Raw genomic sequence first — 57,671 nt, forward strand, 5'->3', positions numbered from 1 at the left:
CTTCTCTAATACGTTGGTAAATTTCTTCTCGATAGACAGATACTTCTTTTGGTGCATTCACACCAACTTTAATCTGATTACCACGAACACTTAATATCGTAATAGAAATCTCATCACCAATGAGTAAGCTTTCGCCAACTTTTCTGGTTAAGATTAGCATACAACCTCCTCATTTCCTTTCTTCGACATCCCTATCGATCATTTACCCCTTATATCCTAGGGTACATCGCCCCAAAATATTACCGTACTTACGCTCACAACGTGACGACTGAAATGCAAAGTTGTGAGCTACGACACAAAATTTTTATTTTATAAGTGAGAATTTAGCCATTCAGAACAAACAGCAAGGGCTTTTTCCGCATTTTCAGGCTGTGAGCCACCAGCCATCGCCATATCTGGACGACCGCCGCCTTTACCGCCTACTTGTTGTGCCATTAGATTAACTAACTCACCCGCTTTTACTTTTGCAGTTAAATCCGCTGTTACACCAACAACTAAATTGACTTTACCGTCAAAGACAGAAACAAAGGCAATCACGGCAGAACCGAGTTGATTTTTTAAATCATCAACCATCACACGCAGTGATTTTGTTTCCATACTGTCGAGTTGCTGTAATACCACAGAAACGCCGTTAATTTTCACCGCACTTTTTGCAATATCCGATCCAGCTTGCATTGCCGCTTTTTCTTTTAATTGCTGCAATTCTTTTTCCGCTTTTTTCGCTTTATCTTGCAATTGGTGAATTTTATCCGTCAGTGAGGAAACATCAGATTTCAATAAATCTGCACTTTGATTTAACACACCAAGCTGTTGGTGAAGCCAATCAATCGCAGTTTCTCCCGTTACGGCTTCAATACGGCGAATTCCTGCCGCAATTGCACTTTCACTGATGATTTTGAATAACCCAATTTCACCTGTATATTGGGCGTGAATTCCGCCACAAAGTTCAATAGAAAAATCGCCCATTGTCAAAACACGCACTTGTTCGGCGTATTTTTCGCCAAATAATGCCATTGCGCCTTTTGCTTTCGCAGCCTCTAGGTCCATAATCTCAGTTTGAATAGGGTGATTCGCACGCACTTGCTGATTGACTAATTTTTCCACTTCAAACAATTGTGCTTTAGAAATAGCTTCAGGTTGCGCAAAATCAAAGCGTAATAAATTGTCTGACACCAATGAGCCTTTTTGTGCAACGTGGTTACCCAACACTTGGCGTAATGCGGCGTGTAATAAGTGAGTGGCACTGTGGTTTAAGGAAATTTGTTTACGACGTGCTACATCCACCACGGCATTTACTGATTGTCCAACACTTAACGTGCCTTCGGCTAATTCACCAATATGCCCAAACACTTGACCATATTTTTGCGTGTCTGTGACGTTAAATAAGACATTTTGCCCTTCTAAACGCCCCGTATCCCCCACTTGACCGCCAGATTCTGCATAAAATGGCGTATTTTCTAAAATGACTACCGCACGTTGTCCTGCGCTAATTTGTTCTACAGATTTTCCCTCACAGAAAAGTGCGGTGATTTTTGCGAGACTTTCTGATTCGCTATAACCTTCAAACGCCGTTGAACCGTCCACACGGATAACGTTGTTATAATCCATACCAAACTGACTTGCCGACTGCGCACGTTGGCGTTGTGCTTCCATTTCACGTTCAAAGCCCGCTTCATCAATCACGATATTGCGTTCACGGCACACATCTGCGGTAAGATCCAATGGGAAACCAAAGGTATCATAAAGTTTGAAGGCAACTTCACCAGAAAGCACGTTATCTTTCACTTGGCTTAACGCCTCATCTAATAACGCTAAGCCACGCTCTAAGGTACGTGCAAATTGTTCTTCTTCTAAGCGTAAGATTTTTTCGATATGTACTTGATTTTCTTTAATCTCTTTCCCTGCTTCAGCCATTACTTCTGCAAGAGTTGGCACAAGCTTGTAGAAAAAGGCGTCTTTCGCACCAAGTAAATGCCCGTGGCGCACTGCTCGGCGAATAATACGGCGTAACACATAGCCTCGCCCTTCATTAGAAGGCAACACGCCGTCTGCAATTAAATAAGCACAAGAGCGAATGTGATCGGCGATGACACGCAAGGATTTATTAGTTAAATCTTTCTCCCCCGTTAATTCTGCCGCTTTGGCAATCAATACTTTGAAAATATCAATATCATAGTTGGAATTAACGTGTTGTAATACCGCCGTAATACGCTCTAACCCCATTCCCGTATCCACTGACGGTTTTGGCAATTTTTCCATCGTGCCATCTGCTTGGCGGTTAAACTGCATAAATACGATATTCCAGATTTCAATATAGCGATCGCCATCTTCTTCTGGTGAACCCGGTGGACCTCCCCAAATGTGATCACCGTGATCGTAGAAAATTTCTGTACAAGGACCGCAAGGACCTGTATCGCCCATTTGCCAGAAGTTATCCGAAGCATAAGGTGCGCCTTTGTTATCGCCGATACGAATAATACGCTCAGCTGGCACGCCTACTTGTTTATGCCAAATATCATAGGCTTCATCATCGGTTTCATATACGGTTACCCAAAGTTTCTCTTTTGGTAAGCCTAACCACGCGCTTGAAGTTAAATATTCCCAAGCAAAAGTGATCGCATCTTGTTTGAAATAATCGCCAAAGCTGAAATTACCTAACATTTCAAAAAACGTATGATGACGCGCGGTATAACCCACATTTTCTAAATCATTATGTTTTCCACCTGCACGCACACAACGTTGAGCGGTGGTTGCACGGGTATAAGCGCGTTTATCTAAACCAAGAAATACATCTTTAAATTGGTTCATTCCTGCATTGGTGAATAATAATGTAGGATCATTTTCTGGAACCAGTGAACTACTTGGGACAATTTGATGCCCTTTACTATGAAAAAAATCAAGAAATGATTTTCTAATTTCTGCGGTTGTTTTCATTAAATTGCCTTATTTTATCTTCATTAAATTCGTTACGAATCTTGCTATTTTGGCACATTTTTAACATTTAGAAAAAACTTTTTTCAATTCCCAAAATAAAAAGGATCTGCACTTTTTCCGATGATGTTTTTCATCGCCAAAGTACAGATCACAAATCAGAATAAATCAGCTAAATCGCTATTCTTCGCGTAATGGAACAACTAACATATCAACATTAATTGTGTTCATCACTTGGCGAGTGGAAGACATCAATTTACTCCAAAAATCTTGGTGATGACCTGTCACCAATAAATCCACATCATATTTATCAATGGCATCCGCTAAAACCTGCCCTAAATCACCACTACCACTTAGTTTCTCTGAAACTGGATAGCTAGATTGCTCCGCTAATTGAACTAAGGCTTGATGGGTTTCGGTGGAAATACGATCCTGCATTGAAGACATATTCACATCAATTAACCCCGTATAAAGATCAGAGAAGTTTACATCAACGTGGATAATGGATAACTTCGCCTCATTGCGTTTGGCAACGCCTGCCGCTTTTTCCACCAAGAATGCACTTTCTTCAGAAAGATCAACAGCAACTAAAATGTGTTTATACATAACTAACTCCTTATTATCTTAGAGGTTAATCAATTTCTTTTGATGTAATACTAGCACTAGTCAAATAAAAAAAATTTGCACTTGATCACGTTTTAGAAAAAACATTTATTTTTATTTGTAAAAAAATCGCAATTCGCCATAAATTTTTACTTAAGCCCACTAAACATTGTGCTATTATCGCCCCATTTCTTGCGTGCCAACCCTGATAAATAAAGGATAAAAATGAACTATTCTATTCAAGATTTTGTACAACTCATTGCCAAATTGCGTGATCCAAATGGAGGCTGTCCTTGGGATCTTGAACAAACCTATCAAACAATGATCCCGCACTTATTAGAAGAAAGCTATGAAGTGGTGGAAGCAATCGAACAACAAAATACGGACAATTTACGCGAAGAACTCGGCGATTTATTGCTCCAAGTGGTCTTTTTCAGCCAACTTGCCAAAGAAGATAATTTGTTCACCTTTGATGAGGTTATCAATGAGGTGGCAGAAAAAATTTTGCGTCGCCATCCACACGTTTTCGGTGAAGCAAAAGCACACAACGAGCAAGAAGCCCTGCGTCATTGGAATACAATCAAAGCACAAGAAAATAAAAATAAAGCCTACCAATCCATTTTGGATAATATTCCCCAATCCTTCCCCGCCTTAATGCGAGCAGAAAAATTACAGAAACGCTGTGCAAAAGTCGGCTTTGATTGGGATAACATCCAACCTGTTATAGCTAAAGTGCAAGAAGAACTGCAAGAGGTACAAACTGAACTTGCTCGTCCACAACAAGAACAAGCAAAAATTGAAGAAGAAATTGGTGATTTACTTTTTGCTGTGGTGAATTTAAGCCGCCATCTGCATTGCTGCCCAGAAGAAGCCTTACGCAAAGCGAATCAAAAATTTGAACGCCGTTTTCGTCAAGTAGAAACGCGTGTCAAACAACAAGGTAAATCGTTGCAAAGCAGCACACTGACAGAACTCGACCTATTGTGGGACGATGTGAAAAAACAAGAAAATTGCTAAAAAAGCACCGCACTTCAATCTCTCTTCTACACTACGAGAAAAGAGGGAATATGATTTCTTCATTGTATCTATCCGACGACAAACAAAAACGGTGTGTTGTTAAACACACCGTTTGATTTAAAAGCGACCTTTGATGCAATTAGAAACCCGCTTGTTTCTCTAATTGTTCAACTAAAGCATCATCAAGATTTAATGCTGTGGCAAGATTGGCTAGAAAGATAATTTCTTTACGATCTAATTCACCGCACACGACACGGGCGGCCAAATAGACTTGTGAAGCTAATGCGGTATCGTTGCCGACTTGTTGAGCGATCTGAGCAATAGAAATCGGTTGGCTGATTTGTTGTTCTAACCAATGATACACCTCGGGATCATTCCCTGCCTCAGTAATGATGACTTGTTTTTCTTCATCAGTAATAGCGCCATCAGCTGCTGCAGCGGCAATCATTGTTTGTAAAATTAGTTGTCCTGACGTTGCCTTTTCTGCGGTATCGACAAAGGTTTCTTCGCTAAGTGCGGTAGAATTTTGCGAATTTTTTTGTTGATATTGTTGATAAGCCTGATACGCCAAGCTACCAAGTGCGGCAAGAGAACCTAACTTGGTCAGACTTGCCCCACCATTACGTCCTAAAATCATAGAAAGCAATCCAATTGCTGCAGCACCGCCGCCCGCTTTAGTAATTTTGTCAGCGGTGGAATTACCATTCATTGTTTTACCTAGTTGATCTTTAGCAACGTTAAATACTTGATTTAAAATTTGGTTAAAATCCATAAGAACTTCCTCAATAGTTATTTCCTTAATATGGCAATTTATTTAGCAATTAGTTCATTTTATTTTGCCACCTAGTAAAGTGCGGTGCATTTTTATAACATTTTTTATCAACAAAAAAGCCAGCAATTATGCTGGCTTTCTAGTTCAAGCAACGACTTATCCTTGTGAAGAAATGCGTTTCATATCTGTCATATAACCACGCAATTCTTGACCGATTAATTCAATTGGGTGGTTGCGGATTGCATCATTCACATCACGTAAGGTGATATTGTCAATTTCTACGGTTGGGGTTGGTTCACCCAAATCACCACGTTGTAAATGTTGCATTACTGTTTTCGCTAAAATTGGTGCTGCAACATTAGCAAAGAGGTAGTTTCCATATTCTGCCGTATCTGAAATAACTACATTCATTTCATATAAGCGTTTACGTGCAATGGTGTTTGCGATTAATGGTAATTCGTGTAAGGATTCATAATAAGCAGATTCTTCAAAGATGCCCGCTGAAACCATCGTATCGAACGCCAACTCCACGCCTGCTTTTACCATTGCAACCATTAATACACCGTTATCAAAATATTCTTGTTCGCTGATTTTGATTCCTTCTGCTTTTGGTGCATTTTCAAAGGCGGTTTTTCCTGTTTCTTCACGCCATTTTAATAGATTAGCATCGCCATTTGCCCAATCTTCCATCATCACACGGGAAAATTCACCGCTGATAATATCGTCCATATGTTTCTTGAATAAGAAATCCAACTCTTGTTTAATTTCTTCTGCAAGTTCAAAGGCACGTAATTTAGCGCTGTTGGATAGACGATCCATCATAAGTGTGATACCACCTTGTTTTAAGGCTTCGGTGATGGTTTCCCAGCCATATTGCACTAATTTCCCAGCATAAGCAGGATCTTTACCGTCAGCCACTAATTTGTCATAACAAAGAATTGACCCCGCTTGTAACATACCGCAAAGGATGGTTTGTTCTCCCATTAAGTCAGATTTCACTTCTGCGACAAAGGAAGATTCTAATACACCGGCACGATGTCCACCTGTCGCCGCAGCCCAAGCTTTTGCGATCGCCATACCTTCACCTTTTGGATCGTTTTCAGGGTGAACGGCAATAAGCGTTGGTACACCAAAACCACGTTTATATTCTTCACGCACTTCTGTACCCGGGCATTTAGGTGCAACCATCACAACGGTAATGTCTGGACGAATTTGCTCGCCCACTTCAACAATGTTTAACCCGTGAGAATACCCTAGTGCCGCACCTTCTTTCATTAATCCCATCACATCGGCGATCACTTTACTATGCTGTTTATCAGGCGTTAAATTAATCACCAAATCGGCACTTGGAATCAGTTCTTGGTAAGTCCCAACATTAAACCCATTTTCAGTGGCACGTTGGAAAGACGCACGTTTTTCTGCAATGGCTTCTGGGCGTAACGCATAACTGATATCTAAACCAGAATCCCGCATATTTAACCCTTGGTTTAAGCCTTGCGCACCGCACCCGACGATAACAATTTTCTTACCTTTTAAGAAATTCGCTTCATCAGAAAATTCTTCGCGATCCATAAAACGACAACGACCTAATTGATCTAATTGTTGGCGTAAGTTTAATGTATTGAAATAATTAGCCATTTTGTATCCTTATGTTGAGATATTGTGTTTGTCACTTATTATGGCGGAATTATACCGTTTCTTTACATTGCGTAAATTGATATTATTAAAATTAAATATTGCATATTTTGCAACAATAAATCTAGCATAGTCCTTATAAAAGAGGGTAATCCAATAAAAAATAACAGCAAATAAATATGTATATTTATGGCTTGAAGTAAGAACATTATTACAAAGGCTATAACTCGGCAACTAAACCAAAGATACAATCAAACTTAAATACCGAAAGATTATCAGCAAGCAGATTCAAAAACGTTGGCGTTATTGAGTTCCAGTTTTTTAATAATGGGCTAAATAGGCAATTTAAGCCCCTTTCTCATACAATAGTGCTGACTAGGGGCTTACTTAAAAGTATAAGGTAGATGATATTATTTTGGTGATAGTGATGAATTTAATGAGCCGTATAACATTAAGGGGAGAAATCATCCTCCCCTAAATCAAAATATATCCGCAACGGGATTACATACGCTTATTAACAACAAAAAATAAACTTTGTTTATAATCCCATTATTTTGCTGGATATTCCCACCAAATATCAAACAGTTCACTAATTTCAATTTGCTGTAATCCATTGGTTTCTAACCAGTTTCTCACTAACTCGCGGTGATTTTCATCACATTTTCCAATTTTTTCTAAACAGACTAAACCTTCCCAATGCAAATAACCACTACCTTCATAAGCTAAGCCATTTGGGCGAATCACTTCGTTGATAAAACGATCAACAACCTCGTCAATTGTATCAATTGGCGTATTTTCAGGAAATTGCCAGTTTACTAAAAAGCCTAATTCTTGGAATTCGGCAAGGTGCATTTTTTTGCGTTGTCTTCTGTTACGTTGAATTGCCATTGTTTTCTCCTCGTATTATTTGAGTGATATTATTCAGTTTTAATAAAATATAAATCCCATACACCGTGTCCTAAGCGGTGACCGCGCTGTTCAAACTTCGTCAGCGGACGGCTTTCTGGGCGTGGAATATAATCATTGGTGGCAGATGTATTGCGTAACTGCGGATTATTTTGCAACACGTCTAACATTTGTTCTGCATAGTTTTCCCAATCTGTTGCCATATGAATAAAGCCTTGACTAACAAGCTTTTGGCAAACTGTTTGCACAAAATTTGGCTGTACGATACGGCGTTTGTGATGCTTAGCTTTATGCCAAGGATCAGGGAAAAAGAGCTGTAAACCAGCAAGGCTACTGTCTGCAATGCAATCGCGTAAAATTTCTGTGGCATCGTGGCAAATAACACGTAAATTTTTCACGTTTTTTTCCACCGCATAAGCAATGCAAGCCCCCACGCCGGGAGTATGCACTTCAATGCCGAGATAATTTTTATCTGGATGTTGTTCCGCCATTTCAACAAGGGATTTTCCCATCCCAAAGCCAATTTCTAAAATAACGGGCTTATCATTGCCATAAATATTTTTAAAATCAAAAGGTTCTGTTTGATGTGCTAAACCATAAGTTGGCCAATTCGCATTCATCATATTACGTTGAAAATCACTTAATCGTCCTGTACGCAATACAAAACTACGCACTTTACGTTTGTAGCGTCCGTCTGCGGTAAATTCAGCGGTTTCAACGGTTTTGCGTTTTTGATCCGCAAAGCTGGTTTGTTGTTCAGTCATTAAAAATCTACTACTCAATATCGTTTACAAAATGAGCTAATCTCATTTTTACGAGGGCTATTCTATGTTTTAGGGCAAGATCACGCAAGGAAAAAGTGCGGTCGGAATATTATGCAAATTTTAATGTTGCCCCTATAAAAAATTGGGCGACTTTTGCCGCCCAATTCCGTTATTTAGTATTTGATTTGTTGTTTCACAAATTCGACTAATTGATCTTTGTTGATCATCTGTTTTTCACCTGTTCGGCGATTTTTGTATTCTATTTCGCCATTTTGCAGGTTTTTCTCACCAATTACTAACATATGCGGTACACCAATGAGTTCCATATCTGCAAACATTACACCCGGGCGTTCTTTACGATCATCAAAAATCACTTCAATTCCTTCAGCAAGTAAAGTGCGGTACAAATTTTCTGCAAATTCTTGCACGCTTTCTGATTTGTGCATATTCATTGGGACGATAGCAACGGTAAACGGTGCAATGGCATCTGTTGGCCAAATAATGCCACGCTCATCGTGGCTTTGTTCAATCGCAGCGGCAACCACACGGCTCACGCCAATACCGTAACAGCCCATAATCATCGTTTGTGGGCGACCGTCTTCGCCTTGTACAGTGGCTTTCATTGCTTCAGAATATTTTGTACCCAGTTGGAAAATATGTCCGACTTCAATACCACGTTTGATTAATAATGACCCTTTACCATCTGGGCTAGGATCACCTTCTACTACATTGCGCAAATCTGCGATTTCTGGCATTGGTACATCACGTTCCCAGTTAATATTAAAATAATGTTTGCCATCAATATTTGCGCCAGCTGAGAAATCACTCATTAATGCCACACTACGATCAATAATGGCTGGGATCGGTAAATTTACAGGCCCAAGAGAACCAACACTTGCACCAATTTTCGCTTTAATGTCAGCTTCATCAGCAAATTCGAGAGGATCAGCCACTTGTGCTAATTTTTGTGCTTTGATTTCGTTTAAGTTGTGATCGCCACGGATGATTAACGCAATCAATGGTTGAGCGTCATTTGCACCTTTGACAATCAGCGTTTTCACGGTTTTTTCTATTGGCACATTAAATTGCTCAACAAGCTCATTGATTGTTTTGGCATTAGGCGTGTCAATTAATTCCATTGCTAATGTTGGAACGGCTCGTTCACCTTGAGCGACTGCTTCTGCGAGTTCAATATTCGCTGCAAAATCAGATTCTGTGGAAAACACGATATCATCTTCGCCACTTTGTGCTAGCACTTGGAATTCGTGCGAGGCACTCCCACCGATAGAACCCGTATCCGCCTGAACAGCACGGAAATCTAAACCTAAACGGGTAAAAATGTTGCTGTAAGTTTGGTACATCACCTCATAGGTTTCTTGCAAACTTTCTTTTGTTGTGTGGAAAGAATAGGCATCTTTCATTAAAAATTCGCGACCGCGCATTACCCCAAAACGTGGACGCACTTCATCACGGAATTTGGTTTGAATTTGGTATAAATTAAGCGGAAGTTGTTTATAAGAACTCACTTCACGGCGAACTAAATCCGTAATCACTTCTTCGTGGGTTGGGCCGAGGACGAAATCACGTTGCCCACGATCCTGAAAGCGTAATAATTCTGGGCCATATTGTTCCCAACGTTGGGATTCTTGCCATAATTCAGCGGGTTGAACAACGGGCATTTCTACTTCAATTGCACCACTTTTATTCATTTCTTCACGTACAATATTTTCCACTTTTTTGAGTACGCGCAACCCTGTTGGTAGCCAGTTATAAAGCCCTGAGGCTAAAGGGCGTACCATTCCAGCACGTAGCATTAATTGATGGCTTACCACCTGTGCATCATTTGGGGTTTCTTTTAAAGTAGCAAATAAATATCGACTCGCTCGCATTGTTGTTTCCTATATTCATTATTTAAGAAAAAATTGGCGTTAGTTTATCATTGAGTGAGGTTCACTCAAAGAAGAAAGGGCTATTTGTGCAAATATTTTGTAGAAAAGAAAAGGCGCTGAGTCAATCTTATTTCTTTCAGTAAAAATCATCTTCCCCCGCACCGACTAAATCAGCAAATTCTTCACGTTGAAAACCGTGTGAAAGCATATAACGCCAGATTTTTTGTTTCATTTTAAAATCTTGTTGTTGGGCGTACAGAGGGAATTTTTTGCGTAAAACAGTCTGTGCAATCTCAGGCCAATTAATCTCCGTTTCAGCAAGAACATCATTTAACGTCTCTGATGAAATCCCTTTTAATTGAGTAAGCTCTTGCTTAATGCGGTTTAATCCATAGCCTTTTTGTGATCGGTAATGTAAATAGTTTTCTGTAAAACGGCGATCACTTTGCCAATTTTTCTCCTGACAAAAAGCCAAAGCCTGTTCAATTTCCTCTTCACTGAAGGCTTTTTCTTGCATTTTACAACGTAATTCATATTCGCTATATTCACGACGAGCAAGTAAGTTCACCACATAATTTAACGCCAATGAAGTCATTTTTCCTCGCTTTTATAGGTCAATTATATTTAGAAAAAGTGCGGTCAAAAATTACCGCACTTTTTTAATATTACTTAATCGAAAGGTTTAAAATTCAGAATCTATTTCTGCCATCTCTGCATTTTGATCGGCTTCAATATCTGCAATGAGGGATTTATCTGGATTAGCTAAAAGCTCTTCACGTAATTTATTTTCTAATTCTTGAGCTTGTTCAGGGTGTTCTGCTAACCATTTCATCGCATTCGCTTTGCCTTGACCAATTTTTTCACCGTTATAAGAGAACCAAGCGCCCGCTTTATCAACTAATTTGTGTTTTACACCTAATTCAATTAATTCACCGTTGCGTGAAATTCCTTCACCATAAAGGATTTGGAAATCCACTTGACGGAATGGTGGCGCCACTTTATTTTTCACCACTTTGACACGCGTTTCATTACCGATGATTTCATCACCATCTTTTACTGCACCTACTCGACGAATATCTAGACGCACAGAAGAATAGAATTTTAAGGCGTTACCACCCGTAGTGGTTTCTGGGTTACCAAACATTACACCAATTTTCATACGAATTTGGTTGATAAAAATCACCAAACAGTTTGAGTTTTTGATTTGCCCCGTTAGTTTACGCAAGGCTTGCGACATTAAGCGTGCTTGTAAACCGACGTGTGCATCGCCCATATCCCCTTCAATTTCTGCTTTTGGTGTAAGTGCAGCGACAGAGTCCACTATCACCACTTCAATCGCACCAGAACGAACCAAGGCATCACAAATTTCTAATGCTTCTTCACCATTATCTGGTTGAGAAACGAGCAATTCTTTTACATCAACCCCAAGTTTTGCCGCATAGATAGGATCTAAAGCGTGTTCTGCATCAATGAAAGCACAGGTCTTACCCAATTTTTGTGCTTGTGCAATAACAGAAAGGGTTAATGTGGTTTTTCCTGAAGATTCTGGCCCATAAATTTCTACGATACGCCCCATTGGCAAACCACCAATACCTAAGGCAATGTCTAAACTAAGTGAGCCAGTAGAAATAGATTCAATATCTAATTCTTGGGTTTCACCCAATTTCATAATAGACCCTTTACCAAATTGCTTTTCAATTTGACCAAGTGCGGCCGCAAGCGCTTTTTGTTTTTCTTCTTGAGTGGTAATTTGTGGTTTCTCGCTTTTTTTCGCTTTCTCTTCTTTAGCCATTTTGCTTATCCTTATAAATTCATCATCAGAATTGCTGCATAATATAGCTGTATTGATATACAGTATCAAGTAAAATTTTGATCTTTTTTCTATTTTGTGAGGTGTATTCCAAATAAGACTTTTTATGCAACAGCCTAATGAGGTTAAAGGTATAAAAAAATAAAGCGCATTAATTGCTAGCAGTAAAATAATTCGTACAGTATCAAATAAGAAAAATTTCGTTATAATTTGCCCAAATTGAAAATAACAGATTGAGTAAACCTGATGACTAATTTTGAACAACACACCCCAATGATGCAGCAATATTTACGCTTAAAGGCGGAAAACCCAGAGATTTTGTTGTTTTACCGAATGGGGGATTTTTATGAATTATTTTATGATGATGCTAAAAAAGCGGCGGCATTGTTGGATATTTCCTTAACTAAACGTGGGCAGTCAGCAGGGCAACCGATTCCAATGGCAGGTGTACCCTATCACGCGGTGGAAGGTTATTTAGCAAAATTAGTTCAGCTAGGCGAAAGTGTGGCGATTTGTGAGCAAGTTGGCGATCCTACCACAGCAAAAGGGCCGGTAGAACGTCAAATTGTACGCATTGTTACCCCCGGAACAATCAGTGATGAAGCATTATTACCTGAACGTCAGGATAATCTGATTGCCGCTGTTTATCAGGAAAAAGACAAGTTTGGTTTGGCAACATTAGATATGACCTCAGGACGTTTTCAGTTAAGTGAGCCAGCGAGTAAAGAGAGCTTACAAGCAGAATTACAACGTATTCAACCTGTTGAACTCTTATATTGTGAAGATTTTGAGGCGTTTCACTTAATTGAAAATATGAAAGGCTTACGCCGTCGCCCTGTTTGGGAATTTGAATTAAAAACCGCAATTGAACAACTCAATCGTCAATTTGGTACGCAAGATTTGCGCGCGTTTGGCGTAGAAAAAGCGGTGCTTGGACTTTGTTCAGCGGGCTGTTTATTACAATATGCAAAAGAGACCCAACGAACCGCGTTACCTCATATTCAAAGTCTGAGTTTACTGCAAAATACCGATAATATTCAGTTAGATGCCGCAACAAGACGAAACCTAGAGCTTACGCAAAATCTTGCTGGTGGCACAGAACATACATTAGCTTCTGTATTAGATAAATGCGTAACACCAATGGGCAGTCGTTTGTTGAAGCGTTGGATTCACCAACCCATTCGTGATCGTGAAAAATTAACCTTACGCCAACAAACCATTAGCCAAATTTTACAGCAAGATTTAATCGCAGAATTTCAACCGCACTTACAACAAGTCGGGGATATGGAACGTATTTTAGCACGCGTGGCATTGCGTTCAGCACGACCAAGAGATCTCACTCGTTTACGTACGGCATTGGCACAAATTCCCGCCATTCAACATTATCTTAATCAACAAAACTGTCCGCAATTTACCGCATTTTCTCAACAGATTGCCGACTTTTCACCACAATTAGATTTATTAGAACGCGCGATTATTGAAAATCCGCCTTTATTAATTCGCGATGGTGGCGTTATTGCGGAAGGATTTAATGCAGAGCTTGATGAATGGCGCGCCCTTTCTGACGGTGCAACCCGTTATTTGGAAGAACTGGAACAACGAGAACGAGAAACTACTGGGATTGATAGCCTGAAAATTGGCTTTAATGCCGTACACGGCTACTATATTCAAATTCCGCAAGGGCAAGCACACAAAGCCCCCATTCATTATGTACGCCGTCAAACTTTAAAAAATGCGGAACGTTACATTATTCCCGAATTAAAAACCTATGAAGATAAAGTACTGAAGGCAAAAGGGGCTTCCCTTGCTCTGGAAAAGCAACTTTATGAGCAAATTTTTGATGAATTATTACCGCACTTAGGTGCATTGCAGTTGGCGAGCCTTGCCTTAGCAGAGCTAGATGTGCTCACCAACTTGGCTGAAAGAGCGGAAACCCTAAATTATGTCGCCCCCACTTTTAGTGATGAAATCGGTGTGAATATCGAAAATGGTCGCCACCCAGTGGTGGAGCAGGTATCAAAAAGCCCTTTTATTGCAAACCCAGTAAATCTGAGTGCTAATCGCCATTTATTGATCATAACAGGGCCGAATATGGGGGGAAAAAGTACCTATATGCGTCAAACCGCATTGATCGCATTAATGGCTTATATAGGCTCTTTCGTGCCAGCAGAAAGTGCGGTGATTGGACCGCTCGACCGCATTTTCACGCGTATTGGTGCCTCAGATGATCTTGCATCAGGGCGTTCAACTTTTATGGTTGAAATGACAGAAATGGCAAATATTTTGCACCAAGCCACCGCAAACAGCTTAGTACTGATTGATGAAATTGGACGCGGCACATCCACCTATGATGGACTTTCTCTTGCGTGGGCTTGCGCGGAATGGTTGGCACAAAAAGTCCGCTCACTCACCTTATTTGCCACCCATTATTTTGAGCTTACCGTCTTGCCTGAGCAGTTAAAAGGGATCGCCAATGTGCATTTAGATGCGGTGGAACATAACGACACCATCGCCTTTATGCACGCAGTGCAAGAAGGAGCGGCAAGTAAAAGTTACGGCTTAGCGGTGGCCGCACTGGCAGGCGTTCCCAAAGCCGTAATAAAATTAGCGAAGCAAAAATTAACCCAATTAGAAAAATTATCAGAAAATACACCGCACTTAACAAATCCGATAAATCAGCAACTACAAGGCGAATTGCATTTGATAGACGAAGAGGAAAATCAAAGTGCGGTGCTAAAAATGTTAGAAAATCTCGATCCTGATGAAATGACACCAAAACAAGCCTTAGCCTATTTGTATCAATTAAAGAAAATGGTCTAATACACATTTCGCTAGCGCAGTATCGCCACAAGAAAAAGAAAGGGGCGTTCTTCCACGCCCCTGATTTAACTGCTTAAACTTAAACGCCCTACCTATTTTTTGCTCATCGCCTTAGCAGGTTGCAAGCCCCAGCAAACAAGGAAAAATTAATGATTTTTATGGCTGGTGCTATACAGAATTTTATCGGTATAAGCCATTGCGATGGCAGAAACCAAAAAGCCTAAATGGAGCAATAATTGCCACTTCATCGTTTCTTCTGGCATATTTGCTGCATTGACGAAAGTTTGTAGCATATGAATAGAGGAAATACTGATAATTGACATAGAAAGTTTTACTTTCAACACGGAAGCATTAACGTGGCTTAGCCATTCAGGCTCATCAGGATGCCCATCTGTGTGTAGCTTAGAAACGAAAATTTCATAACCGCCCACGATCACCATAACCAATAAATTCGCAATCATTACCACATCAATTAAATTTAACACGGAAAGCATAATGGCGTTGGAATCTAGCTCTTGCAGATTTGAGATAAGTTCCCATAGCGATTTCATAAATTTATAGGCATAAATCCCTTGTACGACAATTAAGCCGAGATAAATGGGTAATTGTAACCAGCGGCTAGCAAAAATAATTTGGCTAAATATGACGGGGGTTCTATATTTTACCGATTCTTTTGATGTCATAGATTGATGTTCCATCTGTGTTTACTCTTCGTTCCTTCATCATTTTATGTGGGCGATGAAATTACCTGTTTTTTACCAAAATATCAATGATTTTCGGGTTTAATCTGATCCGCTGAAATTGCGCTGAGTTTCGCTAAATCAAGATCATTATGTAATAGCTCAACCTGTGGCATCACTTTGTTAGCTTTGGCAGAGAAATCTTTAAATCGCTCAATTTTTCCTGCTAAACCTTGTTGCCCAGCAAAGGCGGTAACGGCGTGATTATAATGCCCGCTTACCGTTGCCAAGCTATTTCCCAATTTAGCAAGACGTTCCGCCACCAAGCACATTTGATTATAAATATCCCCCGCCTTACCACTGATTTCTCGTGCTTCCGCATTACCTCGTTCAATCCGCCATAAATTTGCAACAGTGCGTAAAATCGGCATTAAGGTGGTGTGAGAAACTAAAATGACGTTTTTTTCATAGGCGTAATTAAACAAATTGCTATCCTGTTTCATTGCCTCAATATAAGCTGGCTCAACCGCAATAAACATCAGCACAAAATTAGGGCTATGCACGCCAATTAAATTGCTGTAATCCTTGCGTGATAGCTCATCAATATGATTTTTGATCGCCTTGTGGTGTTCACGCAAAAATTGCTGTTGGCTTTGCTCATTGTCCGCACTGACCGCATTTTCATAGGCAACAAGGGACATTTTGCTATCAATAATTAAATGTTTGTTATCGGGTAAATACACCACAAAATCAGGATAATTCGATTTGCCTTCTGCATTGCGGAAATGATCTTGTGCTTTATAGTGATCATTTTCTACCAAGCCAGCTAATTGCAAGGCGCGTTCAAGCTGAATTTCCCCCCAATTGCCTAGCGTTTTCTTTTCCCCTTTTAAAGCAGAAGTGAGATTATTCGCCTCTTGCGACATTGCAAGTCCCACGTCTAACACTTTTTTAATTTCACTTTCAAGGCTGGCATTGCCCTTTAAGGATTCCGAATGAATTTCATTTACGCGTTTTTGGAAACCTTCAATTTGCTCACGAAATGGCTTTAACAAGGCATCAAGGCTAGCTTGATTGGTTTGATCGAACTTTTGGCTCTTTTCTTCCAAAATACGATTCGCCAAATTTTGAAATTCAACGCTGAGTTGCTGTTTTGTTTGAACAAAATCTTCCTGTTGCTGAGTAAAATGTTTTTCTTTTTCCGCTAACGTGGTTTTGAGTTCGGTAAATTGTTGTAAAAGTGCGGTGGATTTTTCGTTTAAATCGGCATACTCCTGCTGCTTGCTTTTTAATTCTGCACGACTTTGATTTAACTGATGTTGTAAGCTATGCACTTGTGCAGTGGCGATACCAAATTGTTCTTTAAGGCTTGTGATTTTCTCTGCAATATTTCCGTGGCGAGCTTGTTCTTCGTCCAATTCTTGTTGTAAATATTGGATTTTTTCATCACGTTCATTCAGCCGTGTTTGCAACCCTTCCGCGCGTGTTTGCGCTTTCACACTGTCCTGCTCAAGCTGGTAACGCAGTTGCGACAAGGCTTCATACTTTTCCAATAACAGGTTAAAATCATTGACATTTTTATTCAGTTCTTGGGCAAGTTGTTGCTTATCTCGTTGATATTTAGTGCTAATAAAAAACAGCACCAAGGATAAAATAAGCAATAGGATGGTTATACCAAGCCATTGAGATTGTGTAAATTCGATCATTATTTTTCCTAAAAATTAACAAAATTTTCCCCGCGCTTTTTTCTTCGTTCAAATTAAGATCATCAATCAAACAAAGTGCGGTAGATTTTTCAGATGAAATCTTTACAGAACTATAATAAAGTATAATGCAATTTTTGTTTAATCAGCGGAAAAAATGTCAAAACAACCTCAACTTTATCTTGCCTCGCAAAGCCCTCGTCGTTTACAACTGTTACAACAGTTGGGGCTGGAAGTGGAAATCTTTAATGCGGATATTGATGAAACCCCAAATGCCGATGAACTGCCCGTGGATTATGTACGCAGAATGGCGCAAGAGAAAAATCACGCCGCATGCCAACAACTTGAAAAACGTGCTAATTTTTTACCGCACTTACCTATTTTATCCGCAGATACTAGCGTGGTTTGCGATGGGGAAATTTTAGGCAAGCCACAAGATGAAGCCCAAGCGGTACAAATGCTTAGCTTGCTTTCAGGTAAAACGCACCAAGTGCTAACTGCTGTGTGTGTCAGTTTGCCTAATCAAATCCATAGCCTTGTACAAACGAGCCAAGTTACCTTTAGCTCATTGACTAAGCAAGATATTTTGGCTTATATCGCCACTGGTGAGCCAATGGATAAAGCGGGTGCTTATGGGATTCAAGGGCTAGGTGGACTATTTATTTCGCGTATTGATGGCAGTTTTAGCGGTGTGATGGGGTTGCCCGTGTTTGAAACCGCCCAATTGCTTCGCCAAGTTGGGATAAGTTTATTCGCATCAAGTGAGAAATGTGATGAGTAAAAGCCTATTTCAAGCCAGCAAACACGACGAACATTGCTCACAATGTGGTTCGCTATTACAGATTAAAAAAGGCAAAAAAGGGTTATTTTTAGGTTGCAGTGCCTACCCACAATGCGATTTTATCAAGCCTTTACACCCCACTCACGAAACAAAAGTCTTGAAAGAATTAGACCAACATTGTCCAAAGTGCGGTCATTTTTTACAATTAAAACAAGGGCAATTTGGTATGTTCATCGGGTGTAGTGATTATCCACAATGTGATTATATCGTTCACGAAGAGCTTGAACCCGAACAAGAGCATCTGCCTTGTCCTGCTTGTGGAAAGGGTAGCCTTGTGCCACGACGCGGACGCCAAGGCAAGGTGTTTTATGGCTGTAATCAGTTTCCAAAATGTAAATTTACCCTTGCCAGCCAACCCTATGCAGTGCCTTGTCCTCAATGTGGTTATCCGATAAGTACGCTGAAAAAAGAAGAAAAAACCGACCGCACTTTGCGTCGCATTTGGTTATGTGCCAACAAAGCGTGTCGTCATCAATTTGAAACAGACAATGAATAACGAACAGAATATCGCTCAACTCGTTGAGCTATTAAAACAAAATGAAGTCATCGCCTACCCCACCGAAGCGGTGTTTGGCTTGGGCTGTAATCCTCTCAGTGAAAGTGCGGTGCAAAAATTATTGCTTTTAAAACAGCGCCCTGTGGAAAAAGGGTTGATTTTAATCGCACCGCAGTTAGATTTTCTGTTGCCTTTTATTGATGAACGTAAGCTTAATGAAACGCACTGGCAACGCTTGAATGCCCATTATGATCACCCGACCACGTGGGTGGTACCGGCAAAGCCAACAACACCGAAATTTCTCACGGGACAGTTCTCTACTATTGCCGTTCGTATTAGCGATCACCCTGCGGTAAAACAGCTCTGCGAACAAGCGGGCTTTGCACTCACTTCCACCAGTGCCAATTTAACCGGCTTACCGCCTTGTCGCACCTATCAAGCCGTGAAAGCCCAGTTTGGCGAACACTTTCCTGTGTTAAAAATGGCGGTGGGAAACGCAACAAACCCTTCAGAAATACGCGATCTGTTTACACAACAACTTTTCCGTCAAGGTTAATAAGGATTTTTATGGATAAATATGCTGTTTGGGGAAATCCCATTGCTCAAAGCAAATCACCACAAATTCACCAAATTTTTGCCCAACAAACTCAGCAAACATTAGACTATGTGGCAATGCTCGGTGATGAACAACACTTTGAACAACAACTCCTCGGCTTTTTTGCTGAAGGGGCAAAAGGTTGCAATATCACTGCCCCATTCAAAGAGCGCGCATTTCAATTGGCGGATCAACATAGTGAACGTTGTTTGCTCGCCACTGCCTGTAATACGCTGAAAAAATTACCCGACGGTACACTTTATGCTGACAACACAGACGGTGCAGGCTTGGTGAGCGATTTACAACACTTAGGCTGGCTCAAACCGCAACAATCAGTACTCATTTTAGGCGCAGGTGGCGCAACCAAAGGCGTACTCTTCCCCCTATTACAAGCAAAACAAAATATTTTGCTGGCTAACCGCACCTTAGCTAAAGCAACGGAATTAGCGGAAAAATTCAACGCCTACGGCAATATTCAAGGTTGTACCCTTACTGATATTCCCGTGCAAAAATTTGATCTTATTATCAATGCCACTTCTTTAGGCTTACAAGGTCAAACCGTAGCCATTGCTCCAACCATTTTGCAACAAGCAGGTGCGGTGTATGATATGCAATACAGCAAAGGCGAAGACACGCCCTTTATTGCTCTTGCTAAACAGCAAGGTGTACAACATTATAGCGATGGCTTTGGAATGCTTGTTGGTCAAGCTGCCCACGCCTTTTATTTATGGCGAGGGGTAATGCCCGACATAACGCCCTTGCTAAAATGCCTTTAATCCGATTAAACCGAATAAAATACCTCGCTAAATAGGCGAGGTTTGTTTTTATGGCGGAAAGATAAAGAAAAGTGCGGTCATTTTTTATAAAATTTTTTGAATTTTTCTACTAGTTTTTTATTCGGCAATATGTTGCCATTTTTAGCACGATTATTTATCAATCCACCCAAATAAGTATATCAAACTAAAAACAAACAGATTTACAAAACAAAAAACTAGTTTAGTTCAAAAATAACGATATAAATATCCAATTTTGCGTATTTTTTGCTATTGACTAAAATTGATATTCCGCTATATTCCTAGCCTTTACATTTCTTTAACGTTTAATCAGGTGGTACTATGACACAGTCAGCAAAACGCGAAACCTTTTCAGGAAGCCGCGCATTTATTCTTGCTGCTATCGGTTCTGCTGTAGGGTTAGGAAACATTTGGCGTTTTCCTTATACTACATACGAAAACGGTGGTGGTGCATTCATCATTCCTTATCTTGTTGCCCTTTTAACTGCGGGTATTCCACTCTTATTCCTTGATTATGCTATTGGACATCGCCATCGTGGTGGTGCGCCGTTATCCTATCGTCGTTTTAACCGCCATTTTGAAACCTTTGGTTGGTGGCAAGTTATGGTGAATGTAATCATCGGGATTTACTATGCCGTAGTATTAGGTTGGGCAGCAAGCTATACCTATTTTTCCTTGAACGCGGCTTGGGGCGATCAACCTATTGACTTTTTCTTGCACGACTTTCTAAAAATGGGTGATATCTCCCAAGGGGTCAGCTTTGAATTTGTAGGGATAGTCGTCGGTCCATTAATTGCCGTTTGGCTTGTTGCCCTTGGTGTCTTAGCGCTTGGGGTGCAAAAAGGGATCGCAAAAACCTCATCAATTTTAATGCCTTTATTAGTAGTGATGTTTATTATTCTTGTTGTTTCCTCGCTATTTTTACCCGGTGCAGCAAAAGGATTAGATGCCCTCTTTACGCCAAATTGGTCAAAACTTTCTGACCCAAGTGTGTGGATTGCGGCCTATGGGCAAATCTTCTTCTCTCTATCAATCTGTTTCGGCATTATGATTACCTATGCCTCTTATTTGAAAAAAGAATCGGATCTAACTGGAAATGGGCTAGTTGTTGGTTTTGCAAACAGTAGTTTTGAACTATTAGCTGGAATTGGGGTATTTGCAGCGCTAGGCTTTATGGCAACCGCATCAGGACAAGAAGTGAGTGAAGTGGCGAAAGGGGGAATTGGTTTAGCCTTTTTTGCTTTCCCGACGATTATCAATAAAGCCCCATTTGGTGAAGTATTAGGGGTATTATTCTTTGCCTCCCTCACCTTTGCTGCATTAACCTCTTTCATTTCTGTTATTGAAGTGATTATTTCTGCTATCCAAGATAAATTGCGTATGCGCAGAGCAAAAGCAACCTTTATTGTTGGTCTGCCAATGATGGTGATTTCAGTGATCTTATTCGGCACAACAACAGGTTTACCAATGCTTGATGTGCTAGATAAATTTGTCAATTACTTTGGTATTGTTGCTGTTGCATTTGTTTCATTAGTCGCCATTGTAACAAATGAAAAATTAGGGCTTTTACAAAAACACTTAAATGCCACCTCTTCCTTTCAGGTTGGTTTTTTCTGGCGTTTATGTATTGTCTTAACTACAGGTATCTTAGCATTTATGCTATTAAGTGAAGGTGCAAAAGTATTTACAAACGGTTACGAAGGCTACCCATCTTGGTTTGTGAATACCTTCGGTTGGGGAATGGCAGTTGCCCTTGTTGTCATTTCATTCCTTCTTTCACGATTAAAATGGAAAGATGAAGAATTATTCAATCTTAAAGAACACGGCAAAGGAGAACAATCAAATGAGCAATAGTGCAATTATTATGATGGTCATCGCTTTAGTCATCATTTGGGGAGGATTACTTTTCTCCATAAAAAGATTACCTAAAGAAAAATAAAAATATACATAGAAAAATAGCCACAAATGATGTGGCTATTTTTAACAATTATTTCACCTCAAACCTAAAATAGGTGCAATGAAAAAATTACGAACCTCAATTCACTCAGAGGAACAACAATTCCTTCGCCAATTATTTATTTCTCAACGAAAATCACTGGGGTTATCACAACGTGCCTTAGCAGAGCGTTTAGGTGTGATCTATTCTTTGATTGGGAAAATTGAGACAGGGGATCGCCGTCTTGATGTTATAGAATTTATGGATTACTGCTTTGCTTTGGAACTTGATCCTAATGCGGTATTGCAACAAATAAAAGCAAAATTTTACTCATAACTAAAGTACGGTTGTTTTTTTGGCTTTTTTATATTCCCACTATTTAGACTAAAAATAATGCAGGGTGTCTATACCATACTTTATTATTTTAATAATCAAACAATTATAAATAACCACACAAAAATTACACCTATTAAATCTATAGAATTTACCAATGAAATTTATTGATTTCTATCAATATTCCTTTCTTAATAATTGTTAATACTGTGCGAGATGTTTCCTAACTTACTATTCTATAAAGGAGAATCTTATGAAACCTCAATCGTGGTTATTTACATTTATTAGTGCAAGTGTCGCCACTTACCTAGGGACGGTGGCATATATCCACCATTTTGATAAACAAGAAACACAACGGCGTTTGCAAGAAAGTCAAACGACTGATCAACAGCAACGTGCCGTTGAAACAGTGTTATATAATAATGGCTGTCAATATTGCCATAGCAGCAACACTAATATGCCATTTTATGCTAAATTACCTATCGCTAGCAGTTTAATGGAAAAAGACATTCAACAAGGACAAGCTCATTTTTTGTTGGATAACATCACAGATTATCTTAATCAACCTCAACGCATTTCTGCCGCAGCGTTAGCTAAACTTGAAAGTGTCATTCAAAATAACGAAATGCCTATTCATTCTTTCAAAATAGTACATTGGGGATCCGGTTTAAATGAACAAGAGAAAACAACCTTGCTTGATTGGATTCATAAAGTTCGTCAAGAATACCAGCTTCCTGCAAATACCTCTGGCACATCAGCCGAACGCTTCGTACAACCTGTACCACAAAATGTGCCAGTTAATCCTGCCAAAGTTGATTTGGGTAATACCCTTTATCATAGTACCTCATTATCAGGTGACGGTACCATTGCTTGTGCCACTTGTCACGGTTTGAATACCGGCGGGGTGGATAATCTTGCCACTTCTACTGGAATTAAAGGGCAGAAAGGAGGAATTAATGCACCTACTGTCTATAACGCAGCTTTCAATATCGTTCAATTCTGGGATGGGCGTGCTGCAAACTTAGCAGAACAAGCAGGAGGACCGCCTTTAAACCCCGTAGAAATGGGTGCAGAAAATTGGCAACAAATTATTAATAATCTCAATAAAGATGAAGCACTCAAACAAGCTTTTGAAAAAATTTACCCTGAAGGCTTTAACGAAAAAACGATTACAGATGCCATTGCAGAATTTGAGAAAACCTTAATTACCCCAAATAGCCCTTTCGATCGCTATTTACAAGGTGATGAAAGTGCCTTAACTGCAACACAGAAAAACGGTTATGCCTTATTCCACCAATATAAATGTGATACCTGTCATACTGGCATCAATTTAGGTGGTCAATCTTATGAACTGATGGGCGTGAAAGCAGATTATTTTGCTGACCGTAATAAACCATTAACAGAAGCCGATGACGGTCGCTTCGCACAAACAAAAAATCCTTATGATAAACACCGTTTTAAAGTACCAACATTACGTAATATTGCGCTTACTGCCCCTTATTTCCACGATGCAAACGCACAAGATTTAACCCAAGCTGTGGAAATGATGTTGAAATATCAACGTGGCGTAAGTTTGTCAAAAGAACAAGTTAGCGATATTGTTGATTTCTTATATAGCCTAACGGGAGAATACCAAGGCAAACCGTTAACAAACGATAATATGAAAAAATAATCTTCAGTTAAATAGCAAAATATAAAATGGGCAATCATTGCCCATTTTATAAAAAGAAACAAAACTTAAGAAATTCGTCCATTTGCAATCTCAATGACTTTATCACAAATAGCCATTGTAGAGGATCGATGGCTCACCAGAATAATCAGTTTGTCTTTTTTGACGTTTAGTAATGAGTGCAAAATTATTGCTTCATTTAGACTATCTAAATTACTTGTTGGCTCATCAAGCAAAATGATTGGCGCATTATGTAAAAAAGCTCGAGCAATACCGATACGTTGTTTTTCACCATCAGATAAACTGCTCCCAAGTTCTGAAACTTTTGTTTCATATCCCTGTGGTAATCCCATAATAAAATCATGAATCGCGGCTTTTTTTGCTGCATTAATGACTTCTTCTCGGCTTGCATTTCGCTTAGCAAGCAAAATATTTTCATAAATACTTTGGTTAAAAATGTAGGTTTGCTGTGTAATATAGGCAATATTATCACGCAATGCCTGAGTATTAAGTGCGGTCAGATTTTTCCCATTAATTTGAATTATGCCTTTTTGAGGATCATAAAACCTCATTATTAATTTTAGTAAGGTGCTTTTTCCACTTCCACTTCGTCCATGAATGCCTAAAATTTGTCCCTTATTTAAACTAAATTCAATATTTGATAATATCACTTCATTTTCATAACAAAATTCAATATTTTCTCCACTTAATTGTTCGATATTATTTAAACCTAGCCCTGTTTTTACTTCCTCTAAATAAGGCTGTTCTGACAATAATGTGAGAACACGTTCTCCACTTGCAAGTGTTTGTAATAAATTGTTTGATAAATTACTTAATGCAATTACAGGCCCATAACTAGACATTAATAAAATAACTGCAATTAATAATTCACTAAAATCTATTTTATGAAGATACCAAAGCAATATTCCGACAAACAAAATGGTAAGATTAAATAAAGATACCGCGATATCAGTATAACAACGTACTTTAGCTTCTTGTTGTTTAATTTTAAAAAAAGCTTGATCAATAGCTTTACTTCGCTGATTTATTGCATTCAATCTTGTAGTAGCTTGGTTAAAAAGTTGAATTTCTTTCATTCCTTGCAAACTATCAAGAAAATAGTCGTTCATTTCCCCTACCAATTCTCGATATTGACGTCCTTCTTCTCTTGCCATTTTAGTGGTTAAAATTGGCAAGATAACACCGATGGTACAATAAGCTAAAAACGCTATTAGCATAAACCAAAGGGAAATATGCCCAAAAATAGACAATAATATACTTGATGTAATCAATGCTATCATAATAGGAGCGATAGTATGGGCATAAAAAACTTCGAGTAACTCAATATCATTGGTAACAAGCGAAAGTAATTGACCCGATTGTTTATTTTGTAACTTAACAAAGGCTAATTTACGTAGCGCACCAAATACCTTATCTCTTAATAAAGCAAGTAATTTAAAAGCTATATAATGCCCTGACATTTGTTCCAAATAACGTAAAATACCTCGTGCCACGGCTAAAACTAAAAGTGCGGTAAGAATTTGGCTTAAATTTAAATAGGTACTGAACCCAATGAGATTTGCTAATCCCATTGCACCAAGCGTCATAATAAAAATTGCGGAAAGAAAACCAAGCACTCCCATAATAATCGTAAAACTCATAATATGCGCTAATGGTATGACCAATTTAACCAGATGCCACATTATAACAAACCCATTTTTATGCATTTTTCTCTCCCTTTCTCACCGCTTCTAATTGTTTTTGTTGGCTAAACATTTGGTGGTACAAACCATTTTTTTCCATTAATTGTTGGTGCTGACCTTGTTCAACGATTTCCCCTTTTTGTAAAACATAAATATGATCCGCTTCTATCGCATTAGCTAAACGATGAGAAATCATAATAATCGTTTTTTTATCCTTTAATTTTTGAATTAGCTGTAAAATAATTTCTTCGCTTTCTATATCAATATTACTGGTCGCCTCATCAAAAATGTATAAATTAGCATTATGCAACAATGCCCTTGCTAGAGCTAATCGCTGAATTTGCCCACCAGATAAATTACTACCACGGCTTAATAATGGCATATCTAAACCACCTTGTTGTTTTACAAATTTATCAAGATTAACTTGTTGTAAATAGTGACAAATTTCCTCATCAGTTGCCTCTGGCTTTGCCATTTGCATATTTTCTCGTAATGACCCTTTAAAAATATAACTACTATGACTTACAAGGCTAATATGTTGATATAATGATGCACGTTTAAGATCAGCAGCATTTTGTTGATTCAATAAAATATCACCTGATTGTTGAGAATAAAATCCCATTAATAAAGACACTAAAGTAGATTTACCACATCCACTCTCACCAACAAAAACGGTTAATTTATTTGCAGGAATAGTTAAATTTAATTTTTTAAATAGTTGTTTTTCATTATTATAAGAAAAATCAAGATTTTTGATTGAGATACTAATTGGATTTTTATCGTTAAAATCCACCGCACTTTGTAAACCTTCAACAGGAAGATCAAGTAAAGCGAAAATTTTATCTGATGCTGCTTTACCATTCATTGCTACGTGAAAAAACGATCCTAATAGACGTAATGGAATAAAAAATTCTGATGAAAGTAAAATAAACAAAATAACACCAAATAGTGTCAAATTCCCTGCTTCAAATTGTAATAATGCAGTTAAAATTCCAATAGCTGCCCCGCCATAAGCGAGTAAATCCATAATAGAAACAGAATTAAGCTGCATTGTCAGGACTTTCATTGTGATTTTACGAAAATGCTCTGCTTCAAGTTCCATTTGCTTCGCTTTATATTCATCATCTTGATAAATTTTTAGGGTAATTAAACCTTGTAAATTATCTAAAAAAGAACTACCTAATCCAACATAAATAGACCAATATTTATGTAATAAACGCTTAGCAATTTTATTCACAATAATAATAGAAAAGGGAATAAGAGGAACGCAGAGTAATAAAATGAATGAAGTAGAAAAATTAAGAAAAACTAAAATACTAAATAAAGTTAAAGGCGCAAGTAAGCTATAAAATAATTGTGGTAAATAACGTCCAAAATAAATTTCAAGCTGTTCTACCCCTTCAGATGCAACTTGGATAATAGAGGACGTTGATTGCTGATTAACTTGACTTAGTGGCATTGAAACCAGCTTTTGATAAATTAATGTTCTTAATTGATGTTTCACTTGTGTACTGGCACGATAGGAAGCGTTTACTGCCATTTTCCCTGCTAATACACGCAAAATTAATGCCAATATTAAAATAACAAAAAAAAATACCGCACTTGTTATTCCTAGCTTTTCTTGCCAGACCCATTGTAAACATAGAGCAAAAACGGTGGCACTAATTATTCCACCAACTAAGGCGACCCAATTCCATAGCACTGCTTTGGCAATCCATTCTTTACTTTCAGAAACGGTATTAATAAGCCTTTTATCAATCATCATAATATGAATATCCTAAAATTGTTATCTAGCTAAGCGCGATAAAGAAAAACGATTAAAAACGAACTTCAATTGATGCACTATAATTTCGCCCTGGTGCATAAAAACGTTCCAACCCTAATCCATCACGATCTACGGTATTCGTTGTACTATTTGCGTTGATCCCTCGCAAGGCATCCCAAGTTTGATAACGACGATTAAATAAATTATATATTCCGGCTCTTAAAGTGATATGTTGATTTATTTTATAATACCCAAATAAATCAAAAACATAGGCTGATTTATTCAAGTATTTATAGGTATCAATTGTTTGATAAAGTTCATCTTTTACGCACATATCTCTGTCATACCAATAATCATATTCCCAGCGTACACAACGCGTTTTATTTTCAAATACTTGAGCATCTTTTGCTTTTTTATTTGCTAAATAGGTTAAGCGACTGAATATTCCCCATTTTCCTTGCGGATGCTCATAATCTATACCAATAACCATTTTCATTGGCTGAATGGAAAGTAAGCTCGCATTATTAGATAAATGTCCTTTACTATATCCCAATGCACCAAATAGCGTTAATCCTTCAGGAGCAGGTAAAAGCTGTGCTAAATTTAATCTTCCTTTAATTTCAATACCATGAATTTTAGCTTTATCTACATTTACCATTTTTTGCATTTGTGATTGAAAAGTACGCCCATAAGCTGTTTCTTCAATAATACTTTCCTGCTCAAATAGAAAATTGCGATAGTGGTTTTGATAGAACATTACATCTAATAATCCTGCTTTCCCTTCACCTTTTGCAAAAAAGGTATGATTTAAACTTTTTTCTGCTTTTAAAGCAGGATTAGACTTCCATTTACCATAAGCATTAGTAAATGTGAAATAGCGTTCTGTGGCAGTGGGTAAACGGTAGCCTGTTGTAAGTAAATAGCCAAATGTCCAATTATCTGTAACTTGGGCATCAATCCCAGCTAAACCGCTCCAATTTGCAAAATGGCTTTTTTGAGGTGCGCCTTCTGCTAAACAAGCCGTGCTACAAGGTGCATTTAAACGTTGTGGGTTATACTTCGTATAATCATAACCAGCACCTAAATGTGCCATAATTTTCGGCGTCCATTGGTCAAAGGTTGGAAACCAAGTAACATTATCTTTTAATGCTAAACGATATTGCTTAGTTTTAATCGGATATTGAATAGTGTAGTGTGAATCTAAACCAAAGCGATTAGTATCATGATTAATATTTTCAAATTGACGTTCACTTGCAGCCATTTTTAGCCCTAGTATATGAGATCCTAAAAAGCTTAAAGGCTCACTTTCAACATAGAAAGAAGCACGTTTAAATGTCGTTTTCATCCGTCTATCAAAAACTTCATCTAACTCTTTTTCGTCTGTTTGCCAATGCCGGCCTCCTTTATAATTTACCGCTGCAAGATCGGTTTTTTGATAATCAACATCAAATTTTGTAAATGCCAGATATTCAGACTGTGGCGTATAAAGATAATAAAGATTAAGATTTAAACGTTTATTTTGATCATCTGCTTCACGCCATTGTCCGCCAAACAATGCATAACTACGTTCATCAGTATAACGATGCCCTTGTTGCCCATTAATACCAATCCCAATTTTATGATGATCATTGAGTTGAATCCCTAATTTGGCAAGATAGCTATGATAACGATGAGTGGAAGGATCAGGATGTTGACTACTTGAAGATTGATCTATCTCGCCACGTCCATTACTTTTTAATTCGTGTCCCGTCCGTTGAGAATATAGTAAAAGGGCATCTACTTGCTGGCCAACATAACCTACCCCAAAGGTTCTTACCCATTCCTTATTTTTACTCGCATAACCTGTACGTAATAATGCACCAAAACGATTCTCAGCTAAAACTAAATCTTGCGGTTCTAATGTTTGGTAATTAACCGTTCCACCTAATGCGCCACTACCAGAATGAAAACTATCAGCGCCTTTAACTATATCAATATTATTTATAAGTTCTGTATCAATGCTTAATCTTGAAGAATTAAAATTACCATATCTGGCATATAGTGTATTTTCTTCACTATCGGGTAAATTCACCCCATCAATACTAATGCCAACGCGGTTACCTTCAACCCCACGCATAGAAAAACCTTTTATAAAACGACCATTATCAACAATGCCAACATCAGGGCTATAACGGACTAAATCTTTTGTATCGCGAATAAGTTCATTTTGAATAATTTTCTCTGTTTTCTTTTCTGTAGTTGGAATTTTATTGGTTGTGTTTTCTGTGGAAATAAGAATTTCATCAAGTGTTTCTTCAGCGTAGGAAAATATAGTACAGCCTAAACAAACGAGTAATACGGATAGTGCGGTCGTTTTTTTATCCATTTTTACCTCCCCCTTTATCTAGTTAATTTAAGGTTAGATTATAGGATAAAAACATATTATTTTAAATAAAAATAATTCTCATTTAAAATAAAGATAACAAAAAAGCCACTCACATTTTTTGTAAGTGGCTTTTTTATTAGAAGGAATTAAATATCTAAGTTAGCTCGTAATGCATTAGATTCAATAAACTCACGACGAGGTTCAACTTCATCACCCATTAAGGTAGTGAAGAGCTGATCAGCTGCCACAGCATCTTTAATGGTAACTTGCAACATTGTACGTGTTTCAGGATCCATTGTGGTTTCCCAAAGCTGCTCTGGATTCATTTCACCTAACCCTTTATAACGTTGTACCATTAAACCGCGACGCGATTCTTTTACTAACCATTCTACCGCTTGTTCAAACGTTGTTACTGGATATTGACGTTCACCGCGTGCGATATAAGCATCAGGCTCAAGCAAACCGTTGAGCTGTGAACCCAATTTCACAATGCGGGCATAATCATTGCCATTGATAAATTGGAAACCAAATACATATTCTGTATCAATGCCGTGAGTACGCACGGTTAGCACAACTTCGTGTAAATGGCGTTCACTATTGAAATGCAGTTTATAACTATAATGATTACCGCTGCTTTCTTTTTCCGTTAAGTTTTCAACCAAAGATTTTGCCCAAAATTCCACCGCACTTTCATTTTGCATTAAAGCGACGGTTAATTCAGGTTGATAAATCAAGGTTTTTAAAACACTTTCTGGATAATGGCGGCTTAAACGCGCAATCATTTTTTGCACGCTGTTATATTCAGACACCAATTTTTCTAATGCCACCCCACTCATTGCGGGAGCATCTTTCGTGGTATATAACGCTGCACCATCTAAAGCAATATTTAATTCATATTGTGCCATTGCTTCATCATCTTTAATGTACTCTTCATTTTTACCTTTTTTCACTTTATAAAGTGGCGGTTGAGCAATATAAATATGACCACGTTCAATTAATTCAGGCATTTGACGATAGAAGAAAGTGAGCAATAAGGTGCTAATATGCGCACCGTCCACATCAGCATCGGTCATTATAATAATACTGTGATAACGCAATTTATCTGGATTATATTCATCACGCCCAATTCCACAGCCAAGCGCAGTAATTAATGTTCCCACTTCTTGGGAAGAAAGCATTTTATCAAAACGGGCTTTTTCTACATTTAGGATTTTCCCTTTTAATGGCAAAATTGCTTGATTTTTACGATTACGCCCTTGTTTTGCTGACCCTCCTGCAGAATCCCCCTCCACAAGGTAGAGTTCAGATAAAGCAGGATCACGTTCTTGGCAATCTGCTAACTTACCGGGTAACCCTGCAATATCCAATGCCCCTTTACGACGTGTCATTTCCCGGGCTTTGCGTGCGGCTTCGCGGGCGCGCGCTGCATCAATAATTTTACTTGCAATCATTTTGGCGTCATTTGGATTTTCTTCCAAATATTCTTGCAAGCGCTCATTCATGGCGGATTCCACCGCCCCTTTTACTTCGGAAGAAACCAATTTATCTTTAGTTTGTGAAGAGAATTTTGGATCAGGTACTTTCACTGAAATAATCGCGACGAGCCCTTCACGTGCATCATCACCTGAGGTTTCCACTTTATCGTTCTTGCCTTTTTTATTCAGCCCTGATTTTTCCATATAAGCATTTAAGGTTCGCGTTAAAGCGGCACGGAAACCAGCTAAGTGAGTTCCTCCATCACGTTGTGGAATATTGTTGGTGAAGCAATGAATATTTTCCGATTGATAGCCTTCATTCCACTGCAAAGCAACTTCAACACCAATATCATCTTTTTCTGTGGAAAAATAAAATGGTTTTTGATGAATTGGATTTTTATTTTTGTTTAAATATTCCACAAAGGCTTGGATTCCGCCTTCATAATGAAAGTGATCCTGTTTATCATCACGTTCATCAATTAAACGAATGGATACCCCTGAATTTAAAAAAGAAAGCTCACGCAAGCGTTTAGCCAAAATGTCATATTCAAATTCAATATTGGTGAAAATGCTTGGACTTGGCCAAAAACGCACCGTCGTTCCCGTTTGGCTAGTTTCACCAATAATGGTTAAAGGCGCTTGCGGATCACCTAAATGATAGAATTGTTCGTGAACATTGCCTTGACGACGAATGGTGAGCTGTAATTTATCAGATAGCGCATTAACTACGGACACACCCACACCATGCAATCCACCAGACACTTTATAAGAATTATCATCAAATTTTCCGCCTGCGTGCAATACTGTCATAATCACTTCTGCGGCAGATACCCCTTCTTCAGGGTGAATATCCACTGGAATACCACGACCATCATCTTGCACTGAAACAGAATTATCAGAATGAATAGTCACAATAATATCAGAACAATAGCCCGCCAATGCTTCATCAATGGCATTATCTACAACTTCAAAAACCATATGATGTAACCCTGTTCCGTCATCGGTATCACCAATATACATACCGGGGCGTTTACGCACTGCATCAAGGCCTTTTAATACTTTGATACTACTTGCACCATAATTTTCTGGGACATTATTCGACATAACAATTCTCTGTTTTTATTGATAAAAAATTGGGCAGATTATAGCAAATTTTTAGGCTTTTGGCTAATTTCGCAAAAATCTCAGGCAGGTAAATAATAAATTGAAAAATAATGAAAAAAAGCACCGCACTTTAATTTGCAGAAAACCCCATTAGGCGGAGAACTTCCGCCTAGATGAGCATAAAACAAATAAAACGCGGTTAGGCATCAATTAAACGATAAAGTGCGGTGTCTTTTCTATCTAAATAATGCACAGATTGAATACGACGAATGGTACGTGAACGGCCACGAATCAGTAAGGTTTCCGTTGTCGCTAAATTACCGCGACGATGAATACCTTTAAGCAAATCACCATTAGTAATACCTGTGGCAGAAAAAACAAGATTATCATCACGCACTAACTCTTCTAATTTCAGCACTTGATTCACTTCAATGCCCATTTCTTGGCAACGGCGAATTTCATCTGCCGCAATGGATTGATTTTCTGGCGAACTGCCTTTTACTTGATGACGAGGAATTAAACGCGCTTGCATTTCTCCCCCTAAGGCACGAATAGCTGCCGCAGCCACCACGCCTTCAGGCGCGCCGCCAATGCCATATAGCATATCTGCACCACCATCAGGCAAACAGCATAAAATTGATGCGGCAACATCACCATCTGGAATCGCCAAGACTTTCACTCCGAGTAGCTGCATTTTTTTAATGACTTCAGTGTGGCGCGGTTTATCTAGGGTAATCACCGTTAATTGAGAAAGTAATTTTCCCATTTTTGATGCTACACGGCGCAAGTTTTGTTCCAATGGTAAGTTTAAATCAATCATTCCTTTTGCTTCAGGACCTACGACCAATTTTTCCATATACATATCAGGCGCTCGTAAAAAGGTCTCTTTTCCCCCTGCGGCTAACACAGAAAGTGCATTTGGTTGCCCCATTGCCGTCATTCTTGTCCCTTCAATAGGATCAACAGCAATAGAAACCTCTTCGCCGGTTCCTGTACCAATTTTCTCACCAATATAGAGCATCGGCGCTTCATCAATTTCGCCTTCGCCAATCACCACTTCACCACGCATTTCAATTTGATTTAACATCAATCGCATTGCTTGCACAGCGGCATCATCGGCGGCATTTTTATCCCCACGCCCCAACCAAGCAAAACCAGCAAGCGCAGCAGCTTCGGTAACTCGAGAAAATTCAATGGCTAATGCTCTATTCATTTTTTGATCCTTTGGTTGCTTAAAAATCGGCGTATTCTATCATTTCTGCAAACGATTGCGTTATAAAAAGATAAATTTTTTTGCGAAATCAATAAACTCAGGTAGAATAAGCATACATCTATGTTCATTAACCATTTTTTTAAAAGGAATCCACTATGTCGTTAGAAATTTTAGACCAACTTGAAACAAAAATTAAACAAGCCGTTGAAACGATTGAATTACTTCAATTAGAAGTTGAAGAATTAAAAGAAAAAAATAATCAAGCGCAACAACAAAACGAAACATTACGCAATGAAAATGAACAACTCAAGAGTGAACATGAAAACTGGCAAGAACGTTTGCGTTCTTTGTTAGGTCGTATTGATAACGTTTAATTTTATTAATAAAAATAGAGGCTTAGGTGATTATCTAAGCCTTATTTTTTAGGAGTAAAAATGAATAATAAAGTATGCTTAATTAGCGGTAGTACATTAGGTGGCGCAGAATATGTCGCAGAACATCTACAACAAGTATTAGAAACACAACAAATTTGTACCGCACTTTTTCACGGGCCTCATTTTGCCGAGGTGGCCAATGAACCCCTTTGGCTTATTGTAACCTCAACTCACGGAGCGGGAGAATTACCCGATAATTTGAAACCATTATTTGATGAAATTAAGCTACGAAAGCCAGATTTATCCCATTTGCGCTTTGCGGTGATCGGGTTAGGAAATTCCGATTATGATACTTTCTGTAATGCGGTAAACATTGTACAAGACCATTTAACTGAACAAAGTGCGCAACAAATTTGTGATCCTTTAACAATTGATGTTCTTGCTGTGGACGATCAAGAACAATATGCCGAAGATTGGATCCCGACTTTTTTATCTCATCTTTAACCTTAGATCTGATGATCATTTCATCAGATCGCTTCCTTGCTTTTTATGATCTCTTTAAATTTCATCTGTGGATAACTAAGAAGAAACTTGTCTAAATATTGTATTTACTCTGTAAATAAAAATACCTTAACGATTATCTGTGGATAACTTTTGCTTTTACTCACAAGATATACAGCAAGATCAAGCGGTGATCTAAACAGTTTTAAAAAGGATCTAACTCCTTTATTTTTAAATAAATTTTCCCCTTATTCACAAAGATCATCGATCCTAATAATTATCATAATAAGATCTTTATATATAAAAAGAGATCTTATATTTATAAGCAACGATCATTTTTCTTGATCCTTTGATCTTGTAAACAAAATTCACGGGATCTTCAATCTTCGATTTAAGCAATGATCAATTTGATGTAGAATACGCGGTTACTTTTATGAAGATCAAATTTATCACGCAATTAAGGTTATTATGTTTTATACGGAAAATTATGATGTGATTGTTATTGGTGGTGGACACGCAGGAACTGAAGCAGCGCTTGCACCAGCACGAATGGGATTAAAAACCTTATTATTAACCCACAATGTGGATACATTAGGGCAAATGTCTTGTAACCCTGCCATTGGTGGTATTGGTAAAGGCCATTTGGTAAAAGAAATTGATGCAATGGGAGGCTTGATGGCAACGGCTGCGGATCAAGCCGGTATTCAATTTCGTACGTTAAATAGCAGCAAAGGCCCCGCGGTACGTGCTACCCGTGCTCAAGCGGATCGCGTGTTGTATCGCCAAGCAGTTAGGATCGCACTTGAAAACCAACCAAATTTAGATATTTTCCAACAAGAGGTTACGGATATTTTGATCGAACAGGATCGTGTATCTGGTGTAGAAACCAAAATGGGATTAAAATTTCGAGCTAAATCCGTGATCTTAACTGCGGGAACATTTTTATCGGGTAAGATCCACATTGGAATGGAAAATTATGCAGGCGGTCGTGCTGGGGATCCGGCTTCAGTGAGTTTAGCTCATCGCTTGCGTGATCTTAACTTACGCGTAGATCGTTTAAAAACAGGCACACCACCGCGTATTGATGCGAGGACAATTAATTTTGATGTACTCGCAAAACAACATGGCGATGAAAAATTACCTGTTTTTTCCTTTATGGGATCGGTGGATCAACATCCTCGCCAAATTCCTTGCTATATCACCCATACAAATGAACAAACGCATGAATTGATCCGGAATAATTTAGATCGTAGCCCAATGTATGCAGGCGTGATCGAAGGCATTGGCCCACGTTATTGTCCTTCTATTGAAGATAAGGTAATGCGTTTTGCTGAACGTAATTCTCACCAAATTTATCTTGAGCCTGAAGGTTTGACTTCAAATGAAGTTTATCCAAACGGTATTTCAACCAGTTTGCCATTTGATGTGCAAATGGGCATTGTGAATTCAATGAAAGGGCTGGAAAATGCACGCATTATCAAACCGGGTTATGCCATTGAATATGATTATTTTGATCCGCGTGATTTAAAACCGACCCTAGAAACAAAAGCCATTAACGGGTTATTTTTTGCCGGACAAATTAACGGTACCACAGGTTATGAAGAAGCTGCTGCACAGGGCTTATTAGCGGGCATCAATGCGGGACTTTATGTTCAGGGCAAAGACAGTTGGTATCCACATCGTGATCAGGCTTATATTGGTGTGTTAGTTGATGATCTTTGTACTTTAGGAACAAAAGAGCCTTATCGAGTGTTCACTTCTCGTGCAGAATACCGTTTATTGTTACGTGAAGACAATGCGGATATTCGCTTAACCCCAACGGCGCACAAACTTGGCTTAATTGATGAAAAACGTTGGGTGCGTTTTAATCAAAAAATGGAAAATATTGAATTAGAGCGCCAGCGTTTACGTAGTATTTGGTTGCACCCTCGTTCTGAACATTTAGCACAAGCGAATGCGTTGCTCAATAGTCCATTAAGCCGTGAAGCAAGTGGTGAAGATTTATTACGTCGCCCTGAAGTGAATTATCAATCTCTTACGCAATTAACCCCTTTTGCCCCTGCGATTGAAGATAAAGAAGCCGCTGAGCAAGTAGAAATTGCGATCAAATATCAAGGTTATATTGAACATCAGCAAGAAGAAATCGCACGTCAAAAACGTTATGAAAATACAGAAATTCCCGATAATTTTGATTATGATGCGGTATCTGGATTATCTAATGAAGTGCGGTCAAAATTAATCCAACATCGTCCTACTTCTATTGGACAAGCAAGCCGTATTTCAGGGGTAACTCCTGCGGCAATTTCTATTTTATTGGTGAACCTGAAAAAACAAGGTATGTTAAAGCGTGGTGAATAATGGCTAACATTGAAGAACTTAAAGAAAAATTAAATTTTCTGCTAAAAAGCACCGCACTTTCTGTGAGCGATCAGCAAAAAGCGCAGTTAGTTAAGCTCGTGGCTTTGCTAGATAAATGGAACAAGGCTTACAATCTCACTTCTGTGCGAGATCCGCAAGATATGCTCGTCAAGCATATTATGGATAGCCTTGTTGTCAGTCCTTACTTACAAGGTGAACGTTTTATTGATGTAGGAACAGGCCCCGGTTTACCCGGTTTACCCTTAGCCATTGTCAACCCAGATAAAACCTTTGTGTTGTTAGATAGCTTAGGCAAACGCATTAGTTTTATTCGTAATGCGCTGCGAGAGCTAGGCATTACCAATGTTACGCCCGTATTGAGTCGAGTGGAAGAATATCAACCTGAGGAACGCTTTGATGGCGTATTAAGTCGTGCTTTTGCCTCGCTTAAAGATATGACGGATTGGTGTATTCATTTACTCAATCAACAAGGCATTTTTTATGCTTTGAAAGGTATTTATCAACCTCAAGAAGCATCGGCGTTAAGCCCATCAATTCAGGTTAATAAGATTGTGCCTTTAGCCGTACCTGAATTAGTAGGGGAACGGCATTTGGTTTTACTAACAAAGAAAGCGTGATCGGGATAAAAAAACCGTAATAACTTCTGACAGAATATTTAGCATTGCTGTGCTTTTTTGTCAGCTTAGCTATTGCATAAAATCGTGGGAATTGTATAATTTATTTCGATTTTATAAGATGATTTTTTATAAGTAATCAATACGATGTCAAAAATTCTACAACAAACAAGAAAACAATATTATCGTATTTTAGTCATTGAAGGATTACTCATTAGTTTGCTCACGTTGAGTGCTTTTTTATTACTTACTGATGCACAGTTTTTATCCTTATTTGCTGGAATGATATGTGCATTTGTTCCGCAACTTTGCTTTTTGTGGATAATGTTTAGTAAAAACAAAAAAGACTTATCGCAACAAGTAAAACGTTTATACCAAAGTGAAGGGATCAAATTTGGCATAACGGTGATTTTATTTTCAATTTGTTTATTGAACTTAAACCCTATATTGCCCTTGCCATTATTTTCTGGCTACTTCGGCGTTATTATTGCCAATAATTTGCTTCCGTTGCTTTTTAGTCATCACACTACAATAAATTCATAGGAAAACATATGTCAGCGGAAGGTTCATCTCAAACATCGATTGAATATATCCAACACCATTTAACTTATCTTTCATCGGGAGAAGGTTTTTGGTCATTTAATCTTGATTCTCTTCTTTTCTCAATTGTTACTGGAATTATTTTCTTGTATTTATTCCGTCGAGTGGCAAAAAAAGCAACAACCGGAGTTCCAAGTAAGTTACAAGCCGCAGTAGAAATTTTAGTTGAGTGGGTTAATGGTGTGGTAAAAGAAAATTTCCATGGAAGTAGAGATTTTGTTGCACCTTTAGCACTTACTATTTTCGTCTGGGTATTTATTATGAATACCATTGATTTATTGCCAGTAGATTACTTACCACAAATTGCTGCAATGCTTTCAGGTGATCATCATATCCCATTGCGTGCGGTGCCTACTACGGATATGAACATTACTTTTGCGCTAGCATTGGGTGTTTTTTGCTTAATTTTATATTACACAGTGAAGTCAAAAGGTTTTTCTGGGTTAGTCAAAGAATATACGATGCACCCATTCAATCATTGGGCATTTATTCCAGTCAATTTTGTTCTTGAAACAGTAACATTGATTTCTAAACCTGTTTCTTTAGCATTACGTTTATTCGGTAATATGTATGCAGGGGAATTAATTTTTATTCTTATTGCCGTAATGTATTCAGCTAATATGTTTGTAGCGAGTTTGGGGATTCCATTACATCTTGCGTGGGCTATTTTTCATATTTTAGTTGTTACACTACAAGCCTTTATCTTTATGATGTTAACGGTTGTTTATTTAAGCATTGCTTATAATAAATCAGACGCACATTAATTTCTTTTAACTTTAACGGGCCCAGCCCATTTTTAATCAAACGGAGAAAACTATGGAAACTGTAATTAGTGCAACAATCATTGCTTCTGCAATTATGTTTGCTTTTGCTGCATTGGGAACGGCAATTGGCTTTGGTATTCTTGGTGGTAAATACCTAGAATCAGCTGCTCGCCAACCTGAATTAGCTAACTCATTGCTTACAAAAATGTTTATTGTTGCTGGTTTACTTGATGCTATCGCAATGATTGCTGTAGGTATTGGTTTATATTTTGCATTTGCAAATCCATTTGCTTCATTATTAGGCGCATAACGGATAATTCTTTACTAGGTAAAGAGTTAATAACTAATAAGTTAGGAGGACCGTTGTGAATATTAACGCAACATTAATCGGGCAAACTATCGCCTTTGTGCTTTTCGTATTATTTTGTATGAAATACGTTTGGCCCCCGATTATTAAGGCGATTGAAGAACGTCAAAGCCAAATCGCAAATGCGTTAAGCTCGGCAGAAGTAGCAAAAAAAGAACAGGCTGATGTAAAAGTTTTGATTGAACAAGAAATGAATCAAGCAAAACTTCAAGCTCAAGAAATTGTGGATTTAGCGAATAAACGCCGTAATGAAATTCTTGAAGAAGTAAAAGCAGAAGCTGAAGCATTGAAAGCAAAAATTATTGAACAAGGTCATGCTGAAATTGAATCAGAGCGTAAACGTGTTCAAGAAGAATTACGTGCAAAAGTTGCTTCTTTAGCCGTTGCTGGTGCTGAGAAAATTGTGGGTCGTACAGTTGATGAAGCGGCAAACAATGACATTATTGATAAATTAGTTGCAGAATTATAGGAAGGTTGAGCTTATGTCAGAATTAACTACCATAGCTCGCCCTTATGCAAAAGCAGCATTTGATTTTGCCGTTGAACAGCAAGCGCAAAATAAAAGTGCGGTAGAAAAATGGACAGAAATGTTAAGTTTTGTTTCTCAAGTGGTTGAAAATCAAGAGATGCAAAATTTTCTTACTAGCGATTTATCTGCCAATAGCGTTGCTGATACGGTGATTTCAATTTGTGGCGACCAACTTGATCAATATGGGCAAAATTTGATTCGGTTAATGGCTGAAAATAAGCGTTTAACTGTACTTCCTGCAGTATTTGCACAGTTCCAACATTATGTCAGAGAACATCAAGCCATTGCAGAAGTGAATGTTGTCTCAGCTCAACCATTAAGTAAAGAGCAACAAGATAAAATTGCTGTAGCAATGGAAAAGAAACTTGCTCGTAAAGTTAAATTAAATTGCAGCATTGATAGTACCCTGATTGCAGGTGTAATTATTCGTACTGATGATTTTGTCATTGACGGAAGTAGCCGAGGTCAATTGGCTCGTCTAGCAAATGAGTTGCAATTATAAGAGGAATAAAAGATGCAACTAAATTCAACTGAAATTAGTGAATTAATTAAAAAACGCATTGCCGAGTTTAATGTAGTAAGCCAGCCTCGTAATACGGGAACCATTGTTTCTGTTAGTGATGGGGTTATTCGTATTCATGGGCTAAGCGATGTAATGCAAGGGGAAATGATTGCATTACCCGGTAATCGTTATGCTATGGCACTTAACTTAGAACGTGATTCAGTAGGTGCGGTAGTGATGGGACCTTATGTTGATCTTTCAGAAGGAATGGAAGTTCAATGTACAGGACGTATTCTTGAAGTACCAGTAGGTCGAGGTTTATTAGGCCGAGTAGTGAATACGCTTGGTCAGCCAATTGATGGAAAAGGTGAAGTTGAACACGATGGCTATTCACCAGTAGAAGTGATTGCGCCGGGTGTTATTGATCGTAAATCTGTTGATCAGCCTGTTCAAACGGGTTATAAAGCAGTGGATTCAATGGTACCAATTGGTCGTGGTCAGCGTGAATTAATTATCGGTGACCGTCAAACAGGTAAAACTGCATTAGCGATTGATGCCATTATTAACCAAAAAGACTCTGGTATTAAATGTATCTATGTGGCGATTGGTCAAAAAGCATCAACCATTGCAAACGTTGTGCGTAAATTAGAAGAACACGGCGCATTACAAAATACCATTGTTGTTGTGGCATCTGCATCTGAATCTGCTGCACTCCAATATCTTGCCCCTTATTCAGGCTGTGCAATGGGAGAATATTTCCGTGACCGTGGTGAAGATGCTCTCATTGTTTATGATGATTTATCAAAACAAGCAGTAGCTTATCGTCAAATTTCATTATTATTACGTCGTCCACCGGGTCGTGAGGCCTTCCCGGGTGATGTATTCTATTTACATTCTCGCTTACTTGAGCGTGCATCTCGTGTTAATGCAGAATATGTTGAGCGTTTCACGCAGGGTAAAGTAACAGGTAAAACAGGTTCTTTAACGGCATTACCAATTATTGAAACCCAAGCAGGGGACGTATCCGCTTTCGTTCCAACCAACGTAATTTCTATTACCGATGGTCAGATTTTCTTAGAGTCTAACTTGTTTAACTCAGGGATTCGTCCTGCGGTAAACCCAGGTATTTCGGTATCTCGTGTAGGTGGTGCGGCGCAAACTAAAGTCATTAAAAAATTGGCTGGAGGCATTCGTACCGCACTTGCGCAATATCGTGAATTAGCCGCCTTTGCTCAATTTGCTTCAGATCTTGATGATGCAACCCGTAAACAACTTTCTCACGGTCAGAAAGTAACAGAATTATTGAAACAAAAACAATATTCTCCATTAAGCGTTGCACAACAAGCATTAGTTCTATTTGCCGTTGAATTCGGTTATTTAGAAGATGTTGAGTTAGATCGTATTGCATCTTTTGAATCTGCCCTTTTAGAGTATGCAGCACATAATTATGCAGACTTTATGAATGGTTTAACCAAAACTGGCGATTATAACGATGAAATCAAAGCGACATTGCAAGCAATTTTAGATAATTTCAAAGCAAACAGCGCTTGGTAATTCACATAACGGAGAAAATCAATGGCAGGTGCAAAAGAGATAAGAACCAAAATTTCCAGTGTTCAAAGTACACAAAAAATTACTAAGGCAATGGAAATGGTTGCTGCGTCGAAAATGCGTAAAACGCAGGATCGAATGTCATCTTCACGTCCGTATTCAAATGCAATACGCCGTGTAATTAGCCACGTGTCAAAAGCCAGTATTGGTTATAAACATCCGTTTTTGGTAGAACGAGAAGTAAAAAAAGTAGGTATCTTACTTGTCTCAACAGATCGTGGATTATGTGGCGGTTTAAATATCAACTTATTTAAGACCGCACTTCAAGAAATTAAAGGTTGGAAAGAAAAACAAGTGGAAGTTTCACTAGGCTTAATTGGTGCGAAAGGTATCGGTTTTTTCCAATCTCTTGGCTTGAATATTGAGGCTCAACATTCAGGTATGGGTGATACGCCTTCTGTTGAAGAGTTAATTGGTACGGCAAATCAGATGTTTGATGCTTATAGAGAAGGCAGACTAGATGCTATCTACATTGCTTATAATAAGTTCATCAACACAATGTCGCAAAAACCTACTTTAGAAAAACTTGTTCCTTTGCCTGAATTAGACAATGATGATTTAGGTGAACATACCCAATCTTGGGATTACATTTACGAACCTGAACCAAAAATATTGTTAGATAGTTTATTAGTTCGTTATTTAGAATCTCAAGTTTATCAAGCGGTAGTTGAAAATTTGGCTTCTGAACAAGCAGCTAGAATGGTGGCGATGAAAGCAGCAACTGATAATGCAGGTAATTTAATTAAAGACTTGCAATTAGTTTATAACAAAGCTCGCCAAACAAGTATTACAAATGAATTGAATGAAATTGTTGCTGGTGCAGCAGCAATTTAAGTAGAGAGGATCGATAATGGCAACTGGAAAAATTGTACAAATCATCGGTGCGGTTATTGACGTTGAATTTCCACAAGATGCTGTACCAAAAGTATATGATGCGTTAAATGTTGAAACAGGCTTAGTACTTGAAGTGCAACAACAATTAGGTGGTGGAATTGTACGTTGTATCGCAATGGGTTCATCAGATGGTTTAAAACGCGGTTTATCCGTATCTAACACAGGTAAACCAATTTCTGTTCCAGTAGGAACAAAAACACTAGGACGTATTATGAACGTACTTGGTGAACCTATTGATGAACAAGGCCCTATTGGTGCGGAAGAAACGTGGTCTATTCACCGTGCCGCCCCAAGTTATGAAGAACAAGCAAACAGCACGGAATTACTCGAAACAGGGATCAAAGTTATCGACTTAATCTGCCCATTTGCAAAAGGGGGGAAAGTTGGTCTATTCGGTGGTGCAGGTGTTGGTAAAACCGTAAATATGATGGAATTAATTCGTAATATTGCGATTGAACACTCTGGCTACTCCGTATTCGCAGGGGTAGGTGAACGTACTCGTGAAGGTAACGACTTCTATCACGAAATGACAGAATCTAACGTATTAGATAAAGTCTCTCTTGTTTATGGACAAATGAATGAGCCACCGGGTAACCGTCTGCGTGTTGCATTAACGGGTTTAACGATGGCAGAAAAATTCCGTGATGAAGGACGTGATGTTTTATTTTTCGTAGATAATATCTATCGTTATACTCTTGCAGGGACAGAAGTATCCGCATTACTTGGACGTATGCCATCTGCGGTAGGTTACCAACCAACACTTGCAGAAGAAATGGGTGCATTACAAGAGCGTATTACTTCAACCAAAACAGGTTCTATTACCTCTGTGCAAGCTGTTTATGTCCCTGCTGATGACTTGACTGACCCATCACCAGCGACAACCTTTGCTCACTTAGACTCAACCGTTGTATTAAGTCGTCAAATTGCTTCATTAGGTATTTACCCAGCGGTAGATCCACTTGATTCAACCTCTCGTCAATTAGATCCACTCGTTGTTGGTCAAGAACATTATGATGTAGCTCGTGGCGTACAAGGTATCTTACAGCGTTATAAAGAATTAAAAGATATCATTGCTATTCTAGGTATGGATGAGCTTTCAGAAGAAGATAAACTTGTGGTTGCACGTGCGCGTAAAATTGAACGTTTCTTATCACAACCATTCTTCGTTGCAGAAGTATTCACAGGCTCACCGGGTAAATATGTATCATTAAAAGATACCATTCGCGGTTTTAAAGGTATTTTAGAAGGTGAATATGACCATATTCCAGAACAGGCGTTCTATATGGTTGGTTCTATTGATGAAGTGCTAGAAAAAGCCAAAAATATGTAATCACTTCAAGCCAGATTAAAACTTGAAGGAGAATCACAATGGCAACATTAAATTTAACGGTTGTAAGTGCAGAAGAAAGCATTTTTACAGGTAAAGTAAAAAGCATTCAAGCCACAGGGATTGAAGGGGAGCTTGGTATTTTACCGGGCCATACCCCATTATTAACGGCAATTAAACCGGGTATCGTCAAATTGACCTTAGAAAATGGCAATGAAGAAGTTATCTATGTTTCTGGTGGCTTTTTAGAAGTTCAACCGAATGTCGTTACTGTCCTTGCGGATGTGGCAATTCGAGGTAAAGAGCTTGATGCAGATCGTATTTTAGCAGCGAAACGTCAGGCAGAAGAGAATATTGTTTCTTCAGCAAAAGATGCTAATTATGAATTGCTTGCAGCTAAACTTTCTAAAGAATTAGCTAAACTCCGTGCTTACGAACTGACCGAAAAATTAGTCAAAAACAAACGCTAATTTAACCGCATTTAAAAAACCACCTTCGGGTGGTTTTTCTTTTTCTATCCAAAGACCCCCTGAAAATATTTTGTGAAACATATCTCAAAATAAAAAGTTTGAAGTTTTTATATTTTGAAATATATGTTCTAATTTTATTGAATGTGAAAAAAGGGGGAATATATGAATAACCATATACAGCAGCGTTATGTTTTTGCAAAAGAACTCATTAAGAATGTGGGGGAAATAGCGCTCTCATTTTACTTAAATAGAGATAAACTTAATATTCAACATAAAAAGGGCGAAGCGCAAGATTTAGTAAGCATAGCTGATCAAAATGTTGAAAAAGAGATAAAAACAGCATTAAAAATTCACTTTCCAAATGATGGTTTTTTAGGTGAGGAATCAGGAGCGGATGGACTTGATAAGGACTTTTGTTGGGTGGTTGATCCCATAGATGGCACAAGTCCTTTTTTATATGGTTTACAAGCGTGGTGTATTTCCATTGCGGTGCTTTACAAACAGGAAATCGTCATTGGACTCATTTATGATCCATTACATAAAGAACTTTTTCACACAATAAAAGGTAAAGGGGCTTTTGTGAATGAGGTTCCTTTATCGACATCAAAAGTGATTTCTTTACAAGAAGGATTAGTCGGGTTAGGAATGTCTCATCGTGTTCCGCCGAGTATGTTTGTGCCGGTTATCGATCAGGTACTAAAAGAAGGAGGTATGTTTGTCCGTAATGGTTCAGGCGCATTAACTTTGGCCTATGTTGCCGCAGGTAGACTCATTGGATATTTTGAACCGCATATTAATGCATGGGATTGTCTTGCAGGTATTTTATTAGTTCAAGAAGCTGGTGGCCAAACCAATGATTTTTTAGCCAATGATGGATTACTAAGAGGAAATTATATACTTGCCAGTTGTCAAGGCATATTTAATAAACTTGAATCTATTCGAACCTTAACTTTTTAGGAGAAAAATACAATGTCTATTTTAAACTTCTTTAAAGCAAGCCCAGCTATTCCGCTTAAAGGTTATACTGAAGCAATGTTTAAAAGCACAAGAATGAAAAGTTTCTGGGCATTTTCTTTTGCTTATGCTATTTATTATGTTTGTCGTTTATCTTTCAATGTTGCTAAACCTGCCTTAGTAAATAATAATATTTTGACCCCAACGGAACTTGGCGTGATAGGCTCTGCTATTTTTATTACCTATGCTGTTGGTAAGTTTGTAAATAGTGCCGCAGCAGATCATTCTAATATTGTACGTTACCTTTCTGTAGGATTATTTTTCTCTGCACTATGTAATTTTGCAATGGGAATGACGACAAGTGCAATTTTTCTTACCATTATTTGGGGATTTAATGGCTGGGTACAATCAATGGGAGTTGGACCTTGTGTAGTTGCACTTTCACGTTGGTATGATGACAAAGAACGAGGTTCTTACTACGGATTTTGGTCTGTAGCCCATAATGTTGGTGAAGGAATAACTTTCGTCGTTACTGCCGCAATTATTACCACTTTCGGTTGGCGTTTTGGCTTCAGTTTTGCTGGTATTATGGGATTACTGGGCGTGCTAGTTGCAATAATGTTTATGAAAGATTCACCCGCTGCTTGTGGCTTTAAACCTATTATTACAATGGATAAACAAACCAAAGAGTTAGACAATAAAGAAGTATTAAAACATCAATGGGATGTGATTAAAAACCCCGCTATTTGGGTGTTAGCAGTGGCTTCTTGCTGTATGTATATTGGTCGTTATGGTGTAAATAGCTGGGGGGTATTTTTCCTTGAAAATGGAAAAGGTTATACAACATTAGAAGCCGCATCAATCATTAGCGTAAATAGTATTGTTGGAATTTTAGGGACGATCGTTTCAGGTTGGTTATCAGATCGTTTCTTGCAAGGTAAGCGAAATATTATGACGATAGTGGTGAGTTTACTTAATGCACTGTCTCTTGCCGCATTTTTATTTGCACCAGCAGGTAACACTTGGCTTGCTATTACCGCACTTTCTGTTTTTGGTATTACTTTAGGTATTCAACTTTGTTTCTTAGGTGGTTTATTAGCAACAGATATTTCCCACAAATCAGCGTCAGGAATTGCATTAGGAATGATGGGCGTTTTTGGTTATGCGGGGGCAGCGGCTGGTGAATTTTTAACAGGTTTTATGATTGATAAAACTACGGTGATTGATTCGGCTGGTAATAAAATTTATGATTTCGATTCTCTCGCATATTTCTGGGTTGGCGCTGATTTACTCTCCGTTATGGCCGCAATTATTTTCTCAATTTTGGTTGTATATCAAACGAGAAAATCGAAAGAATTAGTTTAATTTTTTAAATAAAAAGTGCGGTAAAAAATATCCAAATTTTCCACCGCACTTATGTTTTAATGAATTACTTCACTTCAGCTAAAATTCTGGTGAGTAATTGCCAGTAGGTTTGTACGGCAGGGATATGCACTTTCTCATCAGGAGAATGGGCGTTAATGATGGTTGGGCCGATAGACACAACATCTAAATTTGGATAGATTTTTTTCAATAATCCACATTCTAATCCTGCGTGAATCACTTTAATTTCAGGTTTATAACCTAAAATGTCAGCATAAATTTGGCTTGTTAAGGCTAAAATTTTGCTTTCTGGCTGAGGTTCCCAACCGGGGTAATCACCAGAAAATGCCACTTCCGCATCACAAAGTTCAGTTAAAGATTGTAAGGTTTCTTGCACATAGTGTTTACCACTTTCAATTAATGAACGGATTAAAATTGTTGCGTGAAGGTGGTTATTTTCACTCTTTATTAAACCTAAACTTAACGAGGTTTCCACCACATTTTCTACGGCATCACTATTGCGGATTACACCGTTTGGTAGGGCGTTTAATAAATTAATAACCTTATTTTGTGAAGTGCGGTCTAAAATTGTTTGTGGTTTTTCTGTGGGTTGTAAAAATAATTGGAGATGAGGTTCGGCAATGGCTAATTCCGTTTTTAATAATGTTGCAAAATTTTCTACCGCACTTTGTAATGGCGCTATATCACCATCAAAACATAAGGTAACAAATGCTTCACGAGGAATGGCGTTACGCACTGAGCCCCCATTAAGCTGGCTAATAGCAATATTAATTTGTGGGTAATGTTGTTGTAGATGAGCAAGAAAACGTACTAAAGTTTTAATCGCATTAACACGCCCTGTATGAATATCTACGCCAGAATGCCCACCACGTAAGCCTTTTAGTACGAGTTGATAGCTGTGCGTATAAGTATTTTCTATTTGTTGGATCGGAATATTAAGATCAGCATTAACCCCACCGGCACAACCAATATAAATTTCACCATTTTCTTCCGTATCGGTATTGATCATAATTTGGCTTTTGAGCCAATTTGGACGTAAACCAATTGCGCCTTCCATACCTTGTTCTTCGGTCATTGTAAGCAAAACTTCTAACTCTGGGTGAGCAAGGTTTTCCTCTTCTAAAGCGGCAAGCGCAGAAGCAAGACCAATACCATTATCTGCACCTAAGGTTGTGCCTTTGGCAGTAACCCATTCACCATCAATATAAGGTTGAATGGGATCGGTTTGGAAATTGTGTGGGGTATCTTCATTCGCTTGTGGCACCATATCAAGATGTGCTTGTAGCACAACCGATGGGCGATTTTCCATTCCTTTGCTGGCAGGTTTACGGATGAGAATATTTCCGACTTCATCACGCTCAACAAAAAAGTGTTTTTCTTTTGCCCAATTTACAATGAAATTGGCGAGTGCTTCTTCGTGATAAGATGGGTGAGGTATTGCACAAATTTGATCAAACCATTTCCATAATAAATTAGGTTGAAGTTGTTGTATTTCTGACATTTTTGCCTCCTAAATCAAAAAAATTTACTAAAATAATAGCATAAAAACGGGTTTCACGTTATCCTAACGCAATTTTATTTATTGGGCGGTTTCCGCTTTTTTTAGTTAAGGTGAGTTATGAGTGAAAAATATGTTGTGACTTGGGATATGTTCCAAATGCACGCACGTAAATTATCAGAACGTTTGTTACCCGCATCGCAATGGAAAGGGATTATTGCAGTTAGTCGTGGAGGGTTATTCCCTGCTGCGGTGTTAGCGCGCGAATTAAGTCTTCGCCATGTAGAAACGGTTTGTATTGCAAGTTATGATCATAATCAACAAGGTGAATTAAACGTTTTACACGCCGCCCAAGTGCCTAATGGCGGTGAAGGTTTCATTGTGGTTGATGATCTCGTTGATACAGGCAATACCGCACGCGCTATCCGTGAACTTTATCCTAACGCCCGTTTTGTGACTGTTTTTGCTAAACCAGCAGGGGCAGAGTTGGTTGATGATTATGTGATTGATATTCCACAAAATACTTGGATTGAACAACCTTGGGATATGGGCATTACTTTTGTGCCACCATTGGCAAGAAAATAATATTGATAAACGCTGGATTTGCCAGCGTTTTTTATAGAAGTCAAAACAATGAATGTCATTAACCATTATCTTGAAATGCAAGAGCATTTTCTTTATGTGCCTTATTACCATCAACACCGCCGTGTACGCGTATTGCTGCCAAAAGATTATCATAATGAGCCTTGGCAGCATTACCCTGTCCTTTATATACACGATGGGCAAAATGTGTTTTATAGCAAAGAATCTTATTCAGGGCATTCGTGGAAAATTATTCCTACCATCAAACATTATCAACAATTACCAAAACTGATTATTGTTGGGATTGATAATGCAGGATCGGAGCGTTTGAATGAATATGCCCCTTGGCGAACTGATGTAGGCAATAACGATGAAGTACGCAATGTTGGCGGACGAGGTGTGGAATATGCCCAATGGGTAGTCAATGAAGTTAAACCATTTATTGATAAAACCTACCGCACTTTACCGAACGCAGAAAATACGTTGCTTGCAGGTAGTTCAATGGGAGGGATTATTACCGCTTATATGGGGGCTGCATACCCGCATATTTTTGGGCATTTAGGGGTATTTTCTCTTGCTTCTTGGTTTAGTGAAGCGGCATTTATGGATTTCATTCATCATCATCCTTTACAAAAAGAAAGTCGCGTCTTTATTCAAGTTGGCACTAATGAGGGCGATGAAATGGATTCACAATTTATTTCCAATATGAATCAGGCCTATATTGATTGTACTTTGCGTTATTATCAGGCTTTGTTACGAACAGGACATCCACTTGATCATATTCGATTACGTATTATGGCAAATGAAATTCATCACGAAATGCACTGGGCTGATCATTTTGTCGAGTTTTTGCATTTTTCCTTACTGAATAAATAGGGTTTAATAAAAAAGGCGGAATATTAATCCGCCGTCTTACTTATTTTAACCACCCTTGTTCTTCTAGTTTCCCTAAAAAATAAGGCATTTGCACACGCCACCAAGGCCAGTCGTGATCCACATCATTTCCCCAAAAATCAAACCAAGCAGGAATACCTTTCGCTTGGAACGCTTGTTGTAAGCGGGTTGTGTCAGCAATATGTTGTTCCTCCCACGCACCTTGTCCAACGGCCACAATATAATGATTTTTACGATAATGATTGAGAAACCACGGATCGTTTTGGTTCCATAAATAATCAATGGGAGAATTAAAATAGACTTCCGCATTGCCGTGAAATTCCCCTGTAAAGAAACGGGCATCATACACGCCACTTAAGGCGATAGCGGTGTCAAAGAGATCTGGGTGGCGTAAAGCGAAGTTAATAGTGTGGAATGCGCCCATACTACAACCTGTGGCGATCATTGCACCTTGCCATTGAGATTCGTGGCGAATTAATGGTACTAGCTCATTGATAATATAGCGATCATAAGCATTATGTGCCTGCGCCATATCCTGCCCAGATTTATAATCCGCAAGCCAAGATTCCTTATCAAAAGAATCTGGCGTGTAAAATTTAATTAAGCCTCGTTCAATGAAAGAACGGCAAGCTTCAATCATTCCAAAGTTGCCATATTCATTTTCATTTCCCCCCGATGAAGGAAAAACAATCACGGGCTTGCCACTGTGTCCATAAACATTAAACGGCATTTCCCTGCCTAGCTCTCCGCTCCAATGATGACGGCGTTCAAAAAACATTTTTCCTCCTATTGCTTTTGATGGGCAAATTGAATAATTTCACGCATTTGTTCAAGGCTTGGCGTACGCGCTAAAATCCCTTCTTCGCCCATAATTTTGGCAAACACACCGGGGACTTGTTGTACGCTAATGATATTGTGAGGAAATCTTTCGTACACTTCAGCAATGGAATGCACATAATGCTGATTTGCCTTGCGAGAGATATAGACCACATTCCAAGGATGGGTAATTTGCGCATTAAATTGATTGTCTTTCACAATATGCGCATATTCATTAAATACATCAAAATCGTTGGCATAATTCCACATATCAATAGTTAAGCCACCGGGTGGACGACAGTTTACTTCTAGTGGCAATAATTCGTTGGTTTTTTTCACTCGGAAAAACTCGAAATGAAAGAACCGCTCTTTGACATTAAAGGCTTTTACACATTGCTTACCAAGTTTCACTAATTTGGGCGAAATTTCACGTGGAACGTAATAGAACATATCGCCGTCTTTTTCTACGGTATCCAGCACCGCTTCGGAATATTCAAGGCTAGAATAAAACACAATATTGCCGTCACGATCCGTTAAGCCATCAAAGGTAACAATATCGCCATCAATAAACTCTTCCATAATGTATTGTACGTTGGGATTTTTATGTTGGAAGAAGTTTTCCAATTCTTGCGTATTTTTGATTTTGTAAGTATCGCTCGCGCCCACGCCAGAATTGGGTTTGATAATTACGGGATAATGCAATTCGTCCGCTAATTTTCTGGCATCTTCATCACTTTCAAACACTTGCCCTTTTGCTACTTTTAAGCCTGCTTGACGGAAAATTTCTTTCATTTGAGATTTGGTTTTAATGGATTTCATATCTTCATTTTTATAACCAAACACATTGAAATCGGTGCGAAGTTTAGCATCTAGCTCAAGCCAATATTCATTGTGCGATTCAATGCGATCAATACGACCATATTTATGCGCAAAATAGCCCACCGCACGATAAACTTGATCGTAATCTTCCATATTATCCACACGATAATACTCAGTGAGTGAACGGCGTAAATTTTCACTCAATTGATCATAGGGTGTATCCGCAATACCTAAGGTATTGAAACCATTTTCACGCAAACGCACGGCAAAGGTTTCAAAATTAGTTGGAAAATGGGGTGAAATCATCACAAAGTTTAGTGGTCTTGACATAGATTATCCCTCAATCTGAAAATAGCGAAAACGATTGCATTATACAAAAAATCATCAAGTGATAAAAGTAACAACATATAAATTGGATTATTTATTCTTTAGATGTAAAAAAAGGGTGATAAATGTAAATATGACTGCGATAAGTAATACGTTTACAATGATTTTATCTATCGTATTTTGAGGTGTTCTTATAAATATTTCATAGTTCAAAGCATAGGTTAAATTAGATACTAAAATTAGTGTTAAGGATTTTATAAAATTTAGTTTATATTTTTACATACAAACTATATAAGTTGATTAAATAACACAGAAAATATGATTAATCTAAAATTCATATCATAATGCCTATATAAAAATTAAGTTTTATAGATTTATACATCGATCTGCACTTTCAATAGTAGATTGACGATGGGCAATGATTACTCTAGTTATTTTTAGTTTGGCTATTGCATCATTAATTTTTCTTTCATTTTCTTCATCAAGATGGCTTGTTGCCTAGTTCTCCAAGCAACGTTTCATAATTCATTGGCATTTTCATTATTTCATTATGGATTTGAGCTTGTTTGGCACATTGAATGGCAAATTCTTTATCATATTGATTATCAAAACAGACGATATTTTCTAAAATTGAGCCAGAGAAAAACTTATCTTCTTGTAACACAGTTGCAATATGTTGGCGATAATGTGAAATATCTAAGTTTTTAATATCAATATTATTAATATAAATTTCTCCTTTTGTTGGTCTCAAGAGTCCCGACATTAATTTTAGTAAGGTTGTTTTACCTGCGCCCGATTTAGCCGAGAACGCTATGCTTTCTCCCGCATTAACTTCTAAATTTAAATTATCCAGAATAGGTTGTGTAAATTGATCATATTGAAAAGTAAGGTTTTTCACTAAAATAGACAAACCTTTTTGTTCTTCAGATAAAGACAATGTTGAAGAATGTATGCTATTTTCAATTTCAGTTAAAGCAATATCGGCAATTCTTTCTCTGTGTAAAGAAAGCATTTTAAAATTAAAGAAAATATTAATTAGGTTTCCCATTCTGGAGGAGAATGAGCCTCTATAGGAATTAAATGCCATAAACATTCCAACTGTCATCATATTATCCATAACAATTGTTGCACCAATCCATAAGATCAAAATTTGTTCTAAGGTAGAAATAAAAGTATGAATGCCAGAAAAAAGCATATCTAACTTCGTTACTCTAATTGATGTATTAAAAGCATCAGCATTCAATGACATCCAATATTCTTCTCTCTTTTTATTTAATCCAAGAGATTTTATTGTTGCGATACCATAAAGCGTTTCCATAAAATGAGAAGTAGATTTTGCACTCTTAATAATTTGCTCTTCTGTAATCTGGCGGTAAGTAAAGTAGGTTACAAACCTAAGTATTAAATAGATAATGGAAAAAGTTATCACTACCCAAGTTAGCCATCCTCCATAAAGGAACATCATAACTGTAACGCTGATAGTCATAATTAAATCAATAATGGTAGTTACAATGCTATTAGTCAGCGTATTTTGTATTTTTCTAAGTGAATCAAAACGTGATTGAATATCACCAACTTGACGCTTTTCAAAAAAATCTAAAGGAAGTTTTAACAAATGAGAAAAAAAGCTGCTTGTCCATTGAAAATCGATTAGATAATTCATTTTTAATGAAATCCAAGCTCTTGACATACTCACCGCGCTTCTAAAGAGCGTAAATAAAAAAAGACCTAAACAAATGGTTAATAACAAGGATTGATCTTTAGCTTTTAAAACGTGATCTATCACTAATTGGGTGCCAATAGGCATTAATAGCGCAATTAATTCAATTAAGAGAGAAAGAGAAAATATTTTTAATAATGCACCTTTTATACCAGAAATATTTTTAAATGTTTAATAAAGGCTAATTTTCTCATTATCCTTAGATTTTTCAAATTTTACCTCTGACCAAGCTTCTAAAGCTACTCCTGTAAAATGTTTAGAACATTCTGTAAAAGAGATATTCTTTTTACCAAAAGCAGGATAAAAAATAACAACAGATTTATCTTTCACTTTGGTTAAAACAACAAAATGATTAAAATCCAAATGTAAAATACAAGGTAAACGTAATAATTTTAATTCATCAAGTTCAAGTGAAAGTGGGCGGGTTATTAATTTAAGATCTTGTGCAATATCAATTAAATTTTTCAGTGTTGCCCCTTTAGAAGAAATACCATATTTACTACGAAGTTGAAAAAGATGAGATTCTCCTCCATAAAAACCAGCAATCATTGCTAAACAAGCCAATCCGCATTCTGCCGATTCTGTTTGTAATACGAGAGGAACTTTTCTAAAGAATGAAAAATTAAGTTTATCTAACATATCCCTGTTTTCCTATATTTTTATTCTTTTTCCATATTTTTGGTTAAACCATAAAATGGTAAAAACATCCATTCATATAGCTTTCGTTTTTCTAAAAATAGGGTTGCCTCAGCTTTCATACCGCTTAAAAATGCTAATGAGGTATGGTTATAAGAGACATTTTGATCAGGTATTTCCACAACAATTTTATATAATGGGTTATTAGGATCTGTACTAGGAACATTCTTATAAAAAGCAAGCTCTTGTAGAGAAGCAGGAACAGTCGAAATATATTTAATCGTGCCATCAAACTGTCCAAACTTCTCGAAAGGAAAAGCCCCATAACGAATATTAATTTTATTTTCAGGTTTAACAAAAGAGATTGCACTATTAGGCACCCACATTACTAACTAATACTCTCCTTTATTAGCTGGTATTAGTTGAGCTAAAGCATCTCCTTCACGAATAATTTGCCCTACAGTTGCACTGATTGATTCAATTAACCCATCTAGCGGTGCATTAACAATCAGCTCTGAAACTGATTCAAATTCAAGTAAACGAATTTTAAGATCATTTTGTTGTAATTCATAACGAATAATCTGGTTTTGAAAATCGGCTCTACGACTCTCAATTTCATTTTCTAGCCCTATAATGGCTGTTTCTTGTTGGATTAATTTTTCTTGTAAATTGTTGCGTAAAGATTTTTGATCGAAATAACGCGAACGTTGCAGAGCCACCTCATCATTAGAGGAATAACCTTTTTTCATCAATTTTTCATATTTTTCTAATGTAATGCGGTATTCTTCTGTGCTTGCGGAAACTTCATTTAAATATATTTTTGTTTCATTATAGATTTTACGGTTTTTGTCAATTTGCTTTTGTAGGTTTGTTAAGGTTTCAGTCTGATTACTTTTGACTAACGTTATAATTTCACTAAGTTTTTCTAGCTACGATTTTATTGTATTAATTGAATTAATACCAACATTACCACTATCTGTGATACGATCTAATGTAATTTTAAATAGCGGATCTCCCTTTTTTACTAGTTGATTTATTTTAATATAACTTTCTGAAATATAACCTGATTTAGATGCTGAAAGTATGATTGGATGAGGTTGCATCACAACTTCACCGTAAACAATTTCGCGGCGAGTATAACTACCAAAAGTAACATATAAAATAAAAGAACCCATAATAAAAATGGAAATAGAAAACACTAACCAACTTGGAATCTTGGAAAACAATACAGCATTACTTTTCCATTTCTGATGTTCTAGAGCTTCTTTTCTAAACATATTATTAAAACATTAATAAAACATTTTACTATTTATTTCTTAATTAACTTTCCTAAAAAATAGTAGATAAATGCTCAAAGCAACTAGGGGATCTGCTATCCATCTATTTAATTCAAATGGAAATAAAGGATAAATAAAAGTTGATAAGAAAAAGAAAAAAAATGAAAACATAAGTGTTGGGAATATATATTTTTTCATAGTTTCTCCTAAGTAATAAAGCATCACATAAGCACATGATGCTTTATTTTTAATTAAAATTAATCTCCATAAAATGAAGTATTTTCTCTTATGAATTTGTCAGGATTAGAATGAAAAATATTTACTAACTTTTCATTTTCCTTATTATAGTGTTTATATGTGGCATTCTTTAGAGGGTTAAAGAATATCTCATTTAAAGCCAAACCACCAAAAGCACTGGCTATATATCCCCACATCCCGCCATGAATTAGTTTTACTTCGTCGGTATCTAATTTTTTCATACAATTTCTCCTATGCTTTTACTTTCTCATACATTCATTGTATCTAATTTCCTGTAAAACTGGATCAGAGAATTTAATTTTACCATTCTGATGATTCATTTCCATATGGCGTGAATAATTTAAACATTTATCTTTATTAAAGTCATATTCTTCATTTTTCTTGGATAACATAGATGTACAAGAAAATAATATAATACAACTTAGTAAAGTTAATATGCTTTTAAGAATATTCATCATTAAAACCCTATAGATATATTAATGCCACCTCCAGTAATTTTTGGTTTTTCACCTGGGAATTTGCTTACTGTTACACTTGGAGTAACAGAAATATTTGATATAGGTTTAAAGGTATAGCCTCCCGAAACTCTCCCATAATTACCCCATCTTGAATGGGCGCCAAAGCCAGAAAAGCTAAATGAACCACCATTTACGTGATGTAATTCTTCATTATTTAAAGATTTCATAGTCTTTTCTCCTATGTAATTTTACCTATTTTCAACGACCTTTATAAAAGGTCATCTAAATGATAATGATTATCTTATTTGTTTGCAAGTGTTTTATATGTGATCTAAATCACAAACTTGAAAAACAACTACCAAAATCCTTAAAGAAAAATAATTTTTATAGATGTAAAGAAGTGCGAAATTAGTTTATATTAATACACTAATTTAGTGTTAAAAAATTTCATTGCATTTATTCTTTTTTATATTTTTTGTGCTATAGATCACAAAAATAAAAAAAGCAAATTTTATTAAAAATGAGATATAGATCACGTTTTTTAAATGTATTTATTATAATATTATTTTTGGTTAAAGGTGAATTTTAACCAATTTCTAAATTAATATTTAAGACTAGATAGGAGAAAACTATGAAAAATCTATCAATAGATGACATTAGATTTATTTTTGGAGGTGAAATAGACAATCTTGGAGCAACTATAGGAGGTGCTATTGGAGCAGAGCTAGGTTCTGCTTTTGGACCTGGCGGATCAAGCGTTGGAGCTATTGGTGGTGCTGTCATTGGCGATGCTATAGAAGATTAATATAGCAATTTAGAGCTTCCAGAATTTGATGATAGTTGGGAATTTGATACTTATGGAGATTTTTCGGGATTTGATTATTAAATAATTTTATTATGAAGAAATTTATTATATTTATAGCTATATTCTTTATTTTATATTTTATTGCATATTATGCTGTTGATATGAATAATAAAGAACTAAGATATATTTATTTTGGAATAATAGGGTTTTGTACATATTGCATCTCAAATAAAATATGTGCTATTCTAAAAATAAATTAATCTGCTTAGTAAGTACGGTGTAAAAAGGAATTTTATTGTGGCTTTTTATTAATGTGAAAGTAGGAATTTACTATTTTTGTAGTGTTCCTATTTTTATATTTTTAGATGAAATTAATAAAAAGCTAATTTGTCTTTATTTAAGAATGTTTTTTTAGGGGGGGAATATGTTATCAAAAAATAATCTCAAAGTTTTTATTGATAAGCTCAAATATATTTCTGCAAGCGGAAAAGTT

General features: G+C 37.5%; 55 protein-coding genes (1 of these 55 cut by a window edge). 28 read left to right on the forward strand and 27 right to left on the reverse strand.

The genetic code is table 11. The annotated features are described in order from the left end of the window. The 3 genes from csrA to uspA all read right to left on the reverse strand — a co-directional run. Positions 1–160, reverse strand: partial view of a carbon storage regulator CsrA gene (gene csrA, locus L5B90_RS06895; RefSeq protein ID WP_103854347.1) — the 5' portion only. It extends 23 nt beyond the left edge of the window; only the first 160 of its 183 coding nucleotides appear in the window; it begins with the start codon at positions 158–160; its stop codon lies off the left edge, out of view. 149 nt (positions 161–309) lie between these two features. Further along, positions 310–2,934 (reverse strand): alanine--tRNA ligase, encoded by a 2,625-nt coding sequence (gene alaS, locus L5B90_RS06900; RefSeq protein ID WP_265762453.1) that lies wholly within the window; start codon positions 2,932–2,934, stop codon positions 310–312. A gap of 177 nt (positions 2,935–3,111) precedes the next feature. Beyond that, a complete protein-coding gene (gene uspA / locus L5B90_RS06905; protein WP_250351281.1) occupies positions 3,112–3,537 on the reverse strand; it encodes a universal stress protein UspA in 426 nt (141 codons plus the stop codon). A gap of 222 nt (positions 3,538–3,759) precedes the next feature. On the opposite strand from uspA, the gene mazG reads away from it, so the two are divergent. Continuing rightward, positions 3,760–4,551 (forward strand): nucleoside triphosphate pyrophosphohydrolase, encoded by a 792-nt coding sequence (mazG, locus tag L5B90_RS06910; protein WP_250351280.1) that lies wholly within the window; start codon positions 3,760–3,762, stop codon positions 4,549–4,551. Positions 4,552–4,690: 139 nt separating this feature from the next. Here the strand turns inward: mazG and L5B90_RS06915 are convergent, their stop codons facing one another. From L5B90_RS06915 to recA, 7 genes are all read right to left on the reverse strand, one after another. Further along, entirely contained in the window at positions 4,691–5,323 is a 633-nt protein-coding gene (locus L5B90_RS06915; RefSeq protein WP_265762454.1) for a tellurite resistance TerB family protein, read from the reverse strand. Between the two features lie 156 nt (positions 5,324–5,479). Beyond that, on the reverse strand, positions 5,480–6,961 hold the full coding sequence (ilvC, locus tag L5B90_RS06920) for a ketol-acid reductoisomerase (RefSeq protein ID WP_250351278.1): 1,482 nt from the start codon (positions 6,959–6,961) through the stop codon (positions 5,480–5,482). A gap of 546 nt (positions 6,962–7,507) precedes the next feature. Beyond that, the gene (locus L5B90_RS06925) at positions 7,508–7,846 is read right to left on the reverse strand and encodes a YggL family protein (RefSeq protein WP_265762455.1); all 339 of its coding nucleotides are present in this window, start codon (positions 7,844–7,846) and stop codon (positions 7,508–7,510) included. 29 nt (positions 7,847–7,875) lie between these two features. Next, positions 7,876–8,628: a tRNA (guanosine(46)-N7)-methyltransferase TrmB gene (gene trmB / locus L5B90_RS06930; protein ID WP_265762456.1), complete on the reverse strand. Its 753-nt coding sequence runs from the start codon at positions 8,626–8,628 to the stop codon at positions 7,876–7,878. Positions 8,629–8,801: 173 nt separating this feature from the next. After that, complete coding sequence (gene proS, locus L5B90_RS06935) at positions 8,802–10,517, reverse strand: proline--tRNA ligase (protein ID WP_250363822.1); 1,716 nt, start codon at positions 10,515–10,517, stop codon at positions 8,802–8,804. 136 nt (positions 10,518–10,653) lie between these two features. Then, a complete protein-coding gene (gene recX, locus L5B90_RS06940) occupies positions 10,654–11,112 on the reverse strand; it encodes a recombination regulator RecX (protein ID WP_265762457.1) in 459 nt (152 codons plus the stop codon). 87 nt (positions 11,113–11,199) lie between these two features. Then, positions 11,200–12,267 (reverse strand): recombinase RecA, encoded by a 1,068-nt coding sequence (gene recA, locus L5B90_RS06945; protein ID WP_265762564.1) that lies wholly within the window; start codon positions 12,265–12,267, stop codon positions 11,200–11,202. A gap of 306 nt (positions 12,268–12,573) precedes the next feature. Between recA and mutS the strand changes: the two genes are divergently transcribed. After that, a complete protein-coding gene (gene mutS, locus L5B90_RS06950; protein ID WP_265762458.1) occupies positions 12,574–15,147 on the forward strand; it encodes a DNA mismatch repair protein MutS in 2,574 nt (857 codons plus the stop codon). A 146-nt stretch (positions 15,148–15,293) separates the two neighbouring features. Here the strand turns inward: mutS and L5B90_RS06955 are convergent, their stop codons facing one another. Together L5B90_RS06955 and rmuC are read right to left on the reverse strand one after the other, a co-directional pair. Continuing rightward, positions 15,294–15,845 carry a TIGR00645 family protein gene (locus L5B90_RS06955; protein ID WP_250351261.1) on the reverse strand — a complete coding sequence of 184 codons (552 nt, stop codon included), beginning with the start codon at positions 15,843–15,845 and terminating at the stop codon, positions 15,294–15,296. 68 nt (positions 15,846–15,913) lie between these two features. Beyond that, a complete protein-coding gene (gene rmuC, locus L5B90_RS06960; RefSeq protein WP_265762459.1) occupies positions 15,914–17,533 on the reverse strand; it encodes a DNA recombination protein RmuC in 1,620 nt (539 codons plus the stop codon). A gap of 154 nt (positions 17,534–17,687) precedes the next feature. Here rmuC and L5B90_RS06965 point away from each other — a divergent pair, with 154 nt between their 5' ends. From L5B90_RS06965 to L5B90_RS06995, 8 genes are all read left to right on the forward strand, one after another. Next, a complete protein-coding gene (locus L5B90_RS06965) occupies positions 17,688–18,311 on the forward strand; it encodes a Maf family protein (protein WP_265762460.1) in 624 nt (207 codons plus the stop codon). Further along, positions 18,304–18,867 carry a DNA topoisomerase family protein gene (locus L5B90_RS06970; protein WP_265762461.1) on the forward strand — a complete coding sequence of 188 codons (564 nt, stop codon included), beginning with the start codon at positions 18,304–18,306 and terminating at the stop codon, positions 18,865–18,867. The genes L5B90_RS06965 and L5B90_RS06970 overlap by 8 nt, the downstream gene beginning before the upstream one ends. Continuing rightward, positions 18,860–19,423 (forward strand): Sua5/YciO/YrdC/YwlC family protein, encoded by a 564-nt coding sequence (locus L5B90_RS06975; RefSeq protein WP_265762462.1) that lies wholly within the window; start codon positions 18,860–18,862, stop codon positions 19,421–19,423. Before L5B90_RS06970 ends, L5B90_RS06975 begins: the two co-directional genes overlap by 8 nt. Positions 19,424–19,434: 11 nt before the next feature. Next, positions 19,435–20,238: a shikimate dehydrogenase gene (gene aroE / locus L5B90_RS06980; protein ID WP_265762463.1), complete on the forward strand. Its 804-nt coding sequence runs from the start codon at positions 19,435–19,437 to the stop codon at positions 20,236–20,238. Positions 20,239–20,577: 339 nt separating this feature from the next. Then, a complete protein-coding gene (locus L5B90_RS06985) occupies positions 20,578–22,110 on the forward strand; it encodes a sodium-dependent transporter (protein ID WP_265762464.1) in 1,533 nt (510 codons plus the stop codon). Between the two features lie 13 nt (positions 22,111–22,123). Then, positions 22,124–22,195: a MetS family NSS transporter small subunit gene (locus L5B90_RS11630; RefSeq protein WP_442778769.1), complete on the forward strand. Its 72-nt coding sequence runs from the start codon at positions 22,124–22,126 to the stop codon at positions 22,193–22,195. Positions 22,196–22,273: 78 nt separating this feature from the next. Next, entirely contained in the window at positions 22,274–22,528 is a 255-nt protein-coding gene (locus L5B90_RS06990) for a helix-turn-helix domain-containing protein (RefSeq protein ID WP_250351253.1), read from the forward strand. 250 nt (positions 22,529–22,778) lie between these two features. Continuing rightward, entirely contained in the window at positions 22,779–24,197 is a 1,419-nt protein-coding gene (locus L5B90_RS06995) for a cytochrome-c peroxidase (RefSeq protein WP_265762465.1), read from the forward strand. 65 nt (positions 24,198–24,262) lie between these two features. Here L5B90_RS06995 and L5B90_RS07000 read toward each other — a convergent pair whose 3' ends face one another. The 5 genes from L5B90_RS07000 to glpX form a co-directional block, all read right to left on the reverse strand. Continuing rightward, positions 24,263–25,921 carry an amino acid ABC transporter ATP-binding/permease protein gene (locus tag L5B90_RS07000; protein ID WP_265762466.1) on the reverse strand — a complete coding sequence of 553 codons (1,659 nt, stop codon included), beginning with the start codon at positions 25,919–25,921 and terminating at the stop codon, positions 24,263–24,265. After that, positions 25,914–27,662, reverse strand: coding sequence for an ABC transporter ATP-binding protein/permease (locus L5B90_RS07005; RefSeq protein WP_265762467.1), 1,749 nt, complete (start codon positions 27,660–27,662; stop codon positions 25,914–25,916). Before L5B90_RS07005 ends, L5B90_RS07000 begins: the two co-directional genes overlap by 8 nt. Before the next feature lie 52 nt (positions 27,663–27,714). Next, on the reverse strand, positions 27,715–30,027 hold the full coding sequence (locus tag L5B90_RS07010) for a TonB-dependent hemoglobin/transferrin/lactoferrin family receptor (protein WP_265762468.1): 2,313 nt from the start codon (positions 30,025–30,027) through the stop codon (positions 27,715–27,717). Positions 30,028–30,173: 146 nt separating this feature from the next. Continuing rightward, positions 30,174–32,606, reverse strand: a complete 2,433-nt coding sequence (gyrB, locus tag L5B90_RS07015) for a DNA topoisomerase (ATP-hydrolyzing) subunit B (RefSeq protein WP_250351248.1) — start codon at positions 32,604–32,606, stop codon at positions 30,174–30,176. A 199-nt stretch (positions 32,607–32,805) separates the two neighbouring features. Then, positions 32,806–33,819: a class II fructose-bisphosphatase gene (glpX, locus tag L5B90_RS07020; RefSeq protein ID WP_250363810.1), complete on the reverse strand. Its 1,014-nt coding sequence runs from the start codon at positions 33,817–33,819 to the stop codon at positions 32,806–32,808. A 155-nt stretch (positions 33,820–33,974) separates the two neighbouring features. Between glpX and L5B90_RS07025 the strand changes: the two genes are divergently transcribed. From L5B90_RS07025 to L5B90_RS07095, 15 genes are all read left to right on the forward strand, one after another. Next, complete coding sequence (locus tag L5B90_RS07025) at positions 33,975–34,193, forward strand: cell division protein ZapB (protein WP_250351246.1); 219 nt, start codon at positions 33,975–33,977, stop codon at positions 34,191–34,193. Positions 34,194–34,253: 60 nt separating this feature from the next. After that, positions 34,254–34,697 (forward strand): FMN-binding protein MioC, encoded by a 444-nt coding sequence (gene mioC, locus L5B90_RS07030; RefSeq protein ID WP_250363809.1) that lies wholly within the window; start codon positions 34,254–34,256, stop codon positions 34,695–34,697. Between the two features lie 465 nt (positions 34,698–35,162). Further along, entirely contained in the window at positions 35,163–37,052 is a 1,890-nt protein-coding gene (gene mnmG / locus L5B90_RS07035) for a tRNA uridine-5-carboxymethylaminomethyl(34) synthesis enzyme MnmG (protein ID WP_265762469.1), read from the forward strand. Further along, entirely contained in the window at positions 37,052–37,690 is a 639-nt protein-coding gene (gene rsmG / locus L5B90_RS07040) for a 16S rRNA (guanine(527)-N(7))-methyltransferase RsmG (protein WP_265762470.1), read from the forward strand. Before mnmG ends, rsmG begins: the two co-directional genes overlap by 1 nt. Before the next feature lie 144 nt (positions 37,691–37,834). After that, positions 37,835–38,230 (forward strand): ATP synthase subunit I, encoded by a 396-nt coding sequence (locus L5B90_RS07045; protein ID WP_265762471.1) that lies wholly within the window; start codon positions 37,835–37,837, stop codon positions 38,228–38,230. An 8-nt stretch (positions 38,231–38,238) separates the two neighbouring features. After that, positions 38,239–39,051 carry a F0F1 ATP synthase subunit A gene (gene atpB, locus L5B90_RS07050; protein ID WP_250351241.1) on the forward strand — a complete coding sequence of 271 codons (813 nt, stop codon included), beginning with the start codon at positions 38,239–38,241 and terminating at the stop codon, positions 39,049–39,051. A 52-nt stretch (positions 39,052–39,103) separates the two neighbouring features. Further along, positions 39,104–39,361, forward strand: coding sequence for a F0F1 ATP synthase subunit C (gene atpE / locus L5B90_RS07055; RefSeq protein WP_250351240.1), 258 nt, complete (start codon positions 39,104–39,106; stop codon positions 39,359–39,361). A 55-nt stretch (positions 39,362–39,416) separates the two neighbouring features. Then, on the forward strand, positions 39,417–39,887 hold the full coding sequence (atpF, locus tag L5B90_RS07060) for a F0F1 ATP synthase subunit B (protein ID WP_250351239.1): 471 nt from the start codon (positions 39,417–39,419) through the stop codon (positions 39,885–39,887). A 13-nt stretch (positions 39,888–39,900) separates the two neighbouring features. Beyond that, positions 39,901–40,449: a F0F1 ATP synthase subunit delta gene (gene atpH, locus L5B90_RS07065; RefSeq protein WP_250351238.1), complete on the forward strand. Its 549-nt coding sequence runs from the start codon at positions 39,901–39,903 to the stop codon at positions 40,447–40,449. 12 nt (positions 40,450–40,461) lie between these two features. Beyond that, a complete protein-coding gene (gene atpA, locus L5B90_RS07070; protein WP_250351237.1) occupies positions 40,462–42,003 on the forward strand; it encodes a F0F1 ATP synthase subunit alpha in 1,542 nt (513 codons plus the stop codon). A 21-nt stretch (positions 42,004–42,024) separates the two neighbouring features. After that, a complete protein-coding gene (gene atpG, locus L5B90_RS07075; protein ID WP_250351236.1) occupies positions 42,025–42,894 on the forward strand; it encodes a F0F1 ATP synthase subunit gamma in 870 nt (289 codons plus the stop codon). A 16-nt stretch (positions 42,895–42,910) separates the two neighbouring features. Continuing rightward, on the forward strand, positions 42,911–44,284 hold the full coding sequence (atpD, locus tag L5B90_RS07080) for a F0F1 ATP synthase subunit beta (RefSeq protein WP_250363804.1): 1,374 nt from the start codon (positions 42,911–42,913) through the stop codon (positions 44,282–44,284). A 38-nt stretch (positions 44,285–44,322) separates the two neighbouring features. Next, positions 44,323–44,751 carry a F0F1 ATP synthase subunit epsilon gene (locus L5B90_RS07085; RefSeq protein ID WP_250351234.1) on the forward strand — a complete coding sequence of 143 codons (429 nt, stop codon included), beginning with the start codon at positions 44,323–44,325 and terminating at the stop codon, positions 44,749–44,751. Positions 44,752–44,913: 162 nt separating this feature from the next. Continuing rightward, a complete protein-coding gene (locus L5B90_RS07090; protein WP_265762472.1) occupies positions 44,914–45,708 on the forward strand; it encodes an inositol monophosphatase family protein in 795 nt (264 codons plus the stop codon). Positions 45,709–45,720: 12 nt separating this feature from the next. Then, positions 45,721–47,070, forward strand: coding sequence for an MFS transporter (locus L5B90_RS07095; RefSeq protein ID WP_265762473.1), 1,350 nt, complete (start codon positions 45,721–45,723; stop codon positions 47,068–47,070). A 64-nt stretch (positions 47,071–47,134) separates the two neighbouring features. Here the strand turns inward: L5B90_RS07095 and L5B90_RS07100 are convergent, their stop codons facing one another. Further along, the gene (locus L5B90_RS07100) at positions 47,135–48,589 is read right to left on the reverse strand and encodes an aminoacyl-histidine dipeptidase (RefSeq protein WP_265762474.1); all 1,455 of its coding nucleotides are present in this window, start codon (positions 48,587–48,589) and stop codon (positions 47,135–47,137) included. 117 nt (positions 48,590–48,706) lie between these two features. On the opposite strand from L5B90_RS07100, the gene gpt reads away from it, so the two are divergent. Next, the gene (gene gpt, locus L5B90_RS07105) at positions 48,707–49,171 is read left to right on the forward strand and encodes a xanthine phosphoribosyltransferase (protein ID WP_250363800.1); all 465 of its coding nucleotides are present in this window, start codon (positions 48,707–48,709) and stop codon (positions 49,169–49,171) included. Between the two features lie 48 nt (positions 49,172–49,219). Then, positions 49,220–50,044 carry an alpha/beta hydrolase gene (locus L5B90_RS07110; RefSeq protein WP_250363799.1) on the forward strand — a complete coding sequence of 275 codons (825 nt, stop codon included), beginning with the start codon at positions 49,220–49,222 and terminating at the stop codon, positions 50,042–50,044. A gap of 40 nt (positions 50,045–50,084) precedes the next feature. Here the strand turns inward: L5B90_RS07110 and L5B90_RS07115 are convergent, their stop codons facing one another. From L5B90_RS07115 to L5B90_RS07155, 9 genes are all read right to left on the reverse strand, one after another. Next, complete coding sequence (locus tag L5B90_RS07115) at positions 50,085–50,840, reverse strand: esterase family protein (protein ID WP_250363798.1); 756 nt, start codon at positions 50,838–50,840, stop codon at positions 50,085–50,087. A gap of 8 nt (positions 50,841–50,848) precedes the next feature. Next, on the reverse strand, positions 50,849–52,027 hold the full coding sequence (locus tag L5B90_RS07120) for an ATP-grasp domain-containing protein (protein ID WP_265762475.1): 1,179 nt from the start codon (positions 52,025–52,027) through the stop codon (positions 50,849–50,851). A 478-nt stretch (positions 52,028–52,505) separates the two neighbouring features. After that, positions 52,506–53,831 carry a peptidase domain-containing ABC transporter gene (locus L5B90_RS07125; RefSeq protein ID WP_265762476.1) on the reverse strand — a complete coding sequence of 442 codons (1,326 nt, stop codon included), beginning with the start codon at positions 53,829–53,831 and terminating at the stop codon, positions 52,506–52,508. 84 nt (positions 53,832–53,915) lie between these two features. After that, positions 53,916–54,383 (reverse strand): cysteine peptidase family C39 domain-containing protein, encoded by a 468-nt coding sequence (locus L5B90_RS07130; protein WP_265762477.1) that lies wholly within the window; start codon positions 54,381–54,383, stop codon positions 53,916–53,918. Between the two features lie 20 nt (positions 54,384–54,403). After that, positions 54,404–54,766: a hypothetical protein gene (locus L5B90_RS07135; RefSeq protein WP_265762478.1), complete on the reverse strand. Its 363-nt coding sequence runs from the start codon at positions 54,764–54,766 to the stop codon at positions 54,404–54,406. Positions 54,767–54,772: 6 nt separating this feature from the next. Next, positions 54,773–55,129, reverse strand: coding sequence for an HlyD family efflux transporter periplasmic adaptor subunit (locus tag L5B90_RS07140; RefSeq protein ID WP_265762479.1), 357 nt, complete (start codon positions 55,127–55,129; stop codon positions 54,773–54,775). A 180-nt stretch (positions 55,130–55,309) separates the two neighbouring features. Then, positions 55,310–55,657 (reverse strand): biotin/lipoyl-binding protein, encoded by a 348-nt coding sequence (locus tag L5B90_RS07145; RefSeq protein ID WP_265762480.1) that lies wholly within the window; start codon positions 55,655–55,657, stop codon positions 55,310–55,312. A gap of 257 nt (positions 55,658–55,914) precedes the next feature. Beyond that, positions 55,915–56,136, reverse strand: a complete 222-nt coding sequence (locus tag L5B90_RS07150; RefSeq protein ID WP_265762481.1) for a hypothetical protein — start codon at positions 56,134–56,136, stop codon at positions 55,915–55,917. Between the two features lie 236 nt (positions 56,137–56,372). Then, positions 56,373–56,600 (reverse strand): hypothetical protein, encoded by a 228-nt coding sequence (locus tag L5B90_RS07155; protein ID WP_265762482.1) that lies wholly within the window; start codon positions 56,598–56,600, stop codon positions 56,373–56,375. 404 nt (positions 56,601–57,004) lie between these two features. Between L5B90_RS07155 and L5B90_RS07160 the strand changes: the two genes are divergently transcribed. Beyond that, positions 57,005–57,178 (forward strand): hypothetical protein, encoded by a 174-nt coding sequence (locus L5B90_RS07160; RefSeq protein WP_265762483.1) that lies wholly within the window; start codon positions 57,005–57,007, stop codon positions 57,176–57,178. The last annotated feature ends 493 nt before the right edge of the window (positions 57,179–57,671 follow it).

The sequence above is a fragment of the Avibacterium sp. 20-129 genome (assembly GCF_026226845.1).
GTDB lineage: Bacteria > Pseudomonadota > Gammaproteobacteria > Enterobacterales > Pasteurellaceae > Avibacterium.

Excerpts from the sequence above, each read along its gene's own strand:
- L5B90_RS07115 (WP_250363798.1), bottom strand. The coding sequence starts at position 50,840 with ATGTTTTTTGAACGCCGTCATCATTGGAGCGGAGAGCTAGGCAGGGAA.
- L5B90_RS07160 (WP_265762483.1), top strand. The coding sequence starts at position 57,005 with ATGAAAAATCTATCAATAGATGACATTAGATTTATTTTTGGAGGTGAA.
- L5B90_RS06955 (WP_250351261.1), bottom strand. The coding sequence starts at position 15,845 with ATGGAACATCAATCTATGACATCAAAAGAATCGGTAAAATATAGAACC.
- L5B90_RS06965 (WP_265762460.1), top strand. The coding sequence starts at position 17,688 with ATGTCAAAACAACCTCAACTTTATCTTGCCTCGCAAAGCCCTCGTCGT.
- L5B90_RS07135 (WP_265762478.1), bottom strand. The coding sequence starts at position 54,766 with ATGTGGGTGCCTAATAGTGCAATCTCTTTTGTTAAACCTGAAAATAAA.
- glpX (WP_250363810.1), bottom strand. The coding sequence starts at position 33,819 with ATGAATAGAGCATTAGCCATTGAATTTTCTCGAGTTACCGAAGCTGCT.
- L5B90_RS07150 (WP_265762481.1), bottom strand. The coding sequence starts at position 56,136 with ATGAAAAAATTAGATACCGACGAAGTAAAACTAATTCATGGCGGGATG.
- L5B90_RS06925 (WP_265762455.1), bottom strand. The coding sequence starts at position 7,846 with ATGGCAATTCAACGTAACAGAAGACAACGCAAAAAAATGCACCTTGCC.
- rsmG (WP_265762470.1), top strand. The coding sequence starts at position 37,052 with ATGGCTAACATTGAAGAACTTAAAGAAAAATTAAATTTTCTGCTAAAA.
- uspA (WP_250351281.1), bottom strand. The coding sequence starts at position 3,537 with ATGTATAAACACATTTTAGTTGCTGTTGATCTTTCTGAAGAAAGTGCA.
- L5B90_RS06915 (WP_265762454.1), bottom strand. The coding sequence starts at position 5,323 with ATGGATTTTAACCAAATTTTAAATCAAGTATTTAACGTTGCTAAAGAT.
- mutS (WP_265762458.1), top strand. The coding sequence starts at position 12,574 with ATGACTAATTTTGAACAACACACCCCAATGATGCAGCAATATTTACGC.
- mioC (WP_250363809.1), top strand. The coding sequence starts at position 34,254 with ATGAATAATAAAGTATGCTTAATTAGCGGTAGTACATTAGGTGGCGCA.
- L5B90_RS06995 (WP_265762465.1), top strand. The coding sequence starts at position 22,779 with ATGAAACCTCAATCGTGGTTATTTACATTTATTAGTGCAAGTGTCGCC.
- mnmG (WP_265762469.1), top strand. The coding sequence starts at position 35,163 with ATGTTTTATACGGAAAATTATGATGTGATTGTTATTGGTGGTGGACAC.
- L5B90_RS07090 (WP_265762472.1), top strand. The coding sequence starts at position 44,914 with ATGAATAACCATATACAGCAGCGTTATGTTTTTGCAAAAGAACTCATT.
- L5B90_RS07100 (WP_265762474.1), bottom strand. The coding sequence starts at position 48,589 with ATGTCAGAAATACAACAACTTCAACCTAATTTATTATGGAAATGGTTT.
- aroE (WP_265762463.1), top strand. The coding sequence starts at position 19,435 with ATGGATAAATATGCTGTTTGGGGAAATCCCATTGCTCAAAGCAAATCA.
- atpD (WP_250363804.1), top strand. The coding sequence starts at position 42,911 with ATGGCAACTGGAAAAATTGTACAAATCATCGGTGCGGTTATTGACGTT.
- rmuC (WP_265762459.1), bottom strand. The coding sequence starts at position 17,533 with ATGATCGAATTTACACAATCTCAATGGCTTGGTATAACCATCCTATTG.
- atpE (WP_250351240.1), top strand. The coding sequence starts at position 39,104 with ATGGAAACTGTAATTAGTGCAACAATCATTGCTTCTGCAATTATGTTT.
- L5B90_RS07130 (WP_265762477.1), bottom strand. The coding sequence starts at position 54,383 with ATGTTAGATAAACTTAATTTTTCATTCTTTAGAAAAGTTCCTCTCGTA.
- trmB (WP_265762456.1), bottom strand. The coding sequence starts at position 8,628 with ATGACTGAACAACAAACCAGCTTTGCGGATCAAAAACGCAAAACCGTT.
- L5B90_RS07010 (WP_265762468.1), bottom strand. The coding sequence starts at position 30,027 with ATGGATAAAAAAACGACCGCACTATCCGTATTACTCGTTTGTTTAGGC.
- atpB (WP_250351241.1), top strand. The coding sequence starts at position 38,239 with ATGTCAGCGGAAGGTTCATCTCAAACATCGATTGAATATATCCAACAC.
- L5B90_RS06990 (WP_250351253.1), top strand. The coding sequence starts at position 22,274 with ATGAAAAAATTACGAACCTCAATTCACTCAGAGGAACAACAATTCCTT.
- L5B90_RS07125 (WP_265762476.1), bottom strand. The coding sequence starts at position 53,831 with ATGCCTATTGGCACCCAATTAGTGATAGATCACGTTTTAAAAGCTAAA.
- L5B90_RS07140 (WP_265762479.1), bottom strand. The coding sequence starts at position 55,129 with ATGAAAAAAGGTTATTCCTCTAATGATGAGGTGGCTCTGCAACGTTCG.
- atpH (WP_250351238.1), top strand. The coding sequence starts at position 39,901 with ATGTCAGAATTAACTACCATAGCTCGCCCTTATGCAAAAGCAGCATTT.
- L5B90_RS07145 (WP_265762480.1), bottom strand. The coding sequence starts at position 55,657 with ATGTTTAGAAAAGAAGCTCTAGAACATCAGAAATGGAAAAGTAATGCT.
- recX (WP_265762457.1), bottom strand. The coding sequence starts at position 11,112 with ATGACTTCATTGGCGTTAAATTATGTGGTGAACTTACTTGCTCGTCGT.
- gyrB (WP_250351248.1), bottom strand. The coding sequence starts at position 32,606 with ATGTCGAATAATGTCCCAGAAAATTATGGTGCAAGTAGTATCAAAGTA.
- L5B90_RS07120 (WP_265762475.1), bottom strand. The coding sequence starts at position 52,027 with ATGTCAAGACCACTAAACTTTGTGATGATTTCACCCCATTTTCCAACT.
- alaS (WP_265762453.1), bottom strand. The coding sequence starts at position 2,934 with ATGAAAACAACCGCAGAAATTAGAAAATCATTTCTTGATTTTTTTCAT.
- L5B90_RS07095 (WP_265762473.1), top strand. The coding sequence starts at position 45,721 with ATGTCTATTTTAAACTTCTTTAAAGCAAGCCCAGCTATTCCGCTTAAA.
- L5B90_RS07005 (WP_265762467.1), bottom strand. The coding sequence starts at position 27,662 with ATGATGATTGATAAAAGGCTTATTAATACCGTTTCTGAAAGTAAAGAA.
- L5B90_RS07110 (WP_250363799.1), top strand. The coding sequence starts at position 49,220 with ATGAATGTCATTAACCATTATCTTGAAATGCAAGAGCATTTTCTTTAT.
- gpt (WP_250363800.1), top strand. The coding sequence starts at position 48,707 with ATGAGTGAAAAATATGTTGTGACTTGGGATATGTTCCAAATGCACGCA.
- ilvC (WP_250351278.1), bottom strand. The coding sequence starts at position 6,961 with ATGGCTAATTATTTCAATACATTAAACTTACGCCAACAATTAGATCAA.
- proS (WP_250363822.1), bottom strand. The coding sequence starts at position 10,517 with ATGCGAGCGAGTCGATATTTATTTGCTACTTTAAAAGAAACCCCAAAT.
- mazG (WP_250351280.1), top strand. The coding sequence starts at position 3,760 with ATGAACTATTCTATTCAAGATTTTGTACAACTCATTGCCAAATTGCGT.
- L5B90_RS07000 (WP_265762466.1), bottom strand. The coding sequence starts at position 25,921 with ATGCATAAAAATGGGTTTGTTATAATGTGGCATCTGGTTAAATTGGTC.
- atpA (WP_250351237.1), top strand. The coding sequence starts at position 40,462 with ATGCAACTAAATTCAACTGAAATTAGTGAATTAATTAAAAAACGCATT.
- L5B90_RS07025 (WP_250351246.1), top strand. The coding sequence starts at position 33,975 with ATGTCGTTAGAAATTTTAGACCAACTTGAAACAAAAATTAAACAAGCC.
- L5B90_RS07045 (WP_265762471.1), top strand. The coding sequence starts at position 37,835 with ATGTCAAAAATTCTACAACAAACAAGAAAACAATATTATCGTATTTTA.
- L5B90_RS06985 (WP_265762464.1), top strand. The coding sequence starts at position 20,578 with ATGACACAGTCAGCAAAACGCGAAACCTTTTCAGGAAGCCGCGCATTT.
- L5B90_RS07085 (WP_250351234.1), top strand. The coding sequence starts at position 44,323 with ATGGCAACATTAAATTTAACGGTTGTAAGTGCAGAAGAAAGCATTTTT.
- L5B90_RS06975 (WP_265762462.1), top strand. The coding sequence starts at position 18,860 with ATGAATAACGAACAGAATATCGCTCAACTCGTTGAGCTATTAAAACAA.
- L5B90_RS07155 (WP_265762482.1), bottom strand. The coding sequence starts at position 56,600 with ATGAAATCTTTAAATAATGAAGAATTACATCACGTAAATGGTGGTTCA.
- L5B90_RS06970 (WP_265762461.1), top strand. The coding sequence starts at position 18,304 with ATGAGTAAAAGCCTATTTCAAGCCAGCAAACACGACGAACATTGCTCA.
- atpG (WP_250351236.1), top strand. The coding sequence starts at position 42,025 with ATGGCAGGTGCAAAAGAGATAAGAACCAAAATTTCCAGTGTTCAAAGT.